Origin of the sequence: Pararcticibacter amylolyticus (assembly GCF_003130405.1) — a bacterium.
Classification (GTDB): Bacteria; Bacteroidota; Bacteroidia; order Sphingobacteriales; family Sphingobacteriaceae; genus Arcticibacter; species Arcticibacter amylolyticus.
In genome coordinates this window covers 165,389-217,043 of sequence record NZ_QEAS01000008.1, presented here as the reverse complement: position 1 = coordinate 217,043, position 51,655 = coordinate 165,389, and the positions used below count along the sequence as shown (strand labels likewise).

The 51,655-nt window shown below is 44.7% G+C and carries 29 protein-coding genes and 1 pseudogene; 17 read left to right on the top strand and 13 right to left on the bottom strand.

The genetic code is table 11. From position 1 onward, the window contains the following. Positions 1-993, bottom strand: a pseudogene (locus DDR33_RS11385) (hypothetical protein); the annotation flags it as partial. 354 nt (positions 994-1,347) lie between these two features. Here DDR33_RS11385 and DDR33_RS11380 point away from each other — a divergent pair. From DDR33_RS11380 to DDR33_RS11370, 3 genes are all read left to right on the top strand, one after another. After that, positions 1,348-2,802, top strand: a complete 1,455-nt coding sequence (locus tag DDR33_RS11380) for a sensor histidine kinase (protein WP_109415908.1) — start codon at positions 1,348-1,350, stop codon at positions 2,800-2,802. A gap of 12 nt (positions 2,803-2,814) precedes the next feature. Beyond that, the gene (locus DDR33_RS11375; protein ID WP_109415907.1) at positions 2,815-3,495 is read left to right on the top strand and encodes a LytR/AlgR family response regulator transcription factor; all 681 of its coding nucleotides are present in this window, start codon (positions 2,815-2,817) and stop codon (positions 3,493-3,495) included. 757 nt (positions 3,496-4,252) lie between these two features. After that, positions 4,253-5,032, top strand: coding sequence for a phytanoyl-CoA dioxygenase family protein (locus DDR33_RS11370; RefSeq protein ID WP_109415906.1), 780 nt, complete (start codon positions 4,253-4,255; stop codon positions 5,030-5,032). Between the two features lie 183 nt (positions 5,033-5,215). Here DDR33_RS11370 and DDR33_RS11365 read toward each other — a convergent pair whose 3' ends face one another. Continuing rightward, complete coding sequence (locus tag DDR33_RS11365; RefSeq protein ID WP_109415905.1) at positions 5,216-5,584, bottom strand: DUF4180 domain-containing protein; 369 nt, start codon at positions 5,582-5,584, stop codon at positions 5,216-5,218. Between the two features lie 304 nt (positions 5,585-5,888). On the opposite strand from DDR33_RS11365, the gene DDR33_RS11360 reads away from it, so the two are divergent. The 10 genes from DDR33_RS11360 to DDR33_RS11315 all read left to right on the top strand — a co-directional run bounded on the left by DDR33_RS11360 (position 5,889) and on the right by DDR33_RS11315 (position 18,789). Beyond that, on the top strand, positions 5,889-6,776 hold the full coding sequence (locus DDR33_RS11360) for a helix-turn-helix domain-containing protein (RefSeq protein WP_109415904.1): 888 nt from the start codon (positions 5,889-5,891) through the stop codon (positions 6,774-6,776). Between the two features lie 78 nt (positions 6,777-6,854). Continuing rightward, positions 6,855-7,352: a VOC family protein gene (locus DDR33_RS11355; protein WP_146198749.1), complete on the top strand. Its 498-nt coding sequence runs from the start codon at positions 6,855-6,857 to the stop codon at positions 7,350-7,352. A gap of 284 nt (positions 7,353-7,636) precedes the next feature. Further along, the gene (locus tag DDR33_RS11350) at positions 7,637-8,182 is read left to right on the top strand and encodes a sigma-70 family RNA polymerase sigma factor (RefSeq protein ID WP_158280714.1); all 546 of its coding nucleotides are present in this window, start codon (positions 7,637-7,639) and stop codon (positions 8,180-8,182) included. An 82-nt stretch (positions 8,183-8,264) separates the two neighbouring features. Continuing rightward, complete coding sequence (locus tag DDR33_RS11345) at positions 8,265-9,470, top strand: FecR family protein (protein ID WP_109415902.1); 1,206 nt, start codon at positions 8,265-8,267, stop codon at positions 9,468-9,470. Positions 9,471-9,749: 279 nt separating this feature from the next. Beyond that, the gene (locus DDR33_RS11340; RefSeq protein ID WP_158280713.1) at positions 9,750-13,253 is read left to right on the top strand and encodes a SusC/RagA family TonB-linked outer membrane protein; all 3,504 of its coding nucleotides are present in this window, start codon (positions 9,750-9,752) and stop codon (positions 13,251-13,253) included. A 25-nt stretch (positions 13,254-13,278) separates the two neighbouring features. Continuing rightward, positions 13,279-14,778 carry a RagB/SusD family nutrient uptake outer membrane protein gene (locus DDR33_RS11335; RefSeq protein WP_109415900.1) on the top strand — a complete coding sequence of 500 codons (1,500 nt, stop codon included), beginning with the start codon at positions 13,279-13,281 and terminating at the stop codon, positions 14,776-14,778. Positions 14,779-14,796: 18 nt separating this feature from the next. Next, positions 14,797-16,560, top strand: coding sequence for a TlpA disulfide reductase family protein (locus tag DDR33_RS11330; RefSeq protein WP_109415899.1), 1,764 nt, complete (start codon positions 14,797-14,799; stop codon positions 16,558-16,560). After that, positions 16,557-17,699, top strand: a complete 1,143-nt coding sequence (locus tag DDR33_RS11325) for a TlpA disulfide reductase family protein (RefSeq protein WP_109415898.1) — start codon at positions 16,557-16,559, stop codon at positions 17,697-17,699. The genes DDR33_RS11330 and DDR33_RS11325 overlap by 4 nt, the downstream gene beginning before the upstream one ends. 202 nt (positions 17,700-17,901) lie before the next feature. Continuing rightward, on the top strand, positions 17,902-18,372 hold the full coding sequence (locus DDR33_RS11320) for a DinB family protein (RefSeq protein WP_238387767.1): 471 nt from the start codon (positions 17,902-17,904) through the stop codon (positions 18,370-18,372). 27 nt (positions 18,373-18,399) lie between these two features. Next, on the top strand, positions 18,400-18,789 hold the full coding sequence (locus tag DDR33_RS11315) for a hypothetical protein (RefSeq protein ID WP_109415896.1): 390 nt from the start codon (positions 18,400-18,402) through the stop codon (positions 18,787-18,789). A 69-nt stretch (positions 18,790-18,858) separates the two neighbouring features. Here DDR33_RS11315 and DDR33_RS11310 read toward each other — a convergent pair whose 3' ends face one another. Both DDR33_RS11310 and DDR33_RS11305 read right to left on the bottom strand, forming a co-directional pair. Further along, on the bottom strand, positions 18,859-19,359 hold the full coding sequence (locus tag DDR33_RS11310; RefSeq protein WP_109415895.1) for a GNAT family N-acetyltransferase: 501 nt from the start codon (positions 19,357-19,359) through the stop codon (positions 18,859-18,861). Between the two features lie 6 nt (positions 19,360-19,365). Beyond that, the gene (locus tag DDR33_RS11305) at positions 19,366-19,863 is read right to left on the bottom strand and encodes a hypothetical protein (RefSeq protein ID WP_109415894.1); all 498 of its coding nucleotides are present in this window, start codon (positions 19,861-19,863) and stop codon (positions 19,366-19,368) included. Between the two features lie 201 nt (positions 19,864-20,064). On the opposite strand from DDR33_RS11305, the gene DDR33_RS11300 reads away from it, so the two are divergent. Both DDR33_RS11300 and DDR33_RS11295 read left to right on the top strand, forming a co-directional pair. Next, complete coding sequence (locus DDR33_RS11300) at positions 20,065-20,496, top strand: VOC family protein (RefSeq protein ID WP_109415977.1); 432 nt, start codon at positions 20,065-20,067, stop codon at positions 20,494-20,496. A 75-nt stretch (positions 20,497-20,571) separates the two neighbouring features. Continuing rightward, a complete protein-coding gene (locus tag DDR33_RS11295) occupies positions 20,572-22,206 on the top strand; it encodes an ABC-F family ATP-binding cassette domain-containing protein (RefSeq protein WP_109415893.1) in 1,635 nt (544 codons plus the stop codon). Positions 22,207-22,320: 114 nt separating this feature from the next. Here DDR33_RS11295 and DDR33_RS11290 read toward each other — a convergent pair whose 3' ends face one another. Further along, complete coding sequence (locus DDR33_RS11290; RefSeq protein ID WP_109415892.1) at positions 22,321-37,344, bottom strand: MBG domain-containing protein; 15,024 nt, start codon at positions 37,342-37,344, stop codon at positions 22,321-22,323. Positions 37,345-37,828: 484 nt separating this feature from the next. On the opposite strand from DDR33_RS11290, the gene DDR33_RS11285 reads away from it, so the two are divergent. Together DDR33_RS11285 and DDR33_RS11280 are read left to right on the top strand one after the other, a co-directional pair. After that, positions 37,829-38,380, top strand: coding sequence for a YciE/YciF ferroxidase family protein (locus DDR33_RS11285; protein WP_109415891.1), 552 nt, complete (start codon positions 37,829-37,831; stop codon positions 38,378-38,380). Positions 38,381-38,382: 2 nt separating this feature from the next. Continuing rightward, positions 38,383-40,545 (top strand): catalase, encoded by a 2,163-nt coding sequence (locus tag DDR33_RS11280; RefSeq protein WP_109415890.1) that lies wholly within the window; start codon positions 38,383-38,385, stop codon positions 40,543-40,545. Between the two features lie 40 nt (positions 40,546-40,585). Here the strand turns inward: DDR33_RS11280 and DDR33_RS11275 are convergent, their stop codons facing one another. The 8 genes from DDR33_RS11275 to DDR33_RS11240 all read right to left on the bottom strand — a co-directional run bounded on the left by DDR33_RS11275 (position 40,586) and on the right by DDR33_RS11240 (position 51,599). Then, on the bottom strand, positions 40,586-41,086 hold the full coding sequence (locus DDR33_RS11275) for an ankyrin repeat domain-containing protein (protein WP_238387766.1): 501 nt from the start codon (positions 41,084-41,086) through the stop codon (positions 40,586-40,588). 65 nt (positions 41,087-41,151) lie between these two features. Next, positions 41,152-42,276 carry a TlpA disulfide reductase family protein gene (locus tag DDR33_RS11270; protein ID WP_109415889.1) on the bottom strand — a complete coding sequence of 375 codons (1,125 nt, stop codon included), beginning with the start codon at positions 42,274-42,276 and terminating at the stop codon, positions 41,152-41,154. Between the two features lie 16 nt (positions 42,277-42,292). Then, positions 42,293-43,411, bottom strand: a complete 1,119-nt coding sequence (locus tag DDR33_RS11265) for a TlpA disulfide reductase family protein (RefSeq protein WP_109415888.1) — start codon at positions 43,409-43,411, stop codon at positions 42,293-42,295. A 25-nt stretch (positions 43,412-43,436) separates the two neighbouring features. Continuing rightward, on the bottom strand, positions 43,437-44,384 hold the full coding sequence (locus DDR33_RS11260) for a discoidin domain-containing protein (protein WP_238387765.1): 948 nt from the start codon (positions 44,382-44,384) through the stop codon (positions 43,437-43,439). 17 nt (positions 44,385-44,401) lie between these two features. Beyond that, positions 44,402-45,769, bottom strand: a complete 1,368-nt coding sequence (locus tag DDR33_RS11255) for a RagB/SusD family nutrient uptake outer membrane protein (RefSeq protein ID WP_109415887.1) — start codon at positions 45,767-45,769, stop codon at positions 44,402-44,404. An 11-nt stretch (positions 45,770-45,780) separates the two neighbouring features. After that, the gene (locus tag DDR33_RS11250; RefSeq protein ID WP_238387764.1) at positions 45,781-49,323 is read right to left on the bottom strand and encodes a SusC/RagA family TonB-linked outer membrane protein; all 3,543 of its coding nucleotides are present in this window, start codon (positions 49,321-49,323) and stop codon (positions 45,781-45,783) included. Between the two features lie 405 nt (positions 49,324-49,728). Then, positions 49,729-50,907, bottom strand: a complete 1,179-nt coding sequence (locus DDR33_RS11245) for a FecR family protein (RefSeq protein ID WP_109415974.1) — start codon at positions 50,905-50,907, stop codon at positions 49,729-49,731. 92 nt (positions 50,908-50,999) lie between these two features. Beyond that, positions 51,000-51,599 (bottom strand): RNA polymerase sigma factor, encoded by a 600-nt coding sequence (locus DDR33_RS11240; protein WP_109415885.1) that lies wholly within the window; start codon positions 51,597-51,599, stop codon positions 51,000-51,002. Positions 51,600-51,655: the final 56 nt, after the last annotated feature.

The window sequence follows — 51,655 nt, the reverse complement described above, 5'->3', positions numbered from 1 at the left end:
TGAAACACCAATGCCGCCGTCGCCCGGGTACGCTTTGCCGTTCTGTCCCGATGCGCCTGTGGCATCGCCGCGAAACCCTCCTCCTCCTCCTGAAGTCCGGCCTGTTCCCCCGGCACCGTTTCGGCCACCGGTGTTTAGGGTGTAACTCTCTGGTGGGTTAGATACACTATAGGCGTCGGCGCCAACGGAATCTATCTGACCAGGGCTTCCATTGTACCGCCAGACGTTCAGCACAGTCCAATTACTTTCTATTCCCACCCAGGAGGCTCCGGCACCACCTCCAGCTACCAGCAAAGGTATAGGCCGGTTGTTTACACCACGGCGCGTTAAGAACGAACCTCCTCCTCCTCCAGGGGTGGGGCAATTGGTACTACCTGAGTAACCGCTGGTCGTCGTTCCCTGCCCTGCAACCAATATGTCTAGTATCTCTGCAGCCTTTGCTGCAAACGTTCCTTTCATAGACGCTCCATAACCGCCAACTGGTGAGGGGTTGGGATTATTTAAGACGTTCATAGATCCTCCCTGCCCTCCAATAGCCTGCATGGTTAATGTATCGACATCAGCAGGAACGGTAAATGTTTGCATCCCGCCTGTATAATTGTAAAACGTGAAAGCATACTCTGAACCGTAAATAAGTACTCCTGATCCGGTAATAGCATAAGGTTTTACGTAATACACCTGGTTGGGTTGTAATCCCGAAGGCTGCGCTACAAAACTATAATTTCCAGTTCCACTGGTTACGTTTATCTTAGTATCTGAAGTAGTCGGGTTTTTGGTTTTATTGTATACTATACCACTTTGAGTGGTTGAACCGATCCCTTGGATTTTTACAGTCACTTTGATTGATGTTATATCATAGGGATTATTATCGATTGAAGTTATTATTATCCCCTTATTATTTGCGAAAACTCCAAAAAACGGTGGTAAGGTTACCTGTGCTATTGAGGCTTTCAAGCAGACTGTCAACAGAGCCAGTATCAAAACTTGTTTCATTCGTTACGTTTTTATTGATTTCCTTACCTTAGGGTATATAATAATAGATTCTTTAGTGCTACGACCGATATATGAACGTAAAATACTGATATTTTGTAAGCAATTTCGCATCAATAACAAACTGTGTATAAGTTTGTTTCAATACTTCCAATGATACCCGTCCCCAGCATATCTGTAGATAATTTCCTCACCCTTAAACCCATACGCATTTGAGCTATAAATAGATGGACAGCCAAGTTATACCTATGCCATTTAGTGATGTTTGTCACATTTTTTTATAGTTTTATCACATTTGTATATTGTGATTGCTTCGGCTTTGTAGCATTGCAGTAAACAAATAACTAAATTCAAACGATGAATAATCAAGTGAATACCAGATTAAATGGTTATGCCAAAATAGAATTCTGGATTGTGACGAGTTGCATCATAGGTGCATATCTGCTTTCTTTTCTATCTTTCGGTAATGTAATCGATCAATATGGGAACCAACATTTCAATACCCAGCAAATAGGGCAGCAATCCATCCCCTTGCTATTCAGCTATCTTATTGTATTTATCCTGTACCTTTCACTTCGCTTTTACTTAAGCCCGGCTTTTGAGAACACGGATGAAACATCGGCAAAAAGCACTCCGATGATACTCTTCTTTATGGCTTTATGCTATCTGGCAGGTGTAGTTAACATGTATTTTGCAGCATTGCTTGCTCTAAAAGTACTGGTTATTTACTTTAAGCGAAATGTCAATAACAAAGGCAACGAACCATATTATGAAGCTTCATTACTTATCGCATCATGGTTACTTGTAAGCCTTATTAGTTGTTTATATCTGCCCGTCCCTTCATTATTTAAATTCTATACGCTCTTTGACGTACTGATGGGTATTATGGTCTACTTATATGCTGTGTATAATTTTTGCCCTGTTACTACGGGCAAAAAAAGGTCAGGCCTATTTTATTGGTGGCGAATGTTCCTGATTGCTATACTATCCACGATCATCATATTTCTTACTGGCTTATGCTTCAGAACGGAGGTTTATAACAGACCGATAGGTTCTCTTTCGGTTAAAATTGGTGACGATAACGATGTTGTGATCTTAGCGATTTTAAATTTATTTACACAACTGCTTATAATTACACCACTGGCCAGGTATATTTATAATAAGCGGAACGTCAAAAGGAATGAAGAAATAACAACATTAAAAACCGAACTCGGAAAATCGGATGCTAACCTTACTTTTTTAAAATCTCAGATCAACCCGCATTTTATGTTTAATGCCCTCAATACATTATATGCGACTGCCTTGCAGGAAGACGCTGATCGTACAGGGGAAGGCATCCAGAGGCTGGGCGATATGATGCGCTTTATGCTGGACGAAAATATGCAGGATAAAATCCTGCTTACCCGGGATATAGAATACCTCAGAAACTACATTTCACTACAAAAACTCCGGATAGAGAATTCTCCCGAGATCACTATTGATTCTGATATAGAAGACTATACAGACGACCTGCTCATTGCGCCAATGTTATTAATCCCTTTTGTTGAAAATGCTTTTAAACACGGCATTAGCCTGCAAAATCAATCACACATCAAAGTTACCTTAAGAATTGACCAAAATACCCTTTACTTTGATGTACATAACAGTATCCATTTCCGCAATGAGAATGATCCGGAAAAACACCGCAGCGGCATTGGCCTTGAAAATGTAAAGCAACGGTTGATGTTGCTTTACCCCGAAAAGCATGACCTGGTCATTCATCAAAACAGCAGGGAATTTTTTGTTCACTTAAGATTGAATCTTACGAATTAAATCTGATTACTTATGATTGCGATTGCCGTTGATGATGAACCTCTAGCTCTTGATATTATCCGATCTCATGCGGCTAAAGCTTCTTTTATTGAGCTTAAAGAAACTTTTACCAATGCATTTAAAGCTATCACCTATTTACAGCAAAATAAGGTTGACCTCATATTCCTGGATGTAAAAATGCCCGACATTAGCGGGATCGATTTTCTCAGCACTATCAATAATCCGCCGATGGTTATTTTTACAACTGCTTACTCGGAGCATGCGGTAAAAAGTTTTGAACTGGATGCCATCGATTATCTTTTAAAGCCGTTTTCACTTCCCCGCTTTCTAAAAGCGTGCAATAAGGCTTACGAACTTTATAGGTTGCGCAAACAGCCTCTTGAACCAGAGGATACCTCCATTTTTATAAAGGATGGGTTGGAACAAATCAAAATTCAAATAAACGAAATAACCTATATTGAAGCTGCGGGTAATTATACCAGGATTTTCCTTACAAATGACAGATGCGTTAGTACCAGAGCAACTATTGGAGAAATGTTAATGCTTTTGCCACCAAAAAAGTTTATAAGAACGCACCGTGCTTACATTGTTGCCCGCGATAAAATTTCAAAGTTTGACCGAAATCAGGTGATCGTAGCTAACAAGGAAATTCCTATAGGCGCCACTTATTCCAACTGTTTAAAGGAATTGTAGCATCTTTGGCCCGAATATTCTCCATGCTTGAGAGCGGCGCAGGAACTGGCAAGACGATACTGGCTATTTTCAGAAGTAAAACTCTTTCTTTTGTACGACCCGTTAATTTAGTAGCACAAAGGCTTAAGCCTGTCTCTAATTAAATGTTCGACTTGAGGGGTGACCAAACCTGAAGCAAGGAACGACATTCGGATAAAGTTAGCGCTTGGACGAGCATGTGTACTCTATTGTTTTCGAATTAGCCTTTTAATTTACCTGCTGCCCTTTAATTGTCTAATATCTCCAAGATGACCCCTTTTCTTCTATTCCAAGTAGTCCCTAAGTTTTATCAACATTATACCTTGAAACGCTGGTCGCCGCTTTGAATTGTCTGGCTGGAAAAAGAATTATCACCAGGAGACGCACTTACAGTTACGGCACAATTTATTCCGCAAGCTTATGCAGAAATGCGTATCAATAATCCGGAAAAGCTAATGGAAAACCAAATTTAGTAACCAATACAGTAGAGCAAGTAACACACCATCCGTCTCAGTTTGCCCCTGAGCGAAGTTTTATCTCAATTTGAACGCGTTATTTAAACTTTTATGTAGTTTTGTACTTATGAGAATGACTGTAATGTTATAATATCCTTCCCGCTCAGTTTTGAGAGTGCACGGTAATGCAACTGTGTAAGTATATCCTATTCTAATATTTTCTAATAATTAAGTTTTCACGCGTGCTATTTTGCCGGGTGATGGCTTTTAATTTACATAGTAACATGTCATCCATTTTAAGTAAAGAACAAATTGAACATTTCATTTACGATGGATTTGTTCGCATTGACAACGCGTTTTCTAAAGAAGTGGCAAATGCTGCCTTAGATATTTTATGGCAGGATATTCCTTTTGATCGCTCTAACCCAGGAAGCTGGACAGAGCCAGTCATTCGCTTAGGCATGTATTTACAGGAGCCGTTTATAAAGTCCGTGAATACGCCTTCTTTATACACCATATTCGACGAGCTTTTAGGCTCAAATACCTGGATCCCCTGCAAAAGCGTCGGCACATTCCCTGTCAGATTTCCAACCGGCAAACTGCCTAATGATACCGGCAAACATGTGGATGTGAGTTTCCCGGGTGATGATCCGGAAAACTACTTTACATGGCGCGCCAATATCAGATCAAAAGGAAGAGCATTGCTCATGTTAGTTCTATACTCTGATGTAAGCAGCGAAGATGCACCTACTGTGATCTACAAACAGTCGCACATGGATATCGCAAAGCTGCTTTATCCGGAAGGAGATAAAGGCTTGTCATTTTTAGAAATTGCAGCCAGGTTGAACGACTTGCCAAACCGCGATGAAGTATTTGCGACAGGCAAAGCTGGTACAATTTATCTTTGCCATCCATTTTTGGTTCATTCTGCTCAATCTCATAGAGGTGTTAATCCTAAATTCATGGCCCAGCCACCGCTCTTACTCCGGGGCGAATTAAACATTATCGATTCGGAATCCGGGCTTTCGCCGGTTGAGCGGGCGATACGTGTGGCAATTGATTGACGATTAAAAAATGTCTTCCTAAGTTAAAATACCTGGGCGTGATAAAGAAGCCTTTCGGGATACACTGCCCCCAAAGAAGCTAGACGCTGATTGGGGGCACTTTTGTGATCAGAGCCAAGATGTAATATGAAAAAAAAGCCACGTAATGGTGGCTGTCATATTGTGAATTTGCAAAGTTAAAGTTTATGACACGGTACCTGACAGTTTCGTCAATGCTTCTTCTACGGAACTAAGAAAATTGACATGACCGTTTTTATTACTTTCATATATAAAGTCGGTAATACTCTTTGCTGTGTAGGATGAAAAATCTCCTGCAATGGCTAGCTTTACGCGGTAATTTGAAAACTTTTGAAGTATCTCACCGGCAATGCCGGTTTTCAAATCAAAGAAATCTGCTGTGATATTCTGCTTCCGGATAATTATTCCGTCGAATCCCTGATAATAAAGATCACCCAGAAGATCAAGTGCTTCTTCAGGCCTTCTAATAATAATAGCCTCCTCCTGTATCTCTGCTATTCTTGTGTTATTTATGGTATGGCCAACTACATTCATGTTCAAAATTAATCAAGATTGTTCCTTTATTGTATGCCGGCTATGCAGAAAATAATAATTGATGCCGGAAAAATTGACTTACTGCTTGCATAGCCTTCTCAAATTTCGGTTGTATACTGCTTCGTAACTATACAAAGATATATATTGCAACTTCTCCCGATATTGCATATCAGTGCAAAACGCATACTTTTGGTTTAAAAGTTTGTTCACAATGTAATCTTCGCTGATAGGACGCGTAATAAATGCAGCTCCCCGTCACCTGAGAAAAGCAATGTATATGTATCGGAAAAATAACGGGTAGAATATGATTGTAAAATCTTTAGAAGCAGAAGATTTTATCAGGATGCATTTATGTCTTCAGCCGAATGATGCTAAAGATACAAGTTGTTCTGTCTTTAGTGTAAATGAATGCCTGAAACCTATTGATGCAGTTAAGTTAAATTTTCATTTGGTTATTTTATGTGCGCAGGGGAATTGTGATATTGTGGTCGGTCATCACAGTTTTTCCATACAGCCTTATACCGTTTCTATCATTCCGCCTCATACAGTTTTTTCCATCAGGCATTTTTCTACGGACTTTGATGCATGCCTTTTACTCTTCCAGGCCGATTTCGTAAAGAAAGGATTTGTAAAAAGCGAGATCATGGAAGAACTATTGTTCATCAATCCGGATTATCCGCCAATTTTCGTCCTTAAAAAAAAGAACTTCAGGGATACATTGTATAAATTCAGAAAAATAAAAGAAGAGATAGAGAATCAGTCGCCCTTTTTTCTTGAAGTTTCAAGGCTGTATGTATTGCAGATACTTTATAATTATAATAGAGTATGCGAACTGTGCCTGTTGAACTCAGATAAGTCCATTAACAGACAGTATCAGGTAATGTATGAGTTCAGGAAGTTAGTAGATAAGAATTTTCATCGGCTCAAGACGGTAAAGGAATATGCCGACTTAATGTGTCTTTCGCCAAAATATGTCAGCGAATGCGTGAAAAATCAGACAGGAGTATCAGCCCTTACTCTCATTCAGAACCGGATTATTTTGGAAGCAGAATTACTTTTAAGGTATTCTGCAATTTCTATAAAATGTGTTTCCGATAGGTTAGGCTTCGCCTCTGCTTCTGCTTTTTCCCGCTTTTTCAAGGGATTGAAAGGTATATCTCCTGTTCAGTATCAGAACAAACAGGAAAATTGACAACACAAACCGAGTTTCTGTAATTGCCTGGTGTAGTTTTCGTTCGCAATTTTGCCCCGTAATATCAAAGCAAATTTTATGAAACGAAAATCATTAAGTCTTATTCTATCAGCTATTACGCTAACTTCTTTTACTTCCTGTAATAATCAAACTACTTTAAAAACGTCTGATAACAAAAACGAAATGAAAGCTGTACAGTTCAGAGTGGCCAGACCTACTAACAACCTTAACGAAGTTGTGAAATTTTATAACGAAGCTTTAGGGCTGGAGATATTGGGAAAATTTGAAGACCATTTAGGTTATGACGGCGTAATGTTAGGAATGCCAGACAAAACTTATCACCTGGAATTCACCCAACACATAGACAGAGCCCCGCTACCCGAACCTACAAAGGAAAATTTGCTGGTTTTCTACTATGACCGTCCGGATGATTATAAAAAAGCCAATGCACGAATACAGGGAACTGGAATAATGCCCGTGGAGCCTGAAAACCCTTATTGGAAAGGCAAAAGCGAAACATACGAAGACCCGGACGGCTGGAGAGTGATTTTGTTTAATGGAGTATATAATCCGTAAAGCGCTGGATCGCGTAGCCTCCCAATATTTATGATAAAGTTGTAATTATGGTATTGCAGAGTCAGAGCCTGTACTGAAGAATACATGCTCTGAGTCTGCAATCACCAACAATCGGCTTTTTCTAGTTATAATCTCCAATTGGAGATGGAATTCTTTTTTTACCAGTATATTCCCCAATATTTCCAAAAACAACCACCCTTCTCCCCTTTTTTTTATCAAAAAATCCCAAAAAAACTTAACTTTACATCTGCATGGGCAGAATCCGGAAGTTATATTCTCATAAAATGACTGCTGATCCTCGATTGGATTTGTTGTTTAAGGAATATTATGACCGGCTCGTCTTTTTTTCCTGGCAAATCACAAAGGATAAACAACAGTCGGAAGATATTGCCCAGGATGCCTTTATCGCCTATTGGCAGCAACGGAACGAGATAGTGTCGCATCCTGTAGCTATCAAAAATTTTCTCTATCGCTCGGTAAAGAATGCCAGCCTGAATGTTGTGAGGCATACCAGGGTTGTTGGCCAGTTTCAGAACAGTCATCCCGGCACGGAACCTGCGGAAGAATACATTTTAGAGGCTATCATTTCTGCCGAAATTATTGCGGAAGTTAACCTGGCAATAGAATCCCTTCCCCCCCACCTGATAAAACTGACCCGTTTAAGTTTTTTGGAAGGCAAAAAGAACCATGAGGTGGCCGAAGAGTTAGAAATGTCTGTAAATACCGTGAAGAAACAAAAACAACGGGTGCTGGAGCTTCTGAAGATGAGTTTACATCCTGAACTCATTATTCTGCTTGTAACCTACGGCACTTTTTTTACCCGCGAATAAGCTCCGGCAAAAGAATTACAATTTTTTAACAAAAACTTTATCCACTTTTTAAGCTGAGGTGTCCTTATTGTATTGAAGCAATATGGAGCATTTTGACGACTTATTTGACCTGGGAAGGCTCGTATCGGGTTATTTGAAAAATGACCTTTCGCCAGAGGAACAGCTTAAGCTGGATAATTGGTTGTCAGCCAGTGCAGATAATCGTACAACGTTTCAGCGCTTAACATCAGAGACAAAGTTGAAGGCTGATTACGGGACTTTCGGCGAAACAGATAAGCAGACTGCATGGGAACGGGTAAGTGCAGAAACAGGATACCGAAAGAAAACAGCACATGTGAGCAACAGGTTCCGGATCACGGCTGTGGCTTCGCTTATATTTATTCTTTTCATTGGAGTCTTCTTATATCTTAACCAGGCAGAGCTTTCCCGTATAGCGGCGGGTAAACAAGACCGGTATAAAAACGACATAAGGCCGGGCGGCAACAGAGCCACCTTAACGCTTGCAGGGGGAAAAAAGATAGTGCTTGACAATACGAATCAGGGGCTCTTAACAGAGAGCGGGCACCTGGCCATACGGCAGGACGCCGGAGGTGGCTTGAGGTATGTATCAGGCGGCAATTCCTCAGCCGCAGATGTCGCCTACAATACACTTACGACACCTAATGGCGGCACGTTTAGTATTACTCTGGCCGATGGCAGCAAAATATGGCTGAATGCCGGCACCTCGCTGCGTTTTCCTGAGGTGTTTACAGGCCGTGAACGCAAAATTGAGTTATTATATGGCGAGGCATATTTCGAGGTAAAACATGAGGAGAAAGCTCCTTTTATAGTTAAAACCCCGAATGGCCTGGTAGAAGATCTTGGAACTCACTTTAACATCAGCGCCTATCGTGGTGCAACGGCCGAAAGAACAACCTTGCTTGAAGGCAGCGTACGAGTAAGCGCCAATCGACGGAACGTAACGCTGGTACCGGGGCAGGAAGCGGCAGTAAGCACAGGACAGGATGCTGGGATCCGGGTTGCCGCCTGCGATCCCGCTGATGCAGTTGCCTGGAAGAACGGGCTTTTCCTGTTTAATAATGCGAGGCTTGAAAGCATTATGGATGAGATAGGGCGATGGTATAATGTCAGGGTGAGTTACGGCAATGAAGCGGTTAAGAATGAGGTGTTCTTAGGAAGTATATCGCGGTTCAAAAACGTATCGGAAGTGCTGGACTTGCTTGAAAAAACAGGTAATATTCATTTTGAGTTGAAAGATAACACCATCAGGGTGCAGTCTAAACAGTAATTAACAGAAGTGATCACTTTAAAATTTCTATGACTATGACATAATGCATACGATTTTTTAACCAGGACTCTGAAAAAACAAAACAGGGGCGCTTGCAACACCCCCGTTTAAGTTTTTCCTGTAATAGCCTGAGAATTGCGGAAACAATCTTTTTACTACTAAACAGAAACCCAAATGTATAAAACTTATACAGAATTTTTATATGGGCTGAAATGCCTTTGGTTCAGGTTATACCGACTTCTGTCACAAACAGATACGGCGTTCAAAAAACAATTATTGATGAATATTAAGTTAACTGCTGTCCTGGTGTTCGTAATGGTGATCCGCGTCGGAGCCGCATCGTTCGGGCAACAGGTTACATTAAAGAAAGACCGCATTTCGCTTGAACAACTATTCAAAGAAATCAGAAAACAGACGGGATATAATTTTTTGCTTTCGGGTGCGAAAATTAAAACGCAAAGCGTGATCAGTGTCGATTTTAAGGGGACGCCACTGACGGAGGTGCTCGATAAGGTGTTAACGGCACAATCGCTTGACTACTCAATAGAGAAGCAAACCATACTTGTGGTTCCCGGGAAAACGTCTGTTTTGGATAAAATACGGAGCTTTTTTCTGCGGGTTAATGTGAGAGGCAGATTGGTTGACGAGAATGGGGATGCCCTGCCGGGCGCAAGTATCCGTTTAAAGACCGGCGGACTGGGCACGGTCAGCAATACGAACGGCGACTTCTATCTTCCAAATGCGGCAGAGCAGGATTCGGTCATTATTACTTTTTTAGGATACCGGGAGAGACGCCTCGCCGTTAAAGCAGATCTGGGAACTATCGCGCTGATGCCGGCTAACCAGGCATTAAAAGAAATAACAGTCAGCTCGGGTTATCAGAGTATCTTGAAAGAGCGGGCTACCGGCGCCTATGATCAGTTGGGGCAGAATGTATTGTCTAACCGGCCAGTATCAAACCCATCCACAGCATTACAAGGTATGGTAGCGGGTATGCAGGCTAAGGAAAACGCCGATGGATCGGTGTCATTTCTGATCCGGGGAAGCAGTTCCATTTATGGCGACAGAGCCCCGCTGGTGGTCGTTGACGGCTTCCCGGTGGCTAAAAACGATTTTTCTACCATCAATCCCAATGACATTGAATCGGTAACGGTTTTAAAGGATGCCGCGGCTGCTTCTATCTGGGGCGCACGTGCTGCAAACGGAGTGATTGTTATCGTTACTAAAAAATCAAAGAACGGCAAACCAGGTCTGACTGTCAACGCGAATGCGTTTACACGGATTTCAAAACGTACGGACGTAAATGAATTAATCCCTATTGCCTCCTCAGCTGAACAGATCGGTCTGGAAAGGACGGCTTTTCAAAACAGGTGGGTGTTCAGGGAAACAACCGGATCTTTTGACAACGATCTGCTCAAACCGCAAACGCTTGGTCAGGAGTTGCTTTATGCGAATAAAAACGGCAAGCTAAGCACAGCCGCTATGAACGCCGGTTTAGACAGTTTGAGCAGGATAAATAACCAGGGACAAATCGGCGATTTGTTACTGCGCAGGGCGGTTCTCAGCCAATACAACGTAGATTTTTCAATGATAGGTGATAAATCAAAGTCGTTTGCTTCGCTGTTAATTGAAGATAACAAAACGCGTTACCAGGGTAGCGGCTACAATCGTTATGGGTTGAATTTCAGTAACGAATACAGTTTTACGAAGTTTCTGACCTTCAATTTCGGCCTGTATCTTCAATATAATAAACAAACCAGCAGCGGTGCAACACCTGCCGAACTGAGAAGTCTTTCTCCTTACGAAACGTTATTGAACCCGGACGGGACTTACTCCGTGAATTTAAATACCTTTAACAGGGAAGTTTTATCTGGTTTACCTTTAAACGATTTTCCGTATGCTGACTTAAGTTATAACTTATTGCGGGAGGTTCGGGGCCGCGATTTCAAAACCCAGGATTACAACGCCAGGATTCAGACGGGCTTCAACGTCCGGATCATTCCAGGTCTAAACTTCGATACCAGATTGCAGTACGAGCGCGGCAAAACTGAGATTGACAAATATTACAGCGACGATACGTTTTACGTAAGAAACATGGTGGACCAGAATCTTGAATACTTTCCGGACACCAGAACCGTAGGAAGGCAATTTCTGCCTAAAGGCGGCATAGGCCAGAACAGCACCGCGAATGCAGCCAGCTATGTATTTCGTAACCAGTTAAATTTTGTAAGAGATTTCGGCGCCAAACACAGCATTAATGCCATTGCCGGTATGGAAATTTCGCAGTATCGTACGGATACAAGGGATAATCCGTGGTTATATGGTTATTATCCCGACAAATTACAAACTACAGTGCCCCCGTATGGTTATGGAAGCTCCGCAGAGCAGATCATCGGCCTCGACGGCTGGGAAACAGAACTGCCCGGCGGCGCTACAGTGCCTGGATATGGATTAGACCGTTATATATCATATTACGGCAATGCTGCTTATACGTATGACCGTAAGTATACTATTTCCGGCAGTATCCGGACCGATGCTTCTAATTATATCACCAAAATATCGTCCCTTCGATGGGAGCCTCTATGGTCTGTCGGTGGTTTGTGGAACATCAAAGGAGAGCGTTTTGCTGAAAACATCAACTGGCTGGACCGGTTGAGCCTGCGTGTCACCCATGGCCGTAACGGGAATGTCGAAAAGACAACGTCAACCAACACGTTACTGACGGTTTCAACATCCCCAAGTATTACAACGGGCACCATTACAGCAGTAATATCTGACAATGGTAACCCCACCCTGCGATGGGAAAAAACAACGACTACGAACGTGGGGATAGATTATGTATTATTCAAAGGAAAACTGAACGGTAAAATAGACTTGTACAACAAAAAAGGCACAGATATTACCGGTACAATTGCACTGGCCGCTGCGACCGGCACTACCAGTCAGAAATTCAATAATGCCGGTATCACAAACCGGGGTATAGAAGTGGAACTGGGCACACAGTTAAAATTACCCGGTATTCCCGTTACCTATAGCACATCGTTAAATTATGCTTACAACAAAAACGTAGTCAATAATTTATATTATCCTTCGCTGACGGCTGCGCAAATGCTTGATATTCCTAACGCAGTTGTGCAGGGACGACCGATAAATCCTGTTTATTCTTTCACCTATGCGGGTACAATTGATGGTGTGCCCCAGGTTGCAGGTCCCAATGGCCAGCCAGGTACGTTTAACAGTGACGCACTCACCCGCGGTTTGGGGGCGCAGTTCCTTAACTACGAAGGATCAGCAATCCCGCCGCATACAGCCGGCTGGTACAGTACATTCGGGTACCGTAACCTGAGTTTATCGGTATTATTCATTGGCAAATTCGGCGGCGTCTACCGCAATGATACCTACAATTACAATTTTGCGTACGTGGGCTCCAGGAAAACGATTGCCAACCGGTATATTTCAGACGTCTATGCCGGCCGCACCGATATCCCTCCGTTTCCAAAAGCTAACGAAACTAATTTATATCTATGGGACCGCTACGTCCCTTATTTAAGTGGCTTAGTTGAAAGCTCATCCTATATTGAGTGTAAAGAGGTTATGCTGAACTATACGCTACCGCCATCGGTCATGGGTAAAACCAGGTTACGCAATGTGAAATTGTTCGCCCAACTAAGGGATTTAGGGCTGGTATGGACAGCTAATGAAAAAGGGTATAACCCGGATTGGTTACCCGGAACGGACCGCCCGCTTGCCACCTGTACATTCGGCGTCAACATAGGATTTTAATCAATAGCTGTTAGACATCAATAAAATGAAAAGATTAAATATACTCATACTGATGCTGGGTCTGATTTGCCTGGCGTCATGCAAAAACTACCTGGATGAACCCAACAAAATTCAGGCTGACATCAAGACGGTAGATCAGTTACAGGCTCTGCTGGATAATGTGACCGGGCTTGAGCCCTATGGCGGGGTTGCCTTTGGCTATGAAGGCGATAACGCAACAGCGACTTATTCTACTGATGATACAGAGATCACACCCGAGTTATACAGGAATTACCCGAGTGCTTTTACCCTGGTACGTCTGTATTATTACACGCTCGACATTGATAATATCATTGGAGCTGCTTCAGACCCGTTATGGAACAATGAGTTCAGGAAAATATTTAATGCCAATGTTGTTCTCGCGAATGCGGACGATGCTTCAGGCGATGCTGTCAGCAGGAACCGCATAAAAGCTGATGCTTACTTCATTAGGGCATATAGCTACTGGACTTTGGTGAACTACTATTGCCTGCCCTATGCAGAGGAGAATTTTAATGCAAAGGGCTTACCCATAAAAAAAACGACGGACTATTCAGAATTTTTAAAGCGGGCCTCGCTTAAAGAAACCTATGATTTTATCTTATCTGATATTGCTCAGGCTCAGTCGCTGGTTAATTACAACGATGTACAGGCAGATATGAGGTGGCGTGTCAGCAAACCGGCGATCGATGCGTTTTTAAGCCGGTATTATCTGTTTACAGGAGACTATGACAAATCGGTTCAGTATGCCAACAGCGCACTGACCTCGCAAACGGCAAAACTGGTCGATTTTAATACTATACCGGCGGGCAGACCGGCTACCTACAGTAACCCCTCAGCTACATTAAACTATTCCGCCTTAAATGATTATTCATCCACCAGATTTTTTAAATGGGATGAGTTTTATTATGCCCGTTTTACTTACACCGGCTCTCAATGGGATATTCCAAGCACCAACCTCCTTTCCATGTATGATCATAGCAACGATTTGCGTTTCCTCCTGCTGATGATCCCGAATGGCGGACGCCGGGCAGGCGTAATCACCCCGGCGCAGTATCGCTATACTTATTTCAGTGACGGAAGTTACCTGCCTTCAGGTCCTACTATTGCTGAGGTATTGCTGAATAAGGCTGAGGCATTAGCGCGCAAAGGCAATATGACCGATGCTTTGGCGGCAGTTAACATGTTACGTGCAAAGCGACTGAAAACGTATGTTCCCCTTACGGCAGGCAGTGCTGCGAATGCACTCACGCAAATTTTACAGGAACGCCGCCGGGAATTGCCTTTTAGTTTTCGCTGGACTGATATCAGACGTTTCAGCGTAAATGAGACTCCCGGGGACGATGTGACGGTTACGCATACTTTTTATAAAATGGGCGTGGGTACAGTTGATTTGAATACGATTCAGACGTACACCCTGCCCGTGAAAAGCCTGCGTTATGCAGTTCCGATCAACAGTTTCGAGATCACCGCCAGCCAGGGACAGATCGAGCAGAATAACTACTAACACCTTACCGGACTATACATGAAAGTAATAGCAAAATTATACAGTGCCGCTTTGATAGCGGCACTGTTCAGCACACCTGGCATAGAGGTATCGGCGCAGGTTCTCCAAAAAAATGTGCCGGCAATTCCCGGTGAAGCTAAACTTGCAAAACTTAAAAGTGCTGTCGAAGCGAATCCTGATGATATGGATTCCATCCAAGCTTATTACGATGCCTTCCTGGAGGTGAGACCCGGACAGGAAAAGGAACTGGCGGCTCAGATAAAGGCCTGGTCGGTTCAGTTTCCTTCTTCGTATTACTTTCCTGCGTACTTAAAAAGGGCAGCGAAGCTTGCGGCAAGGACAACTGATCCGGAGATACTGGAAGGACTGAAAAAAGCGGTGGAAGCCGCGCCGGATAGCCTAAGCGTGCATCAGGCGTATATCGAGGCAGTCAGCCCGGACAACCCTGAAATCTTTGCCCGGTATGACGAGCTGATGAAAGAATTCCCGCAATCGGCTATGGTGTCCTATGCCCTGGCTAAAGCTTATCTCGACAAAGAAAGCCCCAAAGCAAAGCCATACCTGTTAAAGGCGGTTGCTACCAATCCTCAGTTTGCACCGGCCTGGTACGGCCTCTGGATAGATGATCTGCGTTGGGGAAATTTCGAAGAGGGATGTGAATACATAAGGAAAGCGATAGCCGCAGATCCAACCAACCCATTATATCAGTACCGGTATGCTACTTCTTTTATGGGTCTGGATCAGGAAAAATTTACCGATCTCAGTTTTAAAATTGCCCGGGACTTTCCTGAGTCTGAATACGCTGATCGCGCGCTTGGCTATCTTGCCTCCTGCTCCGGAAACGCAGAAATAAGGACAAAGTGTTACCAGATGCTTCATGACAATTTTCCCATGGAAAGGGCTGAGCCTTACATGACATCTTATTTCGATGTATTACTTGCTGAAAATCCTGAAAAAGCAAGGGAACTGGCTATAGAGATGAAGAGTAAAAACAGCGACGGATGGGGTGATTTATTGACGCAGGCAGAATATTTTATCCGGGGAAGGAAGTTAATGGACCAGAGTCAGCCCGCCGAAGCACTGACTGTTTTAAACAAAGTAAAATTATCACAGTATTCCGCATACGGCAACGAAAGTCTGTTGCGGTTAATGGCGGAAGCGACTGACAAAACCGGGGATCACCAGGCTGCTTACGCAATGCTAATGAAGGTGTTTGTCAAAGAGCCTTCTCCAGCGTTGTCCCGCGATTTATATGCCTACGGTTTAAAATCAGGTAAAGACCAGGCTGCGGTTAAAGCAGACATTTACACCAGGCTCAATGCACAAGCCAAAGCGGCGACACCTTTTACTTTAAAAAAGTATATCGGCGAAGGCTCTGCCTCCTTAGCTGACTACAAGGGTAAGGTGTTGCTGCTGACTTACTGGTTTCCTGGCTGCGGACCATGCCGGGCTGAAATGCCATTTTTTGAGAATGTGGTAAAACAATATAAAAGCAAGCCTTTAGCTTATGTGGGGATCAATATCGTAGCGGAACAAAATGATTATGTAATCCCGTTCCATAACTCAAGCGGTTTCAGTTTTACGCCCCTGGAAGAAGTGAAAGGAAGGGATAAAGGCAACCTGGACAATAAAGGTGCTGCTCCGGCGAACTTTCTGATCGACCAGAACGGGCGTATTATTTTCAGCGATTTTCTTATCCACGCGGAAAATGAAGGCCACCTGAAAATGATGGTTGATTTGCTGCTGGAAGCGCCTGCTGAATTCACTAAACAGAAATCATGAAACAGAGAGTGATCAGAAAAAATCTTTTAGCGATCGTGGGCATGCTCACGACGCTGACATTAACGGCATTGGGTCAGCAACAAGGAACTGACGGGTTTAAACTTTCCGGTTCGATAGCACCAAATTCATTTGGCAAAGTCTATTTATACTATGAAAAAGACAACACCAATAAAACCGACAGCGCTGAAGTAGTCAATGGCCGCTTTAGCCTTAGCGGAGCGCTGGAGGAGCCGGTTTTTGCCAGGCTGAGCTTTCAGCCTTCGGATACGGCCATCAGGAGGTTGAACATATTAAGTTTCTACCTTGAGCCCGGAAATATACGGGTGTCGTCAACAGACTCCCTGAAAAACGTTGTTGTAAGCGGCTCTGAATCGGATAAGGATTTTCTGCCGATCCGCCAGGCATTGATCGTCTATTCAGCTAAATTCAGTGCTTTAAATAAAGAGGTGTGGCGTTACAGAGCTGCAGAAGATACCGCAAGCCTGAAAACGGTTATCAGCAAAATGGACAAGTTGGAACAGGATTTAAAAGATGATACCTACAAAAAATTTATTGAGAAACATCCGGCATCACTGGTCTCCTTATATGCGCTTAGCCAGGTGGCGGGGTATCACCTGGATCCAGAGACTGTTGAACCTCTCTTCCTGAGCCTCACACCACAGGTCCGCAGCTCTAAAGCAGGTAAACGTTTTGCGGAAAAAATTGCAATGGCTAAAGCCACATCTATAGGACGCCCTATGCCCGACTTTTCGCAGGCCGATACTTCAGGTAAGTTAATTAGCTTGTCGTCGTTCAGGGGGAAATATCTGTTAATCGATTTTTGGGCAAGCTGGTGTGTACCCTGCCGGAAAGAAAACCCTAACCTGGTAAAAACTTTTAACACGTTTAAAGATAAAGGCTTTACGATATTGGGAGTATCCTTAGATAAGGATAAGGCAAGCTGGATAAAAGCTATTCAAACTGATCAGTTGTATTGGACGCAGGTCTCAGATCTGAAATACTGGGATAATGTAATTGCTAAAAGGTTCGATATCAGGTCTATTCCTCAGAATATTTTAGTAGACCCGTCCGGAAAGGTTATTGCCCGCAATTTACACGGTGAGGAGCTGGCCAGGACGTTAGCGGGGATTCTTAGATAGAATTCCGGTTCGCAAAGTGTGTTAAACACGATTGAAAGTTTGCTTAATATAAGCTGACTTCATTAAAACAAATTGCTCCTTCAGCGCATTACAGTCAATATATGGGAGAATGGCAACACAGTCTGGACCGAACCTCCCTGGCAGCTAGTGATCTACCAGGGAGAGCCATGACCGGACAAATTTATTACAGAGAGCGACAAAAATGAATTCATCAGAAATGAAAGCCCTGTTTAAAGCATGGAGAGCCGGGCGAAAACTATATCTGAATTTTTTTAACGACTTTTCGTTAGAACAGCTAAATAAAATCCCCTCTGGTTTTAGCAACAATCTCATTTGGAATATGGGGCACGCCATCATCACGCAACAAAAACTGATATACAGAGGCTCCAATTTGCCTGGCTATGTTTCCGATGCTTTATTTCAGAAATATCAATCGGGAACCAAACCCACTGAACCTGTTGCAGAAGAGGAGGTCAGTGAACTAAAAGCACTTTTGTTTTCTCTGATAGAAAAAACAGAAAACGATTATTACGCGAAAGTCTTTAGCAATTATAATGAGAGGGTAACGGGAATTGGCTTTCACCTATCATGTATAGAAGATGCATTCGAATGTAATAATTTCCATGAAGGTTTGCACCTGGGATACATGATGAGTATTCGAAAGCTAGTTTAAGGTTGGGGAATAATTAAAAGCGAAGACATGCCGTTATCAAATAAATACATTGTTGCAATACAGCATAAAATTCTTGAGATCTATCCGGGAGAGGTCTTAGATTATTATCTTTTAGAGAATAATACACCTGTAATTTCTCAAAATAGCTTACTCAGCTTTCTTGGAGTATATACAGGAGGCAGCGAAAAAGTATTCTTCCCCGAGGAAAAGAAAATGATCTCTTTTCAGACCGATTCCGGAACCATAGAGGTGGGTATTCCCGCGGAAATGCTGCCCCTGATATGCGTTGGATTCGCCGACTTTGGTATTTCCAACATGCATTACAAAGGAATATCTGAGAATGCGTTCAGGCTATTGATCAGTCTATCCCTTAGCGGCTTAAGCTCATTGATAGATGAAACAAAGGCCGAAGAATAAACAGACGGGAAAACAAATTAATATATTAATATACAGGTGGCTCTATAACTATCGGATGAAGAACAAGCGCTAAGACCCTTTACGCATGGTCAGCAACAAGGCTTTAAACCCAAGTTTTTCATAAGCCCTGATAGCTGGCTTATTATCTTCATACACTTCCAGTCTCAATTCCGTAACACCCATGCTCAGGGTCCATTGTTGCAGGGCGCCGATAATCTGCTTATTAATACCTTTACCACGGTGCTCCGGCACGACATACATAAAACCGAGGTAGGCATACTGCCGGTGTTTTAAGTAAGGGCTGGCATTCTCAATGCGGGCATATCCGCTTGCTATAAGCTGCCCTTTCAGTTCCGCCACCAATAGTTGAATATTGGGCAAATTAATCATAGCGTCTATATCATAATAATTGATGTCCCCTTCTTTTATAGTATCATCGAAAGGGCGCTCAGCAGCTATGACGTCCTGCTCGAACTGTAACAACACTTCCTTGTCAGCATGTGTAGCGGATCTTACCACAATATTTTCATTATCGTGGTAGGCGTCAGGCACCCATTCGGTTATCAACATAACTTTCTACTGCAGGTCATTAGCTTCCTCAAACCGGGACCTTGCTCTGTGCATTGCCTCGTCTCTTTGGCTGATGATCCTATGAATCTCCAGACGCTTCCGTGGAAAACTAAGAGTATCCGATTCCGTTTTCCGGGCTTTTGCCATACCGGCTTTCATAAGTTCAGCCTCCAGTATATCCACATTTTTTAAATCGAGCAGGCCCTGGTAATATTGAATACTCGCCTGCTTCAATTCTTTTGCTTCTTTAATGTCATTAACGTCTGCCCTTTCAATTTCTCTGATAACACCAGACAGTTCATTTGCCTGTCTTTTTCCTATAGAAAACGCCAGATCTGGTTTATTTTCGATCAGAGCTTTGAGGCGCATATCGTCCGCGCTGTCACCCACCAGTATGCGATATACCTTCCGCTCTGTGGAATCAAGAAAGACATCGAATTCTTTGGCCTGCCTGGGCTGACAAGATACCAGGACCAGAAAAAATATTGCCGTGATATATTTCATACACATAATATTGTTATTTAACGTCTTTACATACGCAATTGTTGAAGATGAGATAGAAAGTAAGCGCCGCTGCCCTTAAGGTATAATTGAAATAAATCTTTATTTTTAGGCAATAAGGGAGAGTTGCCCCCTTTGAAGTATTCATTTAAGGAAAACAAAGTACTGATATCTGAACACAAACTGAAAAACAAAACAATCATTATGAGAGCAATCAATCCCTGGATCAATTTCAACGGCAACGCCGAAGAAGCATTCACCTTTTACAAATCAGTTTTTGGCGGCGAGTTTACTAAAATCATCCGCTTTAAAGATTTATCGGGCGGCGAGTTCCAGATAGCCGAAGAGGAGGCAAATAAGATCATGTATATCGGCTTACCGCTTGGCAAAAACAACGTGTTAGTAGCCAACGACATTCCCGGATTTATGGGGAGGGTAAACGAAAATGAAAACCGGTCTAAAATATACGTGAATGCCGAAAGCCGCGAAGAAGCAGATAAAATATTTAACGGATTGTCAGCCGGCGGAGAAGTGGAAGGGGCTATTGGCGACAGCCCGTGGGGTACCTATGCCGGAATGTTCAGGGATAAATATGGTATCGAATGGATTGTAGAATTTGACCCGGATTTCAGATAACTGAAACACGGAAAGACCGGATCTCCATTTCCCAAATTAGATTATCTTTGCCGCTCATTTTAATATCCTCATTTCGTGATTAATGTAAATAATATTTCTGTTTCCTTCGGCGGAACCACGCTTTTCAGTGACGTGACCTTTCCGATCAACGAGAACGATAAAATAGCTTTGATGGGCAAAAATGGTGCGGGAAAATCGACCATTTTAAAGATAATTGCCGGAGTTGCGAAACCTACTACCGGGAATGTTACAGGGCCAAAGGACGCAGTAATTGCTTACCTGCCACAGCATTTGCTTACTCAGGACAATGTTACCGTTTTTGAAGAAGCCTCCAAAGCTTTCCAGGAGGTGCACCAGATGCAAAAGGAACTGGATGAGCTGAATGAACAACTTACTGTCAGGACCGACTATGAAAGCGATGATTACATGAAGCTGATCGAGCGTGTGTCGGAACTGAGTGAGAAATTTTACTCCGCAGAAGAGACTAATTACGATGCTGAAATAGAAAAAGTACTAAAAGGCCTGGGCTTTCAGCGCTCAGACTTCACCCGCCAGACTTCTGAGTTTTCGGGCGGATGGCGCATGCGCATTGAATTAGCCAAGATTTTATTAAAGAAACCCGATCTGATCTTGCTGGATGAGCCGACGAACCATATGGATATTGAGAGTATTCAATGGTTAGAGGATTTCCTGGTCAATTCTGCAAAGGCTGTGATGGTGATTTCTCACGACCGCACTTTTGTGGATAATATCACCAATCGGACAATTGAGGTCACCATGGGGCGCATCTATGATTACAAAGCTAAATACAGTCACTACCTTCAATTGCGTGCCGAACGCCGGGTGCATCAGCTGAAAGCTTACGAAGAACAACAACGTTTTATCGCCGACAACCAGGAGTTTATAGACCGTTTCAGAGGAACCTACTCAAAAACCCTGCAGGTACAATCGCGGGTGAAGATGCTCGAAAAACTCGAAATAATCCAGATTGATGAAGTAGATACTTCAGCCTTGCGCCTGAAATTTCCGCCGTCGCCGCGTTCGGGCCAGTATCCGGTGATCGTGGAAGAGCTGACCAAATCCTACGGTGATCATGTGGTATTCGAGAAGGCGTCGATGGTGATTGAGCGGGGACAAAAAGTAGCTTTTGTCGGCAAAAATGGCGAAGGTAAGTCGACGATGATCAAGGCTATTATGAACGAGATCGATTTTGAGGGAAGTTTAAAAATCGGGCATAATGTAAAAATCGGTTATTTCGCTCAGAATCAGGCGGCATTGCTGGATGAAAACTTAACAGTATTTGATACAATTGACCAGATCCCCTTAAGTGACGGAACGATAAAGATCAAAGACCTCCTGGGTGCTTTCATGTTTAGCGGAGACGATACCACCAAAAAGGTTAAGGTGCTTTCGGGCGGCGAGAAAACCCGCTTAGCGATGATCAAACTGCTGCTGGAACCTGTAAATGTATTGATCCTCGATGAGCCGACGAATCATTTGGATATGAAGACCAAGGACATTATTAAAGAAGCTTTGCAGGATTTCGACGGTACTCTCATCCTGGTATCGCACGACCGTGATTTCCTGGACGGGCTGGCGCAGAAAGTCTTTGAATTTGGCAATAAACGGGTTCGCGAACACTTCGAAGATATTAAAGGGTTCCTGGCTTACAAGAAAATGACGAGCCTGAAGGAGATTGAGAAAGGTTAACTGACGATGGCCTGCGTGGAATAAGCAAAAAATGCTTGTATATAAAAGAAGCCCCGGATAGTCCCCGGGGCTTCTTCGTTATTTGCTTTGCTGATCGGAACGAGCAGGATAAGCTTAAGGATTAGCAGTGTACTTCAGTACAAAGTAACCTGTCAGCTTCTTCATGCTTCCGTCTGCTGTTTTGTATTCGAGGATATAGAAGTAGGTTCCTTCAGGCGACATCTCCCTGCGGGCAGTCGCACCGCCTGCGAAGAATTCTTTGCCATTGAACGATACATCACCGTTGTTATAATTTCTGGCTTCATAGATCTTCGTTCCGTTACGGTTAACAATTACCAGGCGGTTCTCAGGGTAATTACTGATCCCCTCAATGTAGAACTGATCGTTAATACCGTCACCGTTAGGTGTTAACACCTTTGGAAATCTGATCTTATTTCCAGCCGGGTCAACTACTTCGAAGGATAGCGTTACATCAGCTGCCGGAAGGTAATTTTCGTTACCAGCCTGTGAAGCAATGATCTTCGCGTTTCCAATGCTTCCCGGAGTTAGCAGATCACCGTCAAGTTTACCAACAAAACTGTTCGTGCCGGCAAACTGCACCGGTAGCCCGGAGCTGGAAGTTGCAATCAAACGATATGCTTCGGCACCTCTTTCCAGCACAGGAATAGGCTGGAATGTAATGGTCTGCGGCGCCTTCTTCACTGTAAGCGTTTGTTTATGAACCAGATTCTTGGCTGGATCTAAACCGGGAACAGTTGCTACAATTTCTGCGTGACCTGCACCGACAATCTTCACTTTGTTGTCTACAATGACAGCTACCTGTGTATTCAGACTCGTGTAGTAGATGCTAGCACCGGTATTGGTGTAAGCACCAGGATTGAAATCTGCGTCACCGTATGTTTTCTCCGGCATCGGATCGAACAGGAATGTTAATCCGTCGGTTGCCAGCATCAATGTTCCCTCAACATAGTTCATGTCATAGTTTTTAGCTGAAGCTCCGCTTGCTGTTATCGGATATGTTCCGGCAATCAGGCCATTTGTTGCAACAGAAGCCTTTGCCTGTGTCAGCAACACAGCCGTTGTTTCGTTATATACAAACCCTGAGTAAGAAACAGTAAACTGAGGGAATGTTCCAACCACTGCAACTTTGCTGTCTGCAGTTACTGTCAATATAGCTTTCTTCACTGTTAAAACCTGCGTTACACTCTCTGCCGGCGTGAAGACGAGGTCTCCGCCCTGGGAAGCAGTGATGGTAACTGTTCCGTTGCCTACGATATGGACGTTACCGTACTGGTCTACAGTAGCTACCTGTGGGTTATCGCCTTTGTAGACAACCGGAATATTGCTGTTATTGCTGGTGGCCGCTACTTTGAAATCAGCGTCACCATACGTTTTAACAGGCAGTGTATTCAGCGTCAGCCTGGCTATCTGCAGAATCGTGAGCTTGCCCGGTTTGTACACGAAGGTGTAATTGTCATCTTCGCCGCCAGATGCCGCTATCGGATATATTCCAGGGGCTGTCGTCTGATCAGCTGAATTGGTTGCTACCGGCTGTACATTCAGCACACTTTCAGATTCATTATTTACGAAGCCGCTGTAAGTAACTGTCAGTTCAGGGTTCAGCTCACCCTCAATTTTAATCTTATCTTCCGCAGTTACTGTGATAGTAGCTGGTTTTACAACGAGCTCTTTTTCAGCTGAAGCCGGGCCGTAATTTCCGCTTGCGGCCTGTGACACGGTAATTTTAGTTTTACCGGCACCCGTGATATGGATTCTGCCGTTTGAAATGGTGGCCACAGCTACATTACTGCTGCTGTAATTGAGAGGAGCAGCTGTGTTAGACGATAATGCTGTAACATCATAGTCTGCATCTCCATACATTTTAGCAGCCAGGTCACCAAGGCTTACGCCCGGTGTAGCAGGCAGCACTTCCAGGTATTTGGCGTCGCTCACGGCTACAGAGTTTCCATTTTCGGCCTGTGTAGCGGTGATCTTAGCAAAACCAACCCCTATAATATAAACCTGTCCGTCTGCAATGACAGCTACTTTGCTGTTGCTGCTGGTAAGAGTAACAGTTCCGGTTGCGCCTGTTACTACAGGAGTAAATGGTGCGTCTCCGAACACTTTGGCAGTCATTGGCTGCAGAACGATTGCAGGGATATTCCTGGCTACTTCCAGGGTGCGGCTCACCGGAACTGCAGCCTCATAATTCAGAGAAGAAGGCTGAGCTACCGTGATATTGGTGAAACCACCACTGTTGATCTTAATGGTTCCGCCCGCATTCACACTGGCTACGCTTACTGCTGTACTTGTATAAGTCAGCATGCTTTCAGCACTGGTGCTGGATGCGTTGGCAGAGAAATCAGCATCTCCGTAAGTCTTCGAACCTATTTCAGCAAATGTGATCACCGGAGTTGCCTTCAGCACTGTCAGCTGCTGCGTAACATCCTGAGATGTTGAGTAGCCTGAGCTGCCTGTTACAGTAGCAGTGATCGTTGCGTTTCCGGCATTCAGAATATGTACCCGCCCGGTAGAAGGATCTACGGTTGCTGCCGGATTCGTTGTATTTGCATTAATGATGCTGTACGATATTTTACCGTCTGAAGTAGTGGTTGCATTCAGAGTGAAGTCGGCATCGCCATACTTCTTATACTCAATGCTGTTAAATGTGATCACGCTGGCAGCAGGATTTACAATAAGCACTCCCGGCTGGTGACTGATAACATAATTCGCAGCACTGAAGTTTGCTACCGTGATCGAGTAAGGGCCTACAGCTGAAGTTTTAGTGGCTGAGGTAACAATGGTACCCGCATTTACTGCCGTTTCATTATCCCCGTTTACCAGGCCTTCGTAGCGGTAAGTCAGCAGCGGATTATCTTCTCCCTGCTTCTTGCTCTTGTTTTCTGCAACTACCTTAAGTGATTTCTGCGCTACAGTTAAAGTAGAAGACGCATTGACACCCTGGCTAAAGTTAGCACTGGCATCCTGAGACACGGTGATTACCGTAGATCCGGCACCCTTGATGTGAATAGTTCCGTCTGCATCCACCGTAGCCACGCCCGGATTGCTGCTGACGTAATTCACTGTCGATTCCGGATTATTCGTAGTTACTGCAGCCTTAAAGTCTGCATCACCATACGTTTTCTGTGGTAACTGGGCAATAGAGATCTTCGCACTCACAATACCAATGGTCAGCACTCCGTTTGCCCCGTAGCTAATTTCGTAATTAGCCGATGCTGCACCTGACACCATTATCGGATACGAGCCGATAGGCGAGTTTTTAGCTGCAGTAGTGGTAGCTTTGGCCTGTGCAGACAGTGCAGTTTCATTTTCACCGTTTACAAAGCCATCGTATACTACTGTAAAGTCAGGGTTATCTTCTCCATAATTTCTCACAGCATTATTTACCGTAATACTTAACGGAGCTTTGCCCACAGTCAATGTTCTGTACACATCTTCTGAAGCACCATACGAACCACTCGCTGGCTGGAAGATGCGGACAACAGTTGTTCCTGCTCCCACAATATGAACCTTTCCATTCTCATCTACCCTGGCAACTGCAGTATTACTGCTGTTAAACTGAACAGGGGATGAAGAGTTATTGCTTGAAGCAGGGATTGTGAAGTCTGCCGCACCATATATCAGGCCTGAAGGCATCTCACCAGCTGTTATCACAGCTTCCAGCTTACCAACTGATAATACACCCTTCACATAGTTGAAATCGTAATTATTGTCGCTGGCATTTGCTACTGTGATATCGTAATCACCCTTAGGAGATGCTACAGTAGCGTTGGTTGACAATACAGGTCTTACGTCGATCATGCTTTCATTGTCATCATTAACAAAGCCTGTATAGGTAACTGTTAATTTCGGATTTTCTACTCCGTAGTCTCTCGACTTATTATCAGCTTTTGCTATCAGCATGGCTTTTGTTATGATCAGTTTGTTTCCTTCCGGCATGATCTCATAATTATTATCCAGACCATCTGCGTTAACCAGGATGTCATACTGACCAACGCCTGAGCTCCTATCCGCTAAAGTTGTTGCGGTCGGCAGCTTGTCGATATCGGCTTTGGTGTCTCCATTTACAAATCCGGTATACCCGATTGTTAACAATGGATTCTCTTCTCCGTATACCCTGCTCTGCTGATCAGCTTTGGCAGTCAGCACCGCTCTTTTTATTGTTAATGTACCTTTTACATTTTTGATAGTATAGTTACCAGCAACTGCACCAACAGGGTTAATGTCGTATGTTCCGGTAGCGGATTTTACGGTTGCAGAGGTAACTGCAGTGGCTTTTGTCAGCACACCAGCTACGTTTTCATCCTCTCCGTTTTTGAATCCGGAATACGATACAGTCAATGGCGGATTCACCGTTCCGTATACTTTTTCCGCGTCGTTAGCCGTAACTGTCAGCTCAGCCGGAGTCACCTTTAATATACCAGTCTCTGTAACCACCTCGTAGTTTGCTGACTGAGCATCAGCCGATACGTTAATCACATACGTGTTAACCGGTGATTGTTCATTAACAGTTGTACTTGCTTCAGGAGCCTTGGTAAACAGATCAGGAGTATTCTCATCATCGTTGTTCCTGAAACCGGAATACTTAATGGTAAGTACCGGATTCGCGTCTCCGTACACTTTGGATTTATCCTCTGCTCTGGCTGTCAGGGTTGCTTTTGTAATGCTAAGCTTACCATCGTCCACCGAAGGAATAAAATAGTTAGGAGCCACACCTGTAGTTGTCTGAATAGGATACTCTCCTACCGGTGAGCTTTTCAGCGCTGTAGTGGTGGTCACCGGAAGTTCTGTAAACACCCCTGGTTTATTTACACTATCATCGTTCTTAAACCCGCTATAAGTGAGGGTCAGTTCAGGATTCTCGTCTCCGTAAACCCTGGTCTTATTATCTACAGTGATCGTCAGTTCGGCAGCAGATATCTTAAGTTTTCCGCTCTGCACCGGTACGATAGTATAATTTTTAGCCACGCCCTGGTCTCCTACAGTGATCAGGTAATCACCTACCGGAGATATTTTAGTTGCAGTTGTCGATACAGCAGGAGGAGTTGTGATTACACCGGTCTTTGCTTCGTCGCCATTAACATAACCTGAGTATTCAATTGTGAATGCAGGGTTCTCGTCTCCATAAACTCTGGAAGCATCTAAAGCTTTAGCTGTCAGTACAGCTTTTGCCACCTGCAGATTCTGCGTCTTTTCTCCGGCTGCATAATTAGCCGTCGCAGCCTGGCTTACTTTGATCACCGCTTCTCCGGCCGCCACAATATGTACAGTTCCGTACATATCCACAGTAGCTACTGCTTCGTTACTGCTGCTGTAAGTCAGTGCAGCCTCCGTGTTATCGGTCTGTGCGCCGACTGAGAAATCGTTATCTCCATATGTTTTCGATGCAATTTCAGGGAAACTGATAGAAGGAGTTGCGGGAGTGATGGTTAACTTATCACTGTAAGGGCCAATAATTTCATAGTTGGCGCTTTCTGCATTCTCACTAAAGAAAATATCATATCCTTCTGCAGTTACAGGCGAGTATTGCTCAGCAAGAGTAGCAAGAACCGGCTGTTTTGTAAGTGCAGTCGTGATATTGTCACCTGCCACAAGACCGAAATATTTGAAGTCAAGCGGAGGATTTACTGCTCCGTAAGTTTTTGTCTTAGGAAGAGCAATAAGTGTCAGCGGAGCTTTGACAACCTCGAGAGTTCCCCCCTGCTGCACAATAGTATAGTTATCACTTTTCGCATCGACACTGAATGTGATCGCGTATTTTCCAACTGCAGACTTATCGGTAGCTGTTGTAACAGCCACAGGTGCCACGCTTAATACACTTTCATTATCATTGTCTGTAAAGCCATCGTAGATGAACTCAAAAGCAGGATTTTGCTGTCCGTACTTGCGTGTCACGTTCTTAATGGCAATTGTCAGTGTTGCTTTACCGATAATTAATGTACCCGGCTGAGTAGTAATCTCATAATTACTTGCAGCAGGCACCTTACTGAAGGTAATAGGATACCTGATCACGTTACCATTTGCATCACTGCCCGGAGAATCCGTTTGTGCAGTAGTCGTCAGCTCAGGAAGCTCACTGCCAAAGACAGTTGCAGCAGTTTCTCCATTTACGAAATCACGGTACTGAACGGTTAAGGCAGGATTTGCCACACCATATAAACGTTGTTTGTTTTCAGCAACGAGCATTAACGGAGCCTTCACGACAGTTAAATGACCGCTGTTGGTATAGATGAATTTGTAGTTATTGTCTGAACCTCCTGATACATTGATCACATAAGGACCTGAAGCAACCGCTGCAAATCTGTCGGCAGAAGTACCCACTGGTTTCGTGTCAATATCTGCTTCAGAATCACCGGTTACAAAACCGTTGTATTCTAATTCAAATACAGGGTTATCAGCTCCATATTTACGGCTCGCATCTTTCGCCTTCACTGACAGATCTTTCTTGTTGATGGTCAGCATGGCGTCGTCAAGGTAGTCAAACATGTAGTTTGCTGCCTGAGCACCCGAAGCAACCACAGGATATATACCTGCTGATGTACGGTTATTGATCGACGCAGGCACTGTTGCAGGCTGTGATAATACAGCTGCAGTTTCCCCGTTTTTAAACCCGCTATAAGTGATTTCAAACTCAGGGTTATTCTCTCCGTAGGTACGCACCATATCCTTGCTGCCGCTTTTACTTGCTACGGAAACAGTTACCTTGGCTTTCTCTATTGTAAGTTCACCTGCTACGCTGGTAATTACATAGTTAGGTGCTATAGCTCCGTTGACAGTGATCGGATAAACACCAACCGGACTATTGCCGCTTGCCGTTGTTGAAACTGTCGCCGGGGTTGTGAATACGCCCGGAGATAATTCCACTTCATCGTTCACAAATCCATCATATGTTACCTGCAGTGCCGGATTACTTTCTCCGTAAGCACGTGTGTAGCTGGTGGCAGTGGCGGTGAGTGGCGCCGGATGAATGATAAGCTTACCAGGACCAGCAGAGTAATCAAAGTCGTAGTTATCATCAAACGCCTGATTCTGAGCGGCAATATCGATATTATACGGATTACCATTGTTTACAGGTGTTCTTTTTGATACTTCGACTCCAGGGCCCTCGTAAGCAAGAGCAATAGCCGGCACGTTGATCACGCTAGCCGTTTCTCCATTTTTAAAGCCGCTGTAAGAAACCTTGTATGAAGGGTTTGCTTTCCCGTAGTTCTTCTCTGCGTCTTTTATTGTAACCTGAAGTGTCGCTTTTTTAACCGTTAAGGTTTTATACTGATCTTCCAGGCCGGCATAGTTATCACTAGGCTCCTGGGAAACCCTGATCACGGTTGTACCGGCAGTTTTGATCGTTACTTCGCCGCTGATAGGATTAACAGAAGCAACCGATTCGTCACTGCTGCTATAGTTAAGCGGCAATTCCTCATTTGTTGAACTTACTTTTATCCTGAAACTGGCATCGCCATAGGTTTTCTCCTCAGGCCATTCTTCAACAGTGAAGACAGGATTTGCCTTTCCAACGCTTAAAGAACCATTCACCAGGATGAAATCGTAATTTTCTGCAATTCCTCCTGTTAAGGTGATCGCATAATCACCTTTTGTGTTCACATCTGCATTGGGGTCAAGACTTGCAACCGGTTCAGCCGTAATGGCGTTTTCCTTCGTGTCTGTACCAGCGAATCCACTGTAGTCGATATCGAATGCAGGGATAGCATCGCCTAAAGCGATGGATTTATTCCTTGCTTTTGCAGTAAGTTTTGCCTTATTGATGATGAGATCGGCACCGTTATAATTAAACGTATAGTTATTATCTGAAAGCTCATTGCTCAGGATAACAGGATACGTGCCGGTTTTGGTCATCTTTTCAACCGGCGTTTTTGTTGTTACATCTAAAACTGCTTTCAGAACAGGTTTGGTCTCCAAAACCTCATCAGTTTCACCATTAACAAAATTAGTGTATGTATAGTCGTATTTCGGATTTTCGTGTCCGTATACTTTGTTGACAGCAACAGCATTGACCGTTAAAGTTGCCTTTTCAACCGTAAGCCTTTGTGTTACTTCAGAAGCGTTGGCAAATGCACCGCTAGGTGCCTGTGAAGCCTTGATATCCGTGAAGCCGGCACCTGTAATATGGATCTTTCCATCTGCTGTAACAGTAGCCACCTCTTTGTTGCTGCTGGTGTAAACAATCGGAGTTGCCGTGTTATTGCTGGTTGCACCTGCATCAAAATCAGTGTCGCCATAAATCTTGTTAGCAATCGCTTCGAAGGTGATCTTAGCAGTGATCTTTGTTGAGATCACAGAAAGATTATTGGAATATTCATTTGCTATCACTAACTCGGCTGCAGCATTTCTGTCAAGGTCGCCAATAGCCACTACCTGAGGTGAACTCAGCGTCTTGATATCTACTTTAGAAGCAAATGAAGACGAGTTAATTGTTCCCGGTTCAGTGATGTTCCTTAAGACTGAAACAGACTGAAGGTTCCCTGTTACCACATCCGGTTTACCGTCACCGTTCACATCGCCTATTGATACACCGTATGGCGTATCTCCAGTAGCAAAATTCTCAGGTGAGGCAAAAGATGCAGTAGTTCCGGATGTTGTATTATGGAATACAGAAACCGTGTTTGACTTATTATTGGCAGCCACAAGTTCTGCTTTCCCATCCGCATCCAGATCGCCTATAGCGACAGATCTTGATCCTTCCGCCGCAGCGTAATTAACTGCGGGAGCAAAAGAAGAACTATTAAATACTCCTCTTCCCGCTGTGTTTGTTATTACCGAGATGTTGTTGCTTCCGGCGTTAGCCGTTACTACCTCCGGTTTACCATCGCCGTTCAGATCTCCTGTAGTCACCCACCATGGAGTACCCCCTACAGCATAATCTGTTTTCGCTGCATCAAACGCAACCTTAGAAGCGGTTGAGATATTGCGGAATACCGAAACTGTTGAACTACCTGCGTTGGCAGTAATAACATCCGGCTTTCCGTCACCATTCATATCGTTCATGGTGATCATGTTTGAACCGGAAGCGGTGTTAACGCTCACCTGCGATTCAAAAGACAGGCTTCCGCTGGCGGATGTATTTCTGAGGACAGAGAAAGTCCTGGAAGCGTAATTGCTCACGACCACGTCAGGCTTTCCATCGCCATCCACATCACCTACTACTATTGATTTCGGTGCATCGCCTACTGCCAGGGTTACGCTCTTAGCGGCCGGGAATGAAGTTGAGGTAATGCTGCCGTCTGCAGATTCGTTATGGTATACGGTTACACTATTACTTTGTGTATTCACTACTACCATATCGGTTTTTCCATCGGCATCCAGATCGCTCATGGCTACTACAGATGGCTGATTTTGTGTAGGAACATTCACAGGAGCATTGAAAGATGAGATCTTAAGCTCCGGATCAGCTACTCCCGGGTTGGTCAGTACGAACTTATCAGAAGAAAATCCTGAAAGACCACTTTCTGCATCGAGTACAGATACCGGCATATAAGTGGCTCCAGCAGGTACCTGTACAGTGAGGCTTGTTGAAGAAGCCGACTGTACTACCGCCTGTGAGGCGCCGAAATACACAATGTTATTAGCGGGGTTTACATTAAAGTTCTTACCGCTGATGATCACAGTAGATGCCGACGGCCCGCTTTTAGGAAGGAAGTCAGTCACTACCGGCACCGGCATATTTTTTAAGATGGAAATAGTTCCTTCTGTACCGTTCACTACCGAAAGTTCGGCACGTCCGTCGCCGTTCAGATCAGCAATCACTAATGAATTAGCACCTTTACCGATTCCATAATCCTGTTTAGTGGCAAAAGACGAACTGGTGATACTTCCCTGATCAGCCGTATTGCTGAAAACAGAAACGGTATTGTCTGCCATATTCACCACGACCATATCCGGTTTGCTGTCGCCGTTTATATCGCCGAAGGCAACAAACTCAGGACTTGTACCTGTTGCAAAAGCAACAGCAGGATCAAATGACAGCGTATTTGCAGATGATGTATTCCGCAGAACAGATACTGTATTCGTGCCGGCACTTGTTACTGCCAGTTCCGGAAAGCCATCACCATCTGCATCAGCGATAGCAACCCTTGAAGGTTTATCACCTACGGTATACACAACCTGCGCTTTGAATGATGCGCTATTGATCATACCTGGTGTTGAAACATTTTCCAGTACTGAAATAGTATTTCCGGGAGCATTCTCTGTTCCGGCGTTCACCGTAACAATTTCCGGCTTACCGTCGTTATTCAGGTCGCGTACAGACACAGAAGAAGGGTTAGCCCCGACTGTAAATGCTGCGGCAGGATCTTCAAATTTCTCTGCTCCCCTGTCTGAAATATTTCTTAACACATAGGCAACATTCGTGTTCTTGCCAACTGTGATGATATCGGCCTTTCCGTCGCCATCGATATCAGCAACTGATATCGATCCGGGGTTGGTGCCTGTAGAGAAAGACTGCGGAGCTGCAAAAGAGAAATTGCCGGCTGAAGATGTATTCAACAGCGTGTACACTTTGCTGCTTGTGAAATTAGACAGAACGAGGTCTAATTTTCCGTCGCCGTCAATATCCGCGGTGGTTAAAGAAGATGCACCCGGATCTACCGAAATACCGGCATCCTGGAGTGAAAACAGCTCAGTGCTGATCTTAGAACCTCCTGTATTGCTTTCTACATATATTTTACCTGTTTTAGGATCAACAGTAACCAGGTCTGTATGCCCGTCGCTGTTGAGGTCTGCCGCTGAAACAGAACTCAAATTGCTGCCAGCTATTGGAAGCGTGGTTGCAAAAGGGAAAGATCCGTCGGTTACGGCATTCGTTACAGCAAAAGCACTTGCTGAATAAGCTGTCAGGCCGGTTGCCTGATCCAGTAAAGATACCGGGCGGTAAGTAGCACCCTGAGGCACTGTTACGGTTACTGAAGTTCCATCTGAAGATACTGAACTTACAACAGCTTGAACCGCACCGAAGAACACCACGTTATTTTGTGCTTCTTTATTGAAGTTTTTACCTGTAATGGTAACAGTAGTACCCGGAGCGCCTGATAAAGGACTTACAGCAGTAATGATCGGCGGAATCTGGTTCTGGAATACCGAAACAGAATTTCCATCTTTATTTGCTACCGCTATTTCTGCCTTGTTGTTATTATTCAGGTCGGCTATCAGCACCGAAACAGGACCAGCAGCTGTGGCATAATCTGTTTTAGTTTCAAAAGAGCCTGCGTCAATGCTGCCCGTTACCGCCTTATTTCTAAATATGGAGATGGTGTTGCTGCCTGCATTGGCTACCACCATTTCCGGTTTGCCGTCTGCATTGAGATCCCCGAACGCAACCGCTACCGGATTAGTACCTGTTGCGTAATTAACCGCCGCAGCAAAAGAGATATTCCCGGCAGAGGTACTATTTTTCAGTACAGAGACACTTGCACTTGCCTTATTGACTACAGCAAGGTCTGCTATGCCATCTGCATCCAGATCAGCGACGGTTACGAAAGCCGGGCTGCTCTGCGTGGCGTAGGCCTGTGCAGCAGCAAAACTAATCACCGAGCCGGTGGTAGTGTTCGTAAAGACTGAGACATTATCAGATCCTGAATTTGCTGTGATCACCTCCGGCTTGCCGTCGGCATTCACGTCGGCGGCTGCTACCCATACAGGCGCAGTTCCGGACGATGCTGTCAGCTGGCTTTCAAAAGCAACATTGCCGGCACCTGTAGATATGTTTCTCAATACCGAGATGCTGCCGTCTTTCTTGTTTGCTGTAATCACGTCAAGTTTTCCGTCACCGTCTATATCGGCAACTGTAACAGAAGCCGGGTTTCCACCGACAGCGTAAGCTGTTGACTGCACTGCAAGCGAGGTTCCGTCATTAAGCAATACACGTACAGTGTTCGCATCGTAATCCGCTGCAACGATATCTTTTTTGCCGTCGCCGTCAATATCGCCCGCCGCTATAGCATACACATTTTTTGAACCGGTGATGCTAAGCTGGGTTCCGGCAAAAGAATTTGCTTTAATAGGATCGCTGCCATTCTTATTCCTGTTGATCACTATTTTACTTCCGTTGGAAGATGGCGATACAGAGATTAGCTCAGGATTTCCGTCAGCATCCAGGTCAGCTGCAATCATTGATTGATTTTGAAGCGTGACATTGGCTATTGAATAATTATTCCGTGCTGAAAAGAAAAGCTGATCATCCGTGTTGGTCACGGAGAAGTTCTGTGAAGATACTCCGGTTAAGTTTGTCGTAACATCAAGAACTGTAAGAGGACCGTAAGTAGCACCGGCAGGAACCGTCACTACCAGGGACGTAGATGTCGCAGACTGTACAGCAGCCTTCACTGCTCCAAAATAAACGACATTGTTCTCGGCCGTCGTATTGAAATTCTTACCTGTAATTGTAATTGTCTCGCCCGCTTTTACTACTGAGGGTGAGAATGAATCAATTACAGGAGGCACCTTGTAAAAGAAAATAGAAATAGAGGCGTCTGTCGTATTTGCGACAGCAATATCTCCTTTTCCATCTTTATTAAAATCGGCAATTGCCAGTGACTGAGCTCCGGTTCCTGTCTTATAGTCAGAACGACTGAAAGACGAAGCATTGAGGGCTCCGGCTGCCGTGATGTTATTCCTGAATATGCTGATCCCCGCATTGGCGGAATGAGATGCTATAATCTCGGGTTTACCATCGCCATTGAGGTCGCGGATGGCTACTTCTCCATTCCCTAGTGCTGCAAAAGGATATACCTGCTTACTGGCATTATCTATCACACCATTTTTGTTAAGATAGACCGCCAGGTTGTCCGATGCACTTTCTACTACAAGGTCAGGGTAACCATCTCCGTCCAGGTCACCGAGTGCGAGGCCTAGTGGATTGCTTCCAGCCGCCGTAAGTACAGTGTTTTGTTCTGTAAGTTTGGCCGCTGTAATGCTTCCGGGAGTGGTGTTGTTTTTAAAGATCGTAACAGTCGTACCGACAACAGAACTGGAGCCATAATCACCAATGATGATTTCCGGTTTGCCGTCTTTATCAAGATCTCCTGCGATCAGCCCTCTGACGCCGGTCTTGCCTGATTTGATTTCGGCCTTGCCGGCAAAAGTCATAGGCGCGTTCGGCCATGGGGTTGTATTACGATAAACATAAACAGAGCTTGTCAGGTCTATTGCAGCAATAATATCTGCCCTGCCATCACGGTCTATATCAGCGACCGCTACATTCGTAATTGAACCAGCAGCCCCTGTAGAGATCTGTACCGGTGTAGTATTGAAATTGATGGTGCTGGTACTGGAAGTGTTCGTGTAGACCAAAATAACATGGTCTGCACCGGCAACAGTAGAAGCGATCAGATCCAGTTTACCATCTGCATTAATATCACCGGTGGTCAGTGCATAACCTGTATTAGGTAATGTGATTTCTTTTGACAGAGAAAAAACACCCGACTTATTATTCATGTATATGAGGATTTTCTTCTGATCACTGCTGGTTACAGCAAGATCGGGAAACCCGTCGTCGTTGAAATCGGCAGCCCTTACAGACCTGAAATTTGCTCCTGTAAGAGTTATCGCTCTTTTGTTCTGTTCAAAACTAAAAACGTTTACTCCATCATCATTCCGGTCATTCAGGATACTGAACATCACCGGAGAGTAAGCAATAAGGCCGGAAGGAGCATTTTGTACCGCAGGAGCTGCAAAGCCGGATCCTGCCGGGACAGTTACTTTTATTTCAGTTGGTGATTGGGATACGATATCTGTGGCCTTTATTCCACCGAAATAAACGACGTTCTGCCCGGTTATAAATCCGCTTCCGGTAATGGTTAAAACATCACCCGGTTTGGCCATCAACGGCGAGATGCCGGTGATAACCGGAACATCGATTATTGTATATTTATCACTGGTCAGGACAGGACTATTGGCAGCCACTATAAGAGGGTCGTTACTTTCAGGACTCGTAATACCGGTGGCATCATTTTTTGTTTTTATATTCACTGTACCTGTTCCGCTTACAACATTAAGCCTTAACGTCCAGGTAAGCCCGTCACTGCCGGTTTTCGTAGCCGATGCAAAGTTAGCAACCACGTTTCCGGTAGTAACAATCGGGAAATAATCCTTATTTAACCCGTTTACCTGACGGTCGGTCTTTATTTCAAAATCTATTGTTTTGTAATTGCCGGTAGTACCTCCAAAGGAAGGCTTAACAGAAGTAAAAGAGAATTGGCGGTTAACTGAAAAAGTTTCGTTAATAGAAACCGTTTGGCCGTCGGGGAGAGTCTTCACCGGGGTAAACGAATCATTATACATGAAAACATCGTAAGAAGACGCGCTTATAGATGGATCCCGGTCTAAATACGACTGGCTTACCATTCCATCTCGTTTAATCATTTTAATACCTAGCTCTCCCTTCGCAAAACCAGTTGCTACTGTCACGTACCATGCTCTAGACTCATCTGCATTGGAAGCGCTACCTTGCTGGACACTCGTGATAGTTGCATTTGGCAAACCCTTGTCATCGTTTACTAATGAAAAATTATCTTTTGTTAATCCTAAAATCCTGCCTGTAAACGTAACCTTAAAAATAACCTGATCATCAGCACTGTTCTGTAAAGATCCATTACGGGTTATACTTTCAATTTGGACAGGTGTAGTAACTCTCGCATATGATGAGATTCCTTGCCATCTCCCGGCAAATTTCCAATCCCTCCAACCGCAAAAAATATAGGTGGTTCCCGGTATCGTACCGATAGTCGTACTCTTCCAACCCCAACCAACACCCGTCAGTATCATCCCGGGAATGAACCCCTGAATTGAGTAATAATATATTCCTCCATTAACCTGCGAGAGAAAAACTCTTGTAGCACTTGATTCTACTGCGTGGTAAATCCCGGTTGCATTATTAGACTCGAGGTATGCCCCCCAACTGGTTTGATTCTCATTGTATGTCTGCAGCTGAACTGAAGTGGGCGTTAATCGGCTGTACGTTCGTTTCGAGATTAACCCATCGATCGCATAGTCGGCCCAGGAGGCCTGGGCATACGCACTGCTGTTAAAGAGGGTACCGATACATAATAAGGCGAACAAGACTATACCTTTTGCCTTTCTCCTTCTTGTTGAGTCTACCTGTCTCATCTATTTTTATTTCTATTTTTTCTACTTTTCTGGCTGCCTGGGACGGATTTAGCCGTTTGTTACCAAACTGAAATTCTTTCTTGTTCACTCCTGCAATCTGCAGTATGACAAGAATTTATTCCTCGCCATTTGACGCTTACGAAAAAGCCAGGGCGAAGGTTGCGGGAATTTTAAAGAAAATTTCTGCGACCGGAGGGCTGAGGTTTTTCATTCAAGTGACAGGTGATGCGAACCGTGTTCCCCTCCTCTTTTGTTGATAAAATATTAGCCTGCTTGAATGCACCTGTCGCTGAAAATTTCAGATCGGTGGACATGGAGGGTTAAGGCTACCTGATGGTAATGACGGTTCGTGTATTGCCAAAAACCGGGTAATTGTAAAATCATCATCGGTTTTCGTTCAAATGATTACCAGAGCGGAAAAACATTCGGTACATCTTTCAGTTATGATCTTATTATCTATAATAAACAATCACTACCTGATACTATGAAAAAGAAAACCGGAAGCGATCCGAAATTTACTACGCAAGGGGCGGCGGGTACCGAACCTGCCCTGATCGAGCTGTTTAAAGACTGCATAATGGACATCTATTGGGCGGAGAACCATTTGGTAAAAATGCTCCCAAAGATGATCGAAGCAGCGTCGTCAAAAAAGCTTAAAAGCACCATAACGGCTCACCTGGAAGAAACCAGGGTTCATGTCAGTCGCCTTGAAGAGATTTTCGGATTGCTGGGCGAACAGCCTCTTGCTAAAAAGTGCGACGCCATGGAAGGTCTTACCCTTGAGGGACAGGAAATCGTCGAGAGCACTGAACAGGGAACAGCAACAAGAGATGTAGGAATTATTCTCGCATCCCAAAAAGTGGAACACTACGAGATAGCAACGTATGGCGGGCTCACTCAGCTGGCAGCCACACTGGGGATGAAAGATATTGCCGGCATACTGGCTAAAACGCTGGCAGAAGAGAAAAATGCTGATCAGTTACTGACCGGCGTAGCGGAGAACGAAATTAATTATCAGGCCTCAGAGGAAGCTTAAATATGGCAAAGAAAAAAGCTGAAAAGCCGTTGGTTGAGCCAACTAATGAAAAACGGGTTAAACTGGAGCCGTATACTGACGACGCGCTCGGCAAAAAGATGACAACCAACACCGGGCTTCCCATAAATGATGATCAGAACTCGTTGAAGGCGGGTGAAAGAGGATCTTCTTTACTGGAAGATTTTATCCTGCGCGAAAAAATTATGCATTTTGACCATGAACGGATTCCCGAACGGGTTGTGCATGCGCGCGGATCGGGGGCTCATGGTGTGTTCAAGCTGTATAAACCGATGTCGGAATATACAAAAGCGCACTTTCTGAATGATACAGAGACCGAAACCCCGGTATTCGTCCGTTTCTCCACAGTTGCTGGTTCACGGGGATCAACTGACCTTGCCCGGGATGTCAGGGGATTTGCAGTTCGTTTTTATACGCAGGAAGGGAATTTTGATCTTGTCGGAAATAATATGCCGGTATTTTTCATACAGGACGCCATCAAATTTCCTGACCTTGTACATGCAGTAAAGCCTGAACCGGATAATGAGATTCCACAGGCTGCTTCAGCACATGATACTTTCTGGGACTTTATTTCGCTGATGCCCGAATCTGCTCATATGATCATGTGGTTAATGAGCGACCGTGCTATACCTCGCAGCTACCGTATGATGGAAGGCTTTGGCGTTCATACCTTCCGGTTTGTTAATGCACAGGGCGTTGCAAGCTTTGTAAAGTTCCACTGGAAACCGCTGCTGGGTGTACACTCCGTAGCCTGGGACGAAGCGCAGAATATATCCGGTAAAGATCCGGATTTTCACCGGCGGGACCTTTGGGACTCCATTGAAAGCGGCGCCTTTCCTGAATGGGAATTAGGAGTGCAGATAGTGCCGGAAGAGGATGAATTCAAGTTTGATTTTGATTTGCTCGACAGTACCAAGATCATTCCTGAAGAACTGGTTCCTGTACAACGCATCGGTAAATTAACGCTTAACCGCAATCCTGATAATTTCTTTGCCGAAACGGAACAGATTGCCTTCCACCTTGGACATATTGTACCTGGAATTGATTTCACTAATGACCCATTACTGCAAGGTCGTCTTTTTTCTTATACCGACACGCAGTTACTGCGGCTTGGCGGACCAAACTTCCAGCAATTACCTATCAACAAGCCGGTCGTTCCGGTATATAACAATCAGCGGGACGGGTTCTCAAGACAAAACATTGATAGCGGAAAGACCAGTTACAGCCCGAATTCACTCTCTGCCAATTCACCGGAACAGGTAAGAGCGGAACAGGGAGGCTATATCACTTATCCTGAACGGGTTGAAGGACGTAAGATCAGAGCAAGAAGCAGGAGCTTTTTTGATCACTTCAGCCAGGCACGGCTATTTTTTAACAGCCAGTCTGACCCGGAAAAGGATCATATCGTCCAGGCCTTTTCATTTGAATTAGGAAAGGTTAAGACGATCTCGGTACGGGAACGTATGCTTGGTATATTATCGCTGGTTGATAAAGGTCTGGCTGCACAGGTGGCAGTGGCATTAGGCCTGCATATTCCCCAGCCAATAGAGCAACCGGTTAATAAAAGCGTTCCTGCCGATGGAGTACCTGAAGAGTTCGAACCGCTTAATGTCGAAGGTAGTATAAAAAAATCGGCAGCACTTAGCATGGCTAACTCCCCCAAAGACAGCATCGAAACGCGGAAGATTGCTATACTCGCTGCAGATGGCGTAGATGAGCGCTCAGTAAGCAAGATCAAAGATGCCATAGAAGCTGAAGGCGGAGTAGTGGAAATTGTATCCTGCCACGGGGGATTTATTACTTCATTAAACGATGAGCAGATAAAAGTTGATGACACTGTGTTAACGACTGCGTCCGTTCTTTTCGACGCAGTTTATGTGCCGGGCGGTGCCAACAGCGTAGCTTCAATAGAGGCAGATGCTGACGCTGTTCATTTCCTGAACGAGGCTTTCAAGCACTGCAAACCTATTGCAGCAGATATCAGCGCCCTCCAGGTTTTAGAGGCAACTTATTTTGCCAAAAAGATCCAGTCAGACGAAGGGGTGATCTTGTCCGATGATCCCGCTTCACTGGCACAGAGCTTTATTGCAGCGATCCGGCAGCACCGTTTCTGGGAAAGGGAACGGGCCAGGAAAATTCCTGCCTGATAAAAAAAGAGCGCCTTCGAAGCGCTCTTTTTTATTTAATTTAATCAAGTATTGCTAAAGCCTCATGATTGCCCTGCTGCATGGCAATATCATACACCGTTTGCCCCCGAACGTCAGCGAGTGTTTTATCAGCACCGGCTTCAAGCAGCATTTTGATAATATCATTACGCCCGAACATAGCAGCAAACATTAACGCTGTTCCCCCGTTCCCGTGCACCTGATCAACGTTCGCTCCTTTTTCTATAAGCAGCCTTGCTATCTCAGGATATCCTTTGAAACAAACTCCCATCAACGCAGTATTTCCACCGTGATCAGCGCCATTTACATCGGCCCCCTGATCTATTAGAAAGCCAGCTGCATCGGCTTGATTATTATAACATGCTATGATCAGGGGAGTGTACCCCTTTTCATCTTTATAGTCCAGGTTTACCCCTTTCATAACCAGTTCCTGCAATACAGGAACATCCCCTTTACGGGCAGCATGTATTAATACTTCGTTTAAATTGACACGGGTCATATCCATATTCAGATCGCTTTTCATTCCGAACGGTGGATGTAGCAAATTGTTTAGCGAAATCACCAAAGAGCCTTCCCCGGGCTTTAAATCTATTTAATGAAAGACGCAAGTTTTTTGTCTACGTCCTCCCCTCGAAGATCTTTTGCGATGATCACTCCTTCCGGATTTACCAGGAAGTTCTGCGGAATTGCAGTAATGCCATATTTAACAGCAATGTCGCTTTTAAAGCCTTTCAGGTCACTTACCTGAATCCAGGGCATACCATCATACTTTACCGCATTAAGCCAGGCAGCTTTGGTTTCATCAAGGGAAACTCCCACGATTTCAAAATTCTTATCTTTGAATTGCTTATACGCCTTCAGCAAATTCGGGTTTTCTGCCCGGCAGGGAACGCACCAGCTCGCCCAAAAATCTACCAGGACGTACTTACCTCTCAGAGATGATAATTTAAACTCCTGGCCTTTATCATCAGTTTGGGTAAAATCGACCGTTTTACCAATTGCTATTTGCTTCGCCTTTTCGTATTTGGCGGTCAGCTTTTTCCCGCTAAAACTGGCCATGATGCGTTTGCTGAAGGGAGTATAGTACCGATCGAAGGTAGCCGGATCGATCACCATCGTCTTATTGTCGTTAACTGCGTCGAGCGCTACATAAGAATCAGGATGACTGAATATGAACGAGTCGAGATTCGCTTCCATACGCGCCATGACTGGCTTTGCCTCCGCTGATATTTTTTTCATCTCCACGCTGTCCTTTGCAGACCGCGCTTTCATGAACCGGGCAGTCAGCTTCTGGTATTCCTTATGCGGAACACCTATCTCTTGCTGATATTGGAGATACTCGGCCTGGGATTTAGTGCCGCTTATCGAAGCCGTAGACATACTATCCGCTCCCTTAACCGCGTATTTTCCTTTTTCAAGATAAAACTCCTGGAAATCGGGTTTAGGCCAGCGCTTGGTCGTATCTCTTTTTAAAGGTTGGAGTTCCAGATAAGCCCTGTTAGCAAAAGCTGTCGTTCCGCTAATGGAGAACGTACCGTTCTTCAGGAGGGCGCTATCTTTAACGCTCTTTCCTGCACTGTTCACATAGCTAAGGATAACCTTCTTGTCTTTTCCAGCCGAAGGCAGTTTTCCGGAGATCTCGAATTTGTCCTGTGCCATGCCGGCGCTTACCGATAAGGCAAGCAGCACAGCGAGGCTTGTTTTTAGTTTCATAGAATTGTCTTTTGTTTTATTTAATGAGCGCTTTAAGACGCTCGGTCAGGTTTTCTCCCCTGAGGTTTTTTGCAATAATCACTCCTTCCGGGTTGATCAGGATATTTTGCGGAACGGAATTGATGCCATATAGCACAGCAACGTCGTTCTTCCAACCCTTCATGTCGCAGACATGGATCCAGGGAAGGTTATCGGTTTTAACAGCCGCTTCCCACGCAGCTTTCCCCTGGTCGAGGGATACTCCAACCACTTCAAAATTTTTGCCTTTAAGTTCCTGGTAAGCCTTTACCAGATTGGGGTTTTCTGCCCGGCAAGGCACACACCAGCTCGCCCAGAAATCTACCAGTACATATTTTCCTCTTAAGGAAGAAAGAGTGAAGGGCTTTCCACTCAGATCGTTCTGGGTAAAGTCGGTGGCTTTAATCCCCGTTTCGAGCCGTTCAGCGGCTTCTATCTTTTTAAGCGTACTTTTCCCGAGTTCTGTAGATTTAAGCTCTTCTGAGAACTGGTCATATAACGAACGGCCTACAGCTTTAGGTTCGAACCTGTTTCCGAGTACATTGATATTATACACATATAAACCCATGTAAGAATTGAGATGCGTCTTAGCGAAGTCCAGATAGATGGCCTTGTTTTTGGCAACAAGGTGTGTGACACTATCGGACGCTTTTTTATAGGCTTCATCTTTCGGCTTTCCGCGAAATTCATCATTAAGCTTAATGATCGTTTGCGTCTGCGGCCTGATCATCGCTTCCACTTCGTTCTGCTCACGGTCGGTGACTGAACCGCTTACAGAGGCACTTTTGATAGAATCGGTGCCATTGACGGAAATCTTCGAATTTTCCAGGAACAAGCCGAGATCATCTCTTCCCCTGCCCGGGGACTTAGTCCGCCGGAGTGAAAGCAGAGCAGGAACGGGCTCATCGACACTTCCAGTCAGGATGAACTTGCCGTTTTTCACTGCGGCAGAGTCTATGTTTACCCATTGACCGGACTTTACCATCGCCAGGTAAACCTTCCCCGGCTCCTTCAGTTTGGAGAGGTTGCCGGAGATGGTATAGTTCTTTTGGGCCATCAGGCCTAAAGGCAGACAGCAAGCTGCTGCGAGGATACATTTTCTTAGTATATTCTTCATCTTGTCATTATTCTTTTAAAGGGACTCATCGGCGTAATACAATGCCTGAGATAAATACTGTTTCGTAAAGCAAAGTTGGCGCCGGGGTGTACTTCGCAGCGGAAAGGACTGTAAAGCGGACATACCTAGCAGTGGTTATTCCAAGATTAATAGTCTGTTGATAATCCACTATATCACCTGCAAACACGCCTTTGTTTACCCAGATAGTCCCGTCCATGCTCGTCTCTATCTTGACAGAAGTGGGATAAGCACCATTGTTAGGATACTTGTTTGTCGTAGGTATATAAAACTTAAGGCTTGAGAAAATGATATCCTTTTTAAAATCGATGGATATCCATTGCGGCATCGGCTGGTTTAAAGCTGATGCCCAAAAAGTAGTGGTGTTGCTGACATCAATTGTCTTAGCAGCAGCATTAGTAGAAGAAAGCTGTGTGGAATATCCTGCAATCTCCCATCCCACCCTGTCAAGGTCCTTTGGCTGCGCTGTCTTAAATACCAGGTAGACTGTCCGGTTATCTGAGAAATCTTCCTTGCCGTCCACCGTTTTAATGACAACAGGAAGTACATATATGCTATTACCAACGAGCCTTGTCTGGTGGCCGATATTGAACTGTGCAGCCTCCGAAACAGAGCTGCCGGATGCTATGCGGACGTCTGGTTTAAAAAGCAGATAGCAACTGGTGGGCAGCAACATTGCGTCCCCGTACTTCGAACGATATTCAAGCATTCTGGTGGTATCCACAGCGAATGTTACCCAGTGATCATTAGAAGCGGCTTCTCCTTTCAGGGCCGCCTTTAAATCCAGTACTATCGTTGAATCTTTATCCAGAGTCATAGGAGTCTGAAGCGTATCAAGTCCATTTGCGAGTTGAATCGAAACACTGCGGTCGGCCAGAGCCACACGGTCGTCTTTGCTGCAAGCAGTGAACAGCACAATTAACAGGCAAACTGCTGATATATTTAGTTTAAACATCTTCTTATCTTTTATGATTAATTCTGTTGCATCCCGGGGTTAAAACTCAACACCTGAACAGGTATCTGCAGGGTATAGCGCTCGCTATGCGGCTCAAGAGTAGCAATAACCTCTCCCTGGGCGTTATAACGGTAGACGGCCGGCATTCTGTTCTCCTTGTCAAGGCGGCGCATATCAAACCACCGCAGGCCATTATAGGGGAGTTCGTGTGCACGTTCCTGGAGTACTTCCTTTAATACTGTCTCCTGGTTGGATGATTCAAACCGTTCATAAGTGGCGGCCTCAATCCTTTTTTGCCGGATCTCATCCAGATACTTCAATGCCAGGGTTAAATTATTGCTTCGTGCTGCACCCTCTGCCGCAATCAGCTTCATTTCCTGTACAGAAGTGCCTGCATTAGTCTGCTTAAAAACAGCGGTTACAGCTTCCGGATAAAATTGCATCAAGCCCCTTTTCGTATAAGGATAAGTGTCCTGACCGATATACAGCTTTTTGACGCGAAGGTCATTGCGGGCAAAAGATTGTATAAAGTCAAGCGTAGGTGTTGTTATTACAGCCAGTATTCTTCCGTAAATCACATCGGGATGCGTACCCATTATGTTAGTAGCCGGAAGCGTACCATTGAAGTCTATCATCACCGCTTTTGTATTTGCAAGGGCCAGTTCAGCATTTTTCTGAGCCTCAGTATAATTCCTTTGATAAAAATACACCCTTGCCAGCAGGCTGTATCCTGCTGCAAGAGATCCGCGAAGCCGGTTAAGACTGTTGTCGACAGGTAAGTCCGGGATAGCCGTATTGATATCATCAATGATGTGCTTATATATCGCGGCCGTCGTACTCCTCGGCGGAACCTCCGAGGTAACATCGTTTGTAGTGACAAACGGAACTGCAAGATCCTGTTCGGCCGTTACCGGATCGTAAGGCTTTGCATATTCGTTCACCAGGTAGAAATATTCCAGGGCTCTACCCAGTAAGGCTTCAGCTTTAAGACTTCTTTTCTTAACATTCGACCCGCCGGTAGCATCATCTATCCCCGTCAGCACCGTATTATAAAGGTTAATCTGTGCATAATGGGCTCCCCACAATTCGGGAGCAGCATTAATATCAAATGAAAACTGGGGCGACCAGATATACATCAGTTCACCCGGTTTTGTCGGAGGATTGGTCATATTGATCAGTTCCAGGTTATCTCCAAGATAATTGATAGAGCCGCTAGCCTGTCCGACTCCATAAACCAGCGACTCAGAATTTAGCCATTGGTCATAGTCATCGACCGTGGTAAGCAATTTCTTTCCTTTCGGAGTAATATCCAGGTAGTTATCGCATCCTGCAAGAAGCAGGCAGCATACCGTTAACTGAATGAACAGAAATTTATAGTGTTTCATTTGTATACAGTTTAAAAGTTTGTAAAAATGCCGATTGTGTAAGTCGGAGTCAGGTACGGCTTCTGATAACTTCCCGTAGCCATACTGAAATTCTCCTTGTTAAAACCTACTGTCCAGATATTAGAGGCCTGGCATTTCACTTCAAAGTGTTTAAAGCCTGCTTTTTTGATGAAAGGCGTGTTGTCCAGGCTATAAGAAAGCGTCAGGTCACCAAGGGTTATATAGTCTCCGTTCACTACGTAACTGTCAGCGTAATTATAAGCATTGTTTGAGTTGCCGCTCCTGTATGCCGCCAGTCCCATTACATCCGTGGTCGTTTCGTCACCCTTCACTTTCCAGTAATTACCGGCGCCTGATAGAGGGCGTGTTGCGGAGGGATCGGGGCGCGGTACCCTTACCTTAAATCCTCCATAATAATTAATCATACAGAATACATAAAAATTGCCGATATCGACCCGGTTGCTCAGACCGGCGTTAATAGTGGGGATCGAAGATCCGGAATAGTGACTGACACCCGAAGTATCGCTTCTCATCAGGGTGCTGGTAGCACCAGTCGCACTGTTATCGTTGGTACGGTAAACGTTCCCCTTCGTATCCTTGATCAGCGGATAACCTTCATCATCAAGACCGGCGTAACGGTACGAAAACATAGCTCCTACAGGATGATTCTTCACGTAGCCGAGGGCATTAAGCGTTTGCGGACTAAAATCGCCTTTCTGATAAACCTGTAAAACTTTACTTGTATTACGCGCCGCTACAAGGCCTGTATTCCAGTTTACCTTCCGGGTTGATATCCAGTCGGCATGCACTCCCACCTCGATACCTTTGTTATTGATCGTGGCCTGGTTAATCAGGGTTGGACTCACACCTATTGTAGGATCGATCAGCGAATTTCCTAACAAGTCGGTACTCTTCTTATTGTAATAATCAATATTACCGTACACATTTTTAAAAACAGTATAATCCAGCCCGGCATTAAAGTTTTTCGTTTGTTCCCAACGCAGACTATTGTTCGCGTAAGAGTATACGTTCAATGATTGACTGGCAGGTGAAGTATATAAATTCAGGGCACTTTGCGCTATCACTTGCGGAAGCGCCAGTTTGGCCACATTCCCATTAAATCCGTACGCTAAACGAAACTTAAGCTGGGTAAGCCAGTTAAGGTCCTGCATAAATTCCTCTTTATGCACGTTCCATGCCGCTCCAAGCGACCAAAGTGGTTTATACTTATATTTCGGATTAGTACCGAATAGGTTGGACTGGTCTATGCGTGCACTCCCTGTCAGTGAATAGGTGTTCTTATAAGAGTACACCAGGTTGGCGTAGCCCGACAAAAACCGGTCTTCTGCATATTGCTGATTAAAGAAGCTACTGTAATTCTGACTGTTGACAGGCACGCCCAACCGAAAAGCACTGGTAATGGCCCCGGTACTCATCGCCGAAAAATCGACAGGCTGCTGCAATAGGGTCTCGTCATTATAACCGAAGTAAGAAGCGGTATTGCCCTTGTTAATCAGATTCCTTACTTCTGCGCCTAAAATAGCATTGATCGAATGGTCTTCCGCCAGTACTTTATTGTAATTCAATTGCGCACGTGCAGTATAACTGGTGGTGCTCCCGGCTTCCTGCCGGAGAAAACCGCCTCGTGGAATATTATATTTAAGTGTCTGGTCATCAAGCCTTGATACAGCGGCATTGACATACTGCCTTGCTTCAGAAGACCGGTCGGACGCATAATGCCTGAGATCGGAACGGGAAGTTTCATAAATACCTCCGAATGTCATGTCAAGCCCTCCTCCGATGAGATATCTGAAATTAGCTGTCACCCGGTTATTGATAGTGCGGGTCTTATCGGTGACCTCATTGAGTTCAACCAGCGGATAATATAAATTATCGGCCAGGCCTTGTGCCATCATTAAACTGTTGAATGATGGTGAAATGCCCGATCCTAGCGCGAATGCTGGAGTTCCGTCGGGATTCTCAAATCTTTGGTAAGAATCCAGCGACGCAGGCCCTGGTACCGGCGCACTATTAAACCGTTGCTCCTGGTAGTCTGTCGTTAGCTCGAGCGACAGCTTTTTAGTAAACTTCAGTGTGCTGCGCGCCGAGAGTGAAAACCGGTTATTATCATTATTTACCTCGGAGAGACGGTTGCCCGTATAGTTTCCGGTAATATAATAAAGAGCGTTGTCAGATCCTCCTGACGCATTCAAGTTATAGGTATTGGTTAATGAAGAGCGACGAAAAAGTCTGCTGTAATCGTCGAGGTTATCATAGCTTCTAAGGGCTTCGAAAGATGATGCCGCCTGCTCAGGAGTGATCATTTTGGCTGCCTGCTGGGCAAGCAGGTAAAAAACAGGATCGCGCCGCACCGTCCCCCCGGTAATATTGGTAGCAGTGGCCAGCAGGTCCCAGGAGTCTGCCGTTATATTGGATGACTGGGTAGCCGTCTGGTAATCCACGGCAATAGCAGAAGCATCGTCGGCCCAGCGGTAACGACTGTAATTTTCTTTGGGCGTAATAGCAGAAGTAGCCCTGAAGGTAAATTGAGCTTTTCCTTTAGAGGCTTGCTTTCGTGTGATAACGATCACGCCATTCGACGCCCGTACACCGTATACTGTTGCCGCAGCGGCATCTTTAAGGACAGTGATCGATTCGATTTCATTAGGATCGATCATGTCAATCGTGAGTTCTGTAGGGTAACCATCTACTACAATCAGAGGACTTTGGTTGGCCGACATGGTAGAAATACCACGGATGTTGAACAGCGGTCTGGTTGTAGAACCTGTGGTTCCCGGAAGGGTACTTGTAAACTGTACACTGTTATTGATCATCAACCCGGGCAGCCTGTTCACCAGGCCGTCGAGGAAATTCGTGCTGATCCTCGACTCAAACTCTTTAGTACTGATCTGTGCGACAGCACCCGTACTCTGTTCTGGCTTTATCTTCTGATAACCGGTGTTTACGGTAACCTTTACTTCCTGCAAATTTCCTACTTCTATATCCATCCGGATAGTTCCTATATCTTTCGAGGATGGAACCTCGATAGTTTTATACCCGGTATATCTGATCACCAATACTGAACCTTCCTCTACATTCTGAAGAAAGAATGAACCGTCTGCATTGGTTCTGGTACCGTGACTTCGTCCCTTAACCATTACGGTAGCACCCGCGAGCGGCTCACCCGACACGACATCCACAACCTTACCCGAGACATTGATGGCCAGCAGCCGGTCTACTATGTTTTCGAAATAGCCTTTCCGCTTTTCCACTAAAGTGACCGTGTTGTTGTTAATCTTGTAGGAGACAGACTGGTTCTCAAAAATTTGATCGAGAACCCTTTCAAGCGCTGCGTCTTTTACTTTAATCGTTACCGCTTTTGATTTATCCAGAAGTTCTCCGGGAACGACAAAGTTATAACCACTCTGCTTTCTCAAATCCCTGATGACATCCTCGAGAGATGCATTGGTTTTGCTTAAAGTAATTTTCTGTGCAAAGCCGGAAGCGCTGACCTGCATGATTGCAGCTATTAGAATAATGGTTGTTAATCGCATTATCAGCCAGATTTTGTGGATAATCCCTGTTGGAGTACCCGGTTTCATGTTTAGTTTTTTTAACACTTCATTTTGTTTGTGACTAGCATCCTGCGGCCAAATGGGAGGCCTTCAATATTGCTTTATACCGCATTATTGTTAAGTTTGCTTGTCTGGTTCATTGCGGGTTGCCTCTGCGTCCAAACTCGGGCATCCACATTCTGTTAATGATTCATTTTCGGGCCGGACCGCCATATCCTGACTCCAATCAGGGTATGGCTTAGTAAAGGCCATCATCTGTTCTGATCAGCTTTTCTGTCGTATAGTTCTCTCCATATTATTGTGCTTTTTAATTATATGATTTTGAAATATTAAATGCTTACTAAGAATTCCGGATTAAACACCGGGATCTCGTCAGGTACTTTTTTATCTCGATACATATATGGTCCTCCCCTCAATTCTGAAATGTACATTTCCGGTTGCTTCAAGGGGAATTAACACCTGAGATACTTTACCGAACCGGGAAACGGAGCCCCAAAATGTACCCGCCGGAACTTCACCATCGTAAACGACCTCAACGTCGTACCAGCGTTCTATGATACGCATGATCTGCCGGATGTTAAGCCGGTCGAAAATGAAGTTGTTGTTTTTCCAGGCAACTGCGAGATCTGTGTCTACCGTATTCAGTTTAATATCTCCTCCCGAATTTACCGCCTGACTGCCGGGCGATAAGATCTTCGATTGGCCGCCTTCAGACACTTTAACACTGCCTTCCAGCAAGGTGGTCCGGTAAGCCTTCTCGTCGGAATAGGCGTTTACATTAAAATGGGTGCCTAAAACTTCTACCTTCTGATCTCCGCTCTCCACGACAAAGGGATGGTCTTTGTCTTTAGCAACTTCAAAATATGCCTCCCCGGTGAGTTTCACCCTGCGTACTCCATTTGAAACGAGAGCGGTATTATATGTCAGGCTGGAAGCAGCATTCAGCCACACTTTCGTCTGGTCCGGCAGCGTTAAAACGTAGGTCTCCCCTTTTGTAGTAGCTAATGTATGAACCATATCCGGATCACCCTTTCCTGCTTTGATCTGGTAGACGACCTGCCCGCCTGCTGTTTTGGAAACTGAAATACCTGCCTCTTTGGCGATTATACCGTCGGCCGCGTCATCGAGCCTGATTTTTCTGCCGTCCGACAAAGTGAGAGTTGCGCCGATCTTTCCCGGTGCTATGTCGTTTGCGGCAAGTTGATCATAGTTATGGGAACCTCCCTTATCGCCGGTGAAAAATTGTACACCAAAAGCGATCAGGACAACTGCTGCTGCTATGGCTGCAATCCGAGGCCAGATACGCACCGTCTTTTTTTGATCAGAAGCCTCCCCGGCTTCTGAGATCCGGGTTTTAATTTTTCCAAGTGTAAACTCCCAGGCAGGATCATACTCCCCGGCAAAAGGCGTACTTTCAAGTTCCGATTCTAAGAGCTTCGTAATTTGCTCATCGTGATTGTTTTCACTTATAATATGAAAAAGACGTGCTGTTTCTTCAGGTGAAGCTTCGCCTCTTGTGTATTTCGAAAATAATATCTGAAAAGATGGATCGTCTTTCTTCATATCCCTATCGTCTTTACGGCAGAATTTCATCTGCTGCTAAAACGATAAGTACTATAAGTCCGGGGATAGGACTATTCAAAAAAATAAAAAACTCACAGAATACTGATATACAGGAAAATAATTATCAATTCGGTCAGGATTCCCGAGCGTCTGTCGAGATAATGACGAACATGCTTCAGCGCCTGCACCATTTGATTTTTGACGGTATGTCTGGAGATACTTAACCTTTCGGCGATCTGGTCGTGGCTTAAACCTTCGTTCCTGCTCAGCTCCCATATAAGCCGCCGCTGGGCAGGCAGCTCTGCCACTGCCTGGTTGATTGTCCGGGCGCTTTCCCGCAAATTAACCTGCTCTTCAGTTTCATTCCGGTAGAATTCGGAATAGTTGGTTATACTTTTCAGAATACGTTCATCGCTGGCAACTTTCTTCAGGTATTTTAGGGCCTGGCGGTTTGCTATGCTGTACATATAGGATACTGGATACTGCACATCCGAAAAAACTTGTCTGTTCATCCATATTTGCACGAAGATTTCCTGGATCAGCTCCTCTGCAAGTTCAGGAGTCTTAACCAATTTTCGGACATAAAGAAATAAACGTTTGGAATAATGGCGATATATAACATCAAAGGCTTTTTCATTTCCTGCAGCAAGATCTGCAAAAATTTCCGCCTCGTTTATCCTATTACACAGCATTTCAATCCGAAAATGCACATTTTATCTTGAAAAAAGAAAAAAAATGAAGCTTTTTC

What these genes read in the sequence shown, in the direction of transcription:
- DDR33_RS11380 (WP_109415908.1), top strand. Translation starts at nt 1,348, where the DNA reads ATGAATAATCAAGTGAATACCAGATTAAATGGTTATGCCAAAATAGAA.
- DDR33_RS11375 (WP_109415907.1), top strand. Translation starts at nt 2,815, where the DNA reads ATGATTGCGATTGCCGTTGATGATGAACCTCTAGCTCTTGATATTATC.
- DDR33_RS11370 (WP_109415906.1), top strand. Translation starts at nt 4,253, where the DNA reads ATGTCATCCATTTTAAGTAAAGAACAAATTGAACATTTCATTTACGAT.
- DDR33_RS11365 (WP_109415905.1), bottom strand. Translation starts at nt 5,584, where the DNA reads ATGAATGTAGTTGGCCATACCATAAATAACACAAGAATAGCAGAGATA.
- DDR33_RS11360 (WP_109415904.1), top strand. Translation starts at nt 5,889, where the DNA reads ATGATTGTAAAATCTTTAGAAGCAGAAGATTTTATCAGGATGCATTTA.
- DDR33_RS11355 (WP_146198749.1), top strand. Translation starts at nt 6,855, where the DNA reads ATGAAACGAAAATCATTAAGTCTTATTCTATCAGCTATTACGCTAACT.
- DDR33_RS11350 (WP_158280714.1), top strand. Translation starts at nt 7,637, where the DNA reads ATGACTGCTGATCCTCGATTGGATTTGTTGTTTAAGGAATATTATGAC.
- DDR33_RS11345 (WP_109415902.1), top strand. Translation starts at nt 8,265, where the DNA reads ATGGAGCATTTTGACGACTTATTTGACCTGGGAAGGCTCGTATCGGGT.
- DDR33_RS11340 (WP_158280713.1), top strand. Translation starts at nt 9,750, where the DNA reads ATGAATATTAAGTTAACTGCTGTCCTGGTGTTCGTAATGGTGATCCGC.
- DDR33_RS11335 (WP_109415900.1), top strand. Translation starts at nt 13,279, where the DNA reads ATGAAAAGATTAAATATACTCATACTGATGCTGGGTCTGATTTGCCTG.
- DDR33_RS11330 (WP_109415899.1), top strand. Translation starts at nt 14,797, where the DNA reads ATGAAAGTAATAGCAAAATTATACAGTGCCGCTTTGATAGCGGCACTG.
- DDR33_RS11325 (WP_109415898.1), top strand. Translation starts at nt 16,557, where the DNA reads ATGAAACAGAGAGTGATCAGAAAAAATCTTTTAGCGATCGTGGGCATG.
- DDR33_RS11320 (WP_238387767.1), top strand. Translation starts at nt 17,902, where the DNA reads ATGAATTCATCAGAAATGAAAGCCCTGTTTAAAGCATGGAGAGCCGGG.
- DDR33_RS11315 (WP_109415896.1), top strand. Translation starts at nt 18,400, where the DNA reads ATGCCGTTATCAAATAAATACATTGTTGCAATACAGCATAAAATTCTT.
- DDR33_RS11310 (WP_109415895.1), bottom strand. Translation starts at nt 19,359, where the DNA reads ATGTTGATAACCGAATGGGTGCCTGACGCCTACCACGATAATGAAAAT.
- DDR33_RS11305 (WP_109415894.1), bottom strand. Translation starts at nt 19,863, where the DNA reads ATGAAATATATCACGGCAATATTTTTTCTGGTCCTGGTATCTTGTCAG.
- DDR33_RS11300 (WP_109415977.1), top strand. Translation starts at nt 20,065, where the DNA reads ATGAGAGCAATCAATCCCTGGATCAATTTCAACGGCAACGCCGAAGAA.
- DDR33_RS11290 (WP_109415892.1), bottom strand. Translation starts at nt 37,344, where the DNA reads ATGAGACAGGTAGACTCAACAAGAAGGAGAAAGGCAAAAGGTATAGTC.
- DDR33_RS11285 (WP_109415891.1), top strand. Translation starts at nt 37,829, where the DNA reads ATGAAAAAGAAAACCGGAAGCGATCCGAAATTTACTACGCAAGGGGCG.
- DDR33_RS11280 (WP_109415890.1), top strand. Translation starts at nt 38,383, where the DNA reads ATGGCAAAGAAAAAAGCTGAAAAGCCGTTGGTTGAGCCAACTAATGAA.
- DDR33_RS11275 (WP_238387766.1), bottom strand. Translation starts at nt 41,086, where the DNA reads ATGAAAAGCGATCTGAATATGGATATGACCCGTGTCAATTTAAACGAA.
- DDR33_RS11270 (WP_109415889.1), bottom strand. Translation starts at nt 42,276, where the DNA reads ATGAAACTAAAAACAAGCCTCGCTGTGCTGCTTGCCTTATCGGTAAGC.
- DDR33_RS11265 (WP_109415888.1), bottom strand. Translation starts at nt 43,411, where the DNA reads ATGAAGAATATACTAAGAAAATGTATCCTCGCAGCAGCTTGCTGTCTG.
- DDR33_RS11260 (WP_238387765.1), bottom strand. Translation starts at nt 44,384, where the DNA reads ATGTTTAAACTAAATATATCAGCAGTTTGCCTGTTAATTGTGCTGTTC.
- DDR33_RS11255 (WP_109415887.1), bottom strand. Translation starts at nt 45,769, where the DNA reads ATGAAACACTATAAATTTCTGTTCATTCAGTTAACGGTATGCTGCCTG.
- DDR33_RS11250 (WP_238387764.1), bottom strand. Translation starts at nt 49,323, where the DNA reads ATGCGATTAACAACCATTATTCTAATAGCTGCAATCATGCAGGTCAGC.
- DDR33_RS11245 (WP_109415974.1), bottom strand. Translation starts at nt 50,907, where the DNA reads ATGAAGAAAGACGATCCATCTTTTCAGATATTATTTTCGAAATACACA.
- DDR33_RS11240 (WP_109415885.1), bottom strand. Translation starts at nt 51,599, where the DNA reads ATGCTGTGTAATAGGATAAACGAGGCGGAAATTTTTGCAGATCTTGCT.